Source organism: Paenibacillus sp. JNUCC32 (assembly GCF_014863545.1).
Classification (GTDB): domain Bacteria; phylum Bacillota; class Bacilli; order Paenibacillales; family Paenibacillaceae; genus Paenibacillus_AQ; species Paenibacillus_AQ lautus_A.
In genome coordinates this window covers 5,667,501-5,725,171 of record NZ_CP062260.1, presented here as the reverse complement: position 1 = coordinate 5,725,171, position 57,671 = coordinate 5,667,501, and the positions used below count along the sequence as shown (strand labels likewise).

53 protein-coding genes and 1 tRNA gene (1 of these 54 only partly in view) are annotated in these 57,671 nt (G+C 49.2%); 18 read left to right on the top strand and 36 right to left on the bottom strand.

Annotated elements, in window-relative coordinates; genetic code table 11:
* The 4 genes from JNUCC32_RS25320 to JNUCC32_RS25305 form a co-directional block, all read left to right on the top strand.
* Window positions 1-32: the final stretch of a response regulator transcription factor gene (locus JNUCC32_RS25320; RefSeq protein ID WP_096777256.1), read on the top strand. Its footprint begins 646 nt before the window's first position; only the last 32 of its 678 coding nucleotides appear in the window; its start codon lies beyond the left edge, outside the window; its stop codon occupies window positions 30-32.
* Window positions 29-1,408 (top strand): sensor histidine kinase, encoded by a 1,380-nt coding sequence (locus JNUCC32_RS25315; protein ID WP_096777257.1) that lies wholly within the window; start codon window positions 29-31, stop codon window positions 1,406-1,408. The genes JNUCC32_RS25320 and JNUCC32_RS25315 overlap by 4 nt, the downstream gene beginning before the upstream one ends.
* 120 nt (window positions 1,409-1,528) lie before the next feature.
* The gene (locus JNUCC32_RS25310) at window positions 1,529-2,629 is read left to right on the top strand and encodes an ABC transporter permease (RefSeq protein WP_192570162.1); all 1,101 of its coding nucleotides are present in this window, start codon (window positions 1,529-1,531) and stop codon (window positions 2,627-2,629) included.
* On the top strand, window positions 2,629-3,327 hold the full coding sequence (locus tag JNUCC32_RS25305; RefSeq protein ID WP_192570161.1) for an ABC transporter ATP-binding protein: 699 nt from the start codon (window positions 2,629-2,631) through the stop codon (window positions 3,325-3,327). The genes JNUCC32_RS25310 and JNUCC32_RS25305 overlap by 1 nt, the downstream gene beginning before the upstream one ends.
* A 440-nt stretch (window positions 3,328-3,767) precedes the next feature.
* On the opposite strand, the gene JNUCC32_RS25300 is transcribed toward JNUCC32_RS25305, so the two are convergent.
* From JNUCC32_RS25300 to rpsF, 18 genes are all read right to left on the bottom strand, one after another.
* Window positions 3,768-5,057, bottom strand: a complete 1,290-nt coding sequence (locus JNUCC32_RS25300) for an adenylosuccinate synthase (protein WP_009591501.1) — start codon at window positions 5,055-5,057, stop codon at window positions 3,768-3,770.
* Between the two features lie 354 nt (window positions 5,058-5,411).
* Window positions 5,412-6,776: a replicative DNA helicase gene (gene dnaB, locus JNUCC32_RS25295; protein ID WP_015738106.1), complete on the bottom strand. Its 1,365-nt coding sequence runs from the start codon at window positions 6,774-6,776 to the stop codon at window positions 5,412-5,414.
* 1 nt (window position 6,777) lies between these two features.
* Window positions 6,778-7,221, bottom strand: a complete 444-nt coding sequence (gene rplI, locus JNUCC32_RS25290) for a 50S ribosomal protein L9 (RefSeq protein ID WP_015738107.1) — start codon at window positions 7,219-7,221, stop codon at window positions 6,778-6,780.
* Entirely contained in the window at window positions 7,218-9,218 is a 2,001-nt protein-coding gene (locus JNUCC32_RS25285) for a DHH family phosphoesterase (protein ID WP_036659567.1), read from the bottom strand. The genes rplI and JNUCC32_RS25285 overlap by 4 nt, the downstream gene beginning before the upstream one ends.
* 11 nt (window positions 9,219-9,229) lie before the next feature.
* On the bottom strand, window positions 9,230-10,156 hold the full coding sequence (locus tag JNUCC32_RS25280) for a DUF2232 domain-containing protein (RefSeq protein ID WP_228468818.1): 927 nt from the start codon (window positions 10,154-10,156) through the stop codon (window positions 9,230-9,232).
* Entirely contained in the window at window positions 10,153-10,455 is a 303-nt protein-coding gene (locus tag JNUCC32_RS25275) for a MazG-like family protein (RefSeq protein WP_175320760.1), read from the bottom strand. The genes JNUCC32_RS25280 and JNUCC32_RS25275 overlap by 4 nt, the downstream gene beginning before the upstream one ends.
* 261 nt (window positions 10,456-10,716) lie before the next feature.
* Window positions 10,717-11,151 (bottom strand): CBS domain-containing protein, encoded by a 435-nt coding sequence (locus tag JNUCC32_RS25270; protein ID WP_009591456.1) that lies wholly within the window; start codon window positions 11,149-11,151, stop codon window positions 10,717-10,719.
* Between the two features lie 232 nt (window positions 11,152-11,383).
* Window positions 11,384-12,370: an LCP family protein gene (locus JNUCC32_RS25265; protein ID WP_009591478.1), complete on the bottom strand. Its 987-nt coding sequence runs from the start codon at window positions 12,368-12,370 to the stop codon at window positions 11,384-11,386.
* Window positions 12,371-12,616: 246 nt separating this feature from the next.
* A complete protein-coding gene (locus JNUCC32_RS25260) occupies window positions 12,617-13,588 on the bottom strand; it encodes a D-alanyl-D-alanine carboxypeptidase family protein (RefSeq protein ID WP_192570160.1) in 972 nt (323 codons plus the stop codon).
* Between the two features lie 219 nt (window positions 13,589-13,807).
* Entirely contained in the window at window positions 13,808-14,773 is a 966-nt protein-coding gene (locus JNUCC32_RS25255; protein WP_009591536.1) for an ABC transporter ATP-binding protein, read from the bottom strand.
* Window positions 14,773-15,747: an ABC transporter ATP-binding protein gene (locus JNUCC32_RS25250; protein ID WP_009591511.1), complete on the bottom strand. Its 975-nt coding sequence runs from the start codon at window positions 15,745-15,747 to the stop codon at window positions 14,773-14,775. The genes JNUCC32_RS25255 and JNUCC32_RS25250 overlap by 1 nt, the downstream gene beginning before the upstream one ends.
* Before the next feature lie 11 nt (window positions 15,748-15,758).
* Window positions 15,759-16,682, bottom strand: coding sequence for an oligopeptide ABC transporter permease (gene opp4C / locus JNUCC32_RS25245; protein ID WP_015738112.1), 924 nt, complete (start codon window positions 16,680-16,682; stop codon window positions 15,759-15,761).
* Between the two features lie 12 nt (window positions 16,683-16,694).
* Window positions 16,695-17,657 carry an ABC transporter permease gene (locus tag JNUCC32_RS25240; RefSeq protein ID WP_009591558.1) on the bottom strand — a complete coding sequence of 321 codons (963 nt, stop codon included), beginning with the start codon at window positions 17,655-17,657 and terminating at the stop codon, window positions 16,695-16,697.
* A gap of 66 nt (window positions 17,658-17,723) precedes the next feature.
* Window positions 17,724-19,493 (bottom strand): ABC transporter substrate-binding protein, encoded by a 1,770-nt coding sequence (locus tag JNUCC32_RS25235; protein ID WP_036659571.1) that lies wholly within the window; start codon window positions 19,491-19,493, stop codon window positions 17,724-17,726.
* A 729-nt stretch (window positions 19,494-20,222) separates the two neighbouring features.
* A complete protein-coding gene (locus JNUCC32_RS25230) occupies window positions 20,223-20,897 on the bottom strand; it encodes an SOS response-associated peptidase (protein WP_096777264.1) in 675 nt (224 codons plus the stop codon).
* Window positions 20,898-21,770: 873 nt separating this feature from the next.
* Window positions 21,771-22,043, bottom strand: coding sequence for a 30S ribosomal protein S18 (gene rpsR, locus JNUCC32_RS25225; protein WP_006207333.1), 273 nt, complete (start codon window positions 22,041-22,043; stop codon window positions 21,771-21,773).
* Window positions 22,044-22,064: 21 nt separating this feature from the next.
* Window positions 22,065-22,559, bottom strand: a complete 495-nt coding sequence (gene ssb, locus JNUCC32_RS25220; RefSeq protein WP_015738118.1) for a single-stranded DNA-binding protein — start codon at window positions 22,557-22,559, stop codon at window positions 22,065-22,067.
* Between the two features lie 47 nt (window positions 22,560-22,606).
* On the bottom strand, window positions 22,607-22,891 hold the full coding sequence (gene rpsF / locus JNUCC32_RS25215; RefSeq protein ID WP_009591503.1) for a 30S ribosomal protein S6: 285 nt from the start codon (window positions 22,889-22,891) through the stop codon (window positions 22,607-22,609).
* Window positions 22,892-23,129: 238 nt separating this feature from the next.
* Here rpsF and JNUCC32_RS25210 point away from each other — a divergent pair, with 238 nt between their 5' ends.
* Window positions 23,130-23,324, top strand: a complete 195-nt coding sequence (locus JNUCC32_RS25210) for a YjzC family protein (protein ID WP_015738119.1) — start codon at window positions 23,130-23,132, stop codon at window positions 23,322-23,324.
* 574 nt (window positions 23,325-23,898) lie between these two features.
* Here the strand turns inward: JNUCC32_RS25210 and JNUCC32_RS25205 are convergent.
* From JNUCC32_RS25205 to JNUCC32_RS25190, 4 genes are all read right to left on the bottom strand, one after another.
* Window positions 23,899-23,989 (bottom strand) — tRNA-Ser (locus JNUCC32_RS25205).
* A gap of 132 nt (window positions 23,990-24,121) precedes the next feature.
* The gene (locus tag JNUCC32_RS25200) at window positions 24,122-24,343 is read right to left on the bottom strand and encodes a DUF951 domain-containing protein (protein ID WP_090909575.1); all 222 of its coding nucleotides are present in this window, start codon (window positions 24,341-24,343) and stop codon (window positions 24,122-24,124) included.
* A gap of 65 nt (window positions 24,344-24,408) precedes the next feature.
* Complete coding sequence (locus JNUCC32_RS25195) at window positions 24,409-25,311, bottom strand: mechanosensitive ion channel family protein (protein WP_192570159.1); 903 nt, start codon at window positions 25,309-25,311, stop codon at window positions 24,409-24,411.
* A gap of 15 nt (window positions 25,312-25,326) precedes the next feature.
* Window positions 25,327-25,581: a putative Se/S carrier protein gene (locus JNUCC32_RS25190; protein WP_096777266.1), complete on the bottom strand. Its 255-nt coding sequence runs from the start codon at window positions 25,579-25,581 to the stop codon at window positions 25,327-25,329.
* 260 nt (window positions 25,582-25,841) lie between these two features.
* Here JNUCC32_RS25190 and yyaC point away from each other — a divergent pair, with 260 nt between their 5' ends.
* Entirely contained in the window at window positions 25,842-26,447 is a 606-nt protein-coding gene (yyaC, locus tag JNUCC32_RS25185; RefSeq protein ID WP_036659575.1) for a spore protease YyaC, read from the top strand.
* Here yyaC and JNUCC32_RS25180 read toward each other — a convergent pair.
* The 12 genes from JNUCC32_RS25180 to rpmH form a co-directional block, all read right to left on the bottom strand.
* Window positions 26,404-26,922 carry a DUF4446 family protein gene (locus JNUCC32_RS25180; RefSeq protein WP_090909572.1) on the bottom strand — a complete coding sequence of 173 codons (519 nt, stop codon included), beginning with the start codon at window positions 26,920-26,922 and terminating at the stop codon, window positions 26,404-26,406. The two genes, yyaC and JNUCC32_RS25180, sit on opposite strands and share 44 nt — an antisense overlap.
* A 38-nt stretch (window positions 26,923-26,960) precedes the next feature.
* Window positions 26,961-28,109: an aminotransferase class V-fold PLP-dependent enzyme gene (locus tag JNUCC32_RS25175; RefSeq protein WP_192570158.1), complete on the bottom strand. Its 1,149-nt coding sequence runs from the start codon at window positions 28,107-28,109 to the stop codon at window positions 26,961-26,963.
* A gap of 212 nt (window positions 28,110-28,321) precedes the next feature.
* The gene (locus JNUCC32_RS25170) at window positions 28,322-29,161 is read right to left on the bottom strand and encodes a ParB/RepB/Spo0J family partition protein (protein ID WP_009591559.1); all 840 of its coding nucleotides are present in this window, start codon (window positions 29,159-29,161) and stop codon (window positions 28,322-28,324) included.
* Complete coding sequence (locus JNUCC32_RS25165) at window positions 29,154-29,915, bottom strand: ParA family protein (RefSeq protein ID WP_009591460.1); 762 nt, start codon at window positions 29,913-29,915, stop codon at window positions 29,154-29,156. The genes JNUCC32_RS25170 and JNUCC32_RS25165 overlap by 8 nt, the downstream gene beginning before the upstream one ends.
* A gap of 262 nt (window positions 29,916-30,177) precedes the next feature.
* Complete coding sequence (gene noc / locus JNUCC32_RS25160) at window positions 30,178-30,996, bottom strand: nucleoid occlusion protein (RefSeq protein WP_192570157.1); 819 nt, start codon at window positions 30,994-30,996, stop codon at window positions 30,178-30,180.
* Between the two features lie 1,255 nt (window positions 30,997-32,251).
* Window positions 32,252-32,974: a 16S rRNA (guanine(527)-N(7))-methyltransferase RsmG gene (gene rsmG, locus JNUCC32_RS25155; protein WP_192570156.1), complete on the bottom strand. Its 723-nt coding sequence runs from the start codon at window positions 32,972-32,974 to the stop codon at window positions 32,252-32,254.
* A gap of 7 nt (window positions 32,975-32,981) precedes the next feature.
* Window positions 32,982-34,868: a tRNA uridine-5-carboxymethylaminomethyl(34) synthesis enzyme MnmG gene (gene mnmG, locus JNUCC32_RS25150; RefSeq protein WP_015738127.1), complete on the bottom strand. Its 1,887-nt coding sequence runs from the start codon at window positions 34,866-34,868 to the stop codon at window positions 32,982-32,984.
* Between the two features lie 109 nt (window positions 34,869-34,977).
* Window positions 34,978-36,354 (bottom strand): tRNA uridine-5-carboxymethylaminomethyl(34) synthesis GTPase MnmE, encoded by a 1,377-nt coding sequence (gene mnmE / locus JNUCC32_RS25145; RefSeq protein ID WP_096777271.1) that lies wholly within the window; start codon window positions 36,352-36,354, stop codon window positions 34,978-34,980.
* A gap of 190 nt (window positions 36,355-36,544) precedes the next feature.
* On the bottom strand, window positions 36,545-37,333 hold the full coding sequence (jag, locus tag JNUCC32_RS25140) for an RNA-binding cell elongation regulator Jag/EloR (RefSeq protein ID WP_015738129.1): 789 nt from the start codon (window positions 37,331-37,333) through the stop codon (window positions 36,545-36,547).
* Complete coding sequence (locus JNUCC32_RS25135) at window positions 37,330-38,220, bottom strand: YidC/Oxa1 family membrane protein insertase (RefSeq protein WP_009591548.1); 891 nt, start codon at window positions 38,218-38,220, stop codon at window positions 37,330-37,332. The genes jag and JNUCC32_RS25135 overlap by 4 nt, the downstream gene beginning before the upstream one ends.
* 75 nt (window positions 38,221-38,295) lie before the next feature.
* The gene (rnpA, locus tag JNUCC32_RS25130) at window positions 38,296-38,646 is read right to left on the bottom strand and encodes a ribonuclease P protein component (RefSeq protein ID WP_009591465.1); all 351 of its coding nucleotides are present in this window, start codon (window positions 38,644-38,646) and stop codon (window positions 38,296-38,298) included.
* 223 nt (window positions 38,647-38,869) lie between these two features.
* Window positions 38,870-39,004: a 50S ribosomal protein L34 gene (gene rpmH, locus JNUCC32_RS25125; protein WP_006207379.1), complete on the bottom strand. Its 135-nt coding sequence runs from the start codon at window positions 39,002-39,004 to the stop codon at window positions 38,870-38,872.
* A gap of 455 nt (window positions 39,005-39,459) precedes the next feature.
* Between rpmH and gnd the strand changes: the two genes are divergently transcribed.
* The 4 genes from gnd (at window position 39,460) to gntK (ending at window position 44,347) form a co-directional block, all read left to right on the top strand.
* Window positions 39,460-40,359 carry a phosphogluconate dehydrogenase (NAD(+)-dependent, decarboxylating) gene (gnd, locus tag JNUCC32_RS25120; protein WP_192570155.1) on the top strand — a complete coding sequence of 300 codons (900 nt, stop codon included), beginning with the start codon at window positions 39,460-39,462 and terminating at the stop codon, window positions 40,357-40,359.
* Between the two features lie 151 nt (window positions 40,360-40,510).
* Complete coding sequence (locus tag JNUCC32_RS25115) at window positions 40,511-41,188, top strand: GntR family transcriptional regulator (protein ID WP_009591472.1); 678 nt, start codon at window positions 40,511-40,513, stop codon at window positions 41,186-41,188.
* A gap of 164 nt (window positions 41,189-41,352) precedes the next feature.
* Complete coding sequence (locus tag JNUCC32_RS25110) at window positions 41,353-42,714, top strand: GntP family permease (RefSeq protein ID WP_015738131.1); 1,362 nt, start codon at window positions 41,353-41,355, stop codon at window positions 42,712-42,714.
* 103 nt (window positions 42,715-42,817) lie between these two features.
* The gene (gntK, locus tag JNUCC32_RS25105) at window positions 42,818-44,347 is read left to right on the top strand and encodes a gluconokinase (protein ID WP_430623472.1); all 1,530 of its coding nucleotides are present in this window, start codon (window positions 42,818-42,820) and stop codon (window positions 44,345-44,347) included.
* A gap of 180 nt (window positions 44,348-44,527) precedes the next feature.
* Here the strand turns inward: gntK and JNUCC32_RS25100 are convergent, their stop codons facing one another.
* A complete protein-coding gene (locus JNUCC32_RS25100) occupies window positions 44,528-45,262 on the bottom strand; it encodes a DUF6199 family natural product biosynthesis protein (RefSeq protein WP_192570153.1) in 735 nt (244 codons plus the stop codon).
* A 738-nt stretch (window positions 45,263-46,000) separates the two neighbouring features.
* On the opposite strand from JNUCC32_RS25100, the gene dnaA reads away from it, so the two are divergent.
* The 6 genes from dnaA to gyrB all read left to right on the top strand — a co-directional run bounded on the left by dnaA (window position 46,001) and on the right by gyrB (window position 52,317).
* Entirely contained in the window at window positions 46,001-47,347 is a 1,347-nt protein-coding gene (gene dnaA / locus JNUCC32_RS25095; protein ID WP_009591521.1) for a chromosomal replication initiator protein DnaA, read from the top strand.
* Between the two features lie 202 nt (window positions 47,348-47,549).
* Window positions 47,550-48,692 (top strand): DNA polymerase III subunit beta, encoded by a 1,143-nt coding sequence (gene dnaN, locus JNUCC32_RS25090; protein WP_012818292.1) that lies wholly within the window; start codon window positions 47,550-47,552, stop codon window positions 48,690-48,692.
* A gap of 38 nt (window positions 48,693-48,730) precedes the next feature.
* Window positions 48,731-48,946, top strand: coding sequence for a S4 domain-containing protein YaaA (gene yaaA / locus JNUCC32_RS25085; RefSeq protein WP_009591516.1), 216 nt, complete (start codon window positions 48,731-48,733; stop codon window positions 48,944-48,946).
* Between the two features lie 56 nt (window positions 48,947-49,002).
* A complete protein-coding gene (recF, locus tag JNUCC32_RS25080) occupies window positions 49,003-50,115 on the top strand; it encodes a DNA replication/repair protein RecF (RefSeq protein WP_009591496.1) in 1,113 nt (370 codons plus the stop codon).
* Window positions 50,116-50,128: 13 nt separating this feature from the next.
* The gene (gene remB / locus JNUCC32_RS25075) at window positions 50,129-50,380 is read left to right on the top strand and encodes an extracellular matrix regulator RemB (RefSeq protein ID WP_012818294.1); all 252 of its coding nucleotides are present in this window, start codon (window positions 50,129-50,131) and stop codon (window positions 50,378-50,380) included.
* 26 nt (window positions 50,381-50,406) lie between these two features.
* Window positions 50,407-52,317 carry a DNA topoisomerase (ATP-hydrolyzing) subunit B gene (gene gyrB / locus JNUCC32_RS25070; RefSeq protein ID WP_096777277.1) on the top strand — a complete coding sequence of 637 codons (1,911 nt, stop codon included), beginning with the start codon at window positions 50,407-50,409 and terminating at the stop codon, window positions 52,315-52,317.
* A gap of 131 nt (window positions 52,318-52,448) precedes the next feature.
* On the opposite strand, the gene JNUCC32_RS25065 is transcribed toward gyrB, so the two are convergent.
* Window positions 52,449-53,261, bottom strand: a complete 813-nt coding sequence (locus JNUCC32_RS25065; RefSeq protein ID WP_096777278.1) for a YheC/YheD family protein — start codon at window positions 53,259-53,261, stop codon at window positions 52,449-52,451.
* Between the two features lie 409 nt (window positions 53,262-53,670).
* Between JNUCC32_RS25065 and gyrA the strand changes: the two genes are divergently transcribed.
* Entirely contained in the window at window positions 53,671-56,175 is a 2,505-nt protein-coding gene (gene gyrA / locus JNUCC32_RS25060) for a DNA gyrase subunit A (protein WP_012818297.1), read from the top strand.
* Between the two features lie 172 nt (window positions 56,176-56,347).
* On the top strand, window positions 56,348-57,460 hold the full coding sequence (locus JNUCC32_RS25055) for an HD-GYP domain-containing protein (RefSeq protein ID WP_009591541.1): 1,113 nt from the start codon (window positions 56,348-56,350) through the stop codon (window positions 57,458-57,460).
* Window positions 57,461-57,671: the final 211 nt, after the last annotated feature.

Below are 57,671 nucleotides of genomic sequence, written 5' to 3'. Positions count from 1 at the left end.
TAGGATATAAATTGGAGGCGGCGCCGCAGTGAAAACCCTCTATTCGCGCATCGTCCTCACCACCATCGCCATCATGGTGATCAGCAGCTTGATTGCTTTTGTGCTGTCTAATCTGTACTACCAATACAATCTCAAGCCCTTTAACGATCAGAAGGTCACCACCATGGCCAAGGATATCGGGGACTTTTATGACAGCCACCCGGAGACGGACATCCATGATTATCTCCATCACATCGGCCAGCTCGGTTATCAATTCTATTTGGTGAATGATCAAGGCAAGGAGTGGTTCTACGGCGGCATGTTCCGTGAACAGGACCTCTCGCCCGAAACGGTGCGGCAAGTGCTGAACGGGAAGGTGTACCATGGCATTGCGGAGTTTCCGTCGGAGCTGTTCATTACCGGCTTTTTCGACAATGTCCTAAGCAACTCCATCGGCATCCCCATACAGGTAGAAGGCAGCCCTCACGCACTCTTCCTCAGGCCCGATATTACCGTCCAGTTCGGGGAGATGCGTATCTTCTTCTCCATCATTATGGTCATTGCCATCCTGCTGAGCATCCTGCTTGTCGGCATTATTACGCGCTATATCGTGAAACCGATCGTGAAGTTAACCGAGGCCACCCAGAGCGTGGCGCAGGGCCAATATGACATTAAGCTGAACGTTACCCGGCGTGACGAGCTGGGGCAGCTTGCGGACCATTTTTCCCAGATGGCCAAAGGACTAGCGCAATTAGAGCAGATGCGCCAGGAGTTTGTATCCAATGTCTCGCATGAAATCCAGTCGCCGCTGGCCTCCATTCAGGGTTTCTCGCAGACGCTGCAAACCAAGCGCTTGTCCGAGGAACAGCAGCAGCATTACTTATCGATCATTGAGGCGGAGAGCCGCCGGATGTCACAGCTCAGCAAACAGCTGCTTATGCTGGCGTCCCTGGATAAGGAAGAGAACATTCTCGATAAATCCACCTTCGACGTGGCCGAGCAAATCAAGCAAGTGCTGCTCCACACCGAATGGAACTGGCGCAGCAAAGATTTGACCATCGATATGTCGCTGCCGCCGACCTATGTTTACGGCGATCAGCAGCTGCTGCATCAGGTATGGACGAACCTCATCACCAACAGCATTAAATTCACCGCACCTGAGGGCGCCATCTCCCTGCGTGTGATCGAACACAACAAACAATGCCGCATCGAGATCTCCGATACGGGCATTGGCATTCCGCAGGAGCATCTGCCCCACATCTTCAACCGGTTCTACCGCGTGGATGAGGCCCGTGACCGCTCCGAGGGCAGCAGCGGATTGGGTTTATCCATTACCCAGAAAATTGTCGAACTGCATGGCGGACGTATTGAGGTCACGAGTCAGCCTGGAAAGGGAGCCACCTTCACCGTGATCCTTCCTAACGTATAATGCAGCCTAATCTCAAGTTCATGCTCTGTTCATATTCCATTCCTATACTTGGGGCATATCCCGCAGAGATTAATAACCGAGGGATGTGCTGCTTAATGATCAGGAATGGAGATGAGAAACATGTTTCTTGCACTGCGTGAACTTCAACATGCGAAGCTGCGCTATCTGCTGATTGGCTTCATTATGGTACTGATTGCCTGGCTCGTCCTGTTCGTCACGGGATTGGCCCAGGGGCTTTCCTCCGATAACGCCTCTTCCATACAAAATATGAAAGCCGACTACCTGGTGCTTCAGGAGGAGTCCGATCATCGGATCAACCGTTCCGTACTGACCGGCGAGATCTGGAACGAAGTGCAGAGCCGCCCGGGTGGAAACCCGGCCACTCCGCTCGGAGTACACATGAACACCTTGACCAAGGAAGGCTCCGCAGCCAAATTCGATGCGGCTTTTTTTGCCATTGATGTGGAGAGCATGCTGGCACCCCGAGTCGTTGAAGGCACCATGATTAGCAATACGGATGCCGACCTTGTGATGGCCGACCGCTCCTTGAAAGAGGACGGGTACCGGCTGGGCGACCGGATCGTGGATCAGGCTACAGGCGCCACGTTTACGATTGCTGCCTTTACGGAGGGACAATCCTTCAGTCATGCCCCGGTCATTCACATGAACTTTGAGGGGTGGAAGGCGCTTCAGCCAAACCCGGCGAAGCCAGCGCCTATCTATAATGCCATCGCTTGGAATGGAACTCCGGAGCAGAAGGAAGCCTTGGTCCGGGACGTATCCGGCATCGAGATGATCACGAAAGAGGAAGCCCTGCAGGGGATTCCCGGTTTTCAGGAGGAGCAGGGTTCTCTCATCATGATGATTGTGTTCCTGTTTTTGATTGCAGCCTTCGTGCTGGCCGTGTTCTTCTACGTCATGACGATTCAGAAAATGAATCAGTTCGGGGTCCTGAAAGCCATCGGCGCGGGGACCGGCTATCTGGTGAGGAGTCTGATCTTTCAGGTCCTGACCCTTACCATCGTCAGTCTTGCGATCAGCATCGGCTTGACGTACGGGGTTTCGCTCCTGTTGTCCGGGATCGTGCCGTTTTCGTTAACGCCTTCGGTCGTTCTGCTCTGTTCCTTGCTGTTCCTGGCGGTTTCCCTGATGGGATCGCTATTATCGCTATATCGGGTCATCAAGATCGATGCAATCGAAGCTATCGGGAGGGCTGCATAATGACATCATCCAAGCTGTTGATGGATCAGGTAAGCAAAGAATTCGGTGACGGGGACACCTCAGCTAAAGTACTGGACAACATTTCACTGGAGATCAAGGGTGGGGAATTTGTCGCGGTGGTCGGACCTTCCGGTTCGGGCAAAAGCACCTTTCTCTCCATTGCCGGGGCACTGCTATCCCCTACCCGGGGACGAATATGGATGGGCGATCAGGAGGTCACCCGGCTCCCCGCCAAACAAATGAATCAGCTGCGGCTGCGCCATATCGGATTTGTCTTTCAATCTTCCAATCTCATTCCGTATCTGACGGTCCGCGATCAGCTGCTCTTGATGGCCAAGCTGGCTAACCAGCACGGCCAGGAGCCGCATCGGCGGGCAGATGATCTGCTTCACCGGCTGGGCTTGTCGCATCGCAAGTCTCGGTATCCCGAGAGCCTGTCCGGCGGCGAACGGCAGCGGGTTGCCATTGCCCGGGCATGGATGAACGATCCGGAGCTCATATTGGCAGACGAGCCGACGGCAAGTCTGGATTCCGAGCGCGGCCGGACGGTCGTTCAAATGCTCGCCGATGAAGTGAAGCTGCGCCGGAAAGCTGCCATCATGGTCACGCATGACAAGCGCATGCTGGATCTATGTGACCGGGTCGTCTATATCGAGGACGGCAAGCTGTCCGAACGGACGCAGCCGATTGTGTTGTAGCATGACAAAAACCGGATTCATCCCTAGGCAACCTAGTCGATGAATCCGGTTTTTTACTATGCTGGACCGCCGTGTACCTTGTCCAGCGCTCAAGAAGGCCATACGTCTATTCGAAGGTTCGTATGGCTTCTATCCCCCCTACATGGATCTGACTGCATTCATCCGCTGTTTTTAGCCCCAATTCCAAATGATCAGCGTGCTGCCCTCTATGTCTATCTCCATTATAGGGTGGATGGGCGGATGACTAGGGGATAATATTCTTTAGCTGAAGGGACAAATTCTTCTACCTATTGACCAGCGATGGTATGCTCGAAAGCCATCTCCTATCCCGGATCTTCTACAGCCATAAAAAAAGCCCGCCGACCCCTATCTTCGGCGGGTGTATTTCACATAACTTAAAGTTGAACTTTCACTCTCTCTATTCTTGGTCCAACGCTTGATTACTTCTCATAAATCGGCAGCACTTGATTCGTCTGCTCCCGGTTGCGGCCGACGGAGAAGATGGCAATCGGAATGCCGGTCAGCTCGGATACCCGCTCAACATAACGGCGAGTGTTCTCAGGCAGATCCTCCAGCGTCTTCGCGCCGGTAATGTCTTCGCTCCAGCCCGGCAGCTCTTCATAGATGGCTTCGCACTCGGCTAGCATTTTCAAGCTGGCCGGGTAGTGCGTAATCTCCTCACCGCGGAATTTATATGCGGTACAAATCTTCACGGTCTCCAGTCCGCTGAGCACGTCCAGCGAGTTCAGGGACAGGCCGGTAATTCCGCTTACGCGACGGGCATGGCGCACAACTACGCTGTCGAACCAGCCTACGCGACGAGCACGCCCGGTTACCGTGCCGTACTCATGCCCTTTTTCACGGATATATTCGCCGATTTCATTATCCAGCTCCGTTGGGAATGGTCCGTCTCCTACACGCGTCGTATAGGATTTGGCCACGCCGATGACTTGTTGAATCTTCGACGGCCCTACGCCGGAACCGATGCAGACGCCGCCTGCAGAAGGATTCGAAGACGTAACAAACGGGTACGTCCCTTGGTCGATATCCAGCATGACGCCCTGCGCGCCTTCGAACAATACCTTTTGATTCTCATCGATGGCATCATTCAAGACAACGGAAGTGTCGCGCACATATTTACGAATAACTTCGGCGTACTCCAGGTATTGCGTCAGAATCTCTTCAACATCAAGCGCTTCCCCGCCGTACACCTGGGTAATCACTTGGTTCTTCTCCTTCACCAGATGGCGAAGCTTCAATTCGAACTCTTCCGCATCCATCAGATCTGCGATCCGGATGCCGTTGCGTGCCGCTTTATCCATGTAGCAAGGGCCGATCCCCTTGCGCGTTGTACCGATTTTGTTCGGACCTTTGCGGTCCTCTTCCAGAGCATCCAATACCATATGATAAGGCATGATAACATGAGCACGATCGCTGATTACCAGGTTGTCTGTGCTGAACCCGTTATCATGAATATAATTAATCTCTTCAATGAGTGCAGCCGGGTTAACGACCATACCGTTACCGATTACACAGGTTTTGTCTTTATAGAATACTCCGGATGGAATCAAGCTAAGCTTGAATTTTTTACCGTCAATCAGAATGGTGTGGCCGGCATTGTTGCCGCCTTGGTAACGGGCTACCACGTCGGCGCTTTCTGCCAAATAATCCGTGATTTTCCCTTTCCCTTCATCTCCCCATTGTGTTCCCACAACGACTACCGTTGACATATTCATTCCTCCGCCCGGGCTGTTACACCCTTATGATTTCGCGTAACACTGATGAAATAAATCTCTGCAGGCTGATTAAGTTCAACCTCACTGCACTAAAGCAGCAATACCAGTGTAACAGTCCCCATTTTTAAAGTCAAATACAAAAACGAACAATCGCACATCAGTGTGTACGATTGTTCGGAATTAGGACGAGATTATAGATGGATAACCGTATTATTCGGGGAACTGCCATAAGAAATGCCCTATACTTACAGCGAGCGGCAGGTATTGGCCCGATCTCCGAACTTTAGTTTAGAAGCTTCCTGTTTCATTAAGCAAACATGAAAGCCCGACTAAGGGTGAATACCGTCGCTACCCGGCGGCAAAGGCATCGGCATGCGTTCGCTCGTAATTGACGAATTTATTAAAGTTCTTCAGGAAGACCAATTCCACTGTGCCTACCGGACCATTACGCTGTTTGGCAATGATGATCTCGATGATATTCTTCTTCTCGGTTTCCTGATTGTAATAATCATCCCGGTATAAGAACGCAACGATATCGGCATCCTGCTCGATCGAACCGGATTCCCGCAGGTCACTCATCATCGGACGCTTGTCCTGACGCTGCTCCACGCCCCGGCTGAGCTGTGACAGCGCGATGACCGGCACTTCGAGCTCACGGGCAATTTGTTTGAGCGTACGCGAGATCTCGGATACCTCCTGCTGCCGGTTCTCTCCGGGCTTGCCACGCCCATGAATGAGCTGGAGGTAATCGATCAGAATCATGCCGAGCCCCTTCTCTTTTTTCAAACGGCGGCATTTCGCACGGATATCGGCTACCGTGACGCCAGGTGTATCATCAATGTAAATCTCCGCCTCGGATAAAGCGGCGATGCCCATCGTTAGCTTGGACCAATCTTCGTCGCCTTTGAAATCGCCATTCCGCATCACGCCCGCATCGAGGTTTGCCTCGGCACAGATCATACGCTGAACGAGCTGTGGCGCGGACATCTCCAGACTGAAGATGGCTACCGTTTCTTTGGCGCGAATGGCCACGTTCTGGGCGATATTCAGTGCGAAGGCCGTTTTACCTACGGAAGGACGAGCAGCCACGATAATCAAGTCGTTGCGCTGGAATCCGCTTGTCATTTTGTCCAGATCCACAAAGCCGGAAGGAATCCCTGTCGTATTCCCCCGGTTCTGATGAAGGACCTCCACCTTCTCGAAGACTTCCATCAGCACGTCGCGGATCGCAATAAACCCGCTGCCCGTGCGTCGATTGGAGATCTCGAGAATGCGGCGCTCCGCCTCGCTGAGCATACCGGATACATCTTCTCCTCCGGTATAGCCTTCACTGACAATCTGCGTTGCCGTTCGGATCAAACGCCGCAGCATCGATTTCTCTTCGATGATTTGGGCGTAATAATCCACGTTCGCAGCCGTCGGGACGGCATGAGCCAGCTTCGCTAAATAGCTGACTCCACCGATCTCTTCCAGCTGTCCTTTATCTTGCAGAAGAGATGTAAGGGTCACCAGATCGATCGGTTGATTGCCTTCCCCGAGCTGCACCATGACTTCATAGATCATCTGATGTGATTTATCGTAGAAGTCCTCAGCCTGCACCCGCTCCATCGCCGTGATCAGCGCTTCACTCTGCAGCAGAATGGCACCCAGCACGGCCTGCTCTGCCTCAAGGTTCTGCGGGGGGACCCGATCGAAATAGAGTTCTCCTCCCATATTACTCCTCCGTAATTTGAACCTTGAGCGTCGCCTTGACGTCAGGATGCAGCTTCACCGGAACCTGGGTAACGCCCAGGCTGCGGATCGGATCGCTAAGCTCAATTTTGCGTTTGTCGATTTTGATCTTCTGTCCTGCCAATGCTTCCGCAATTTGTTTGCTGGTAATGGCGCCGAACAGACGTCCGCCCTCTCCAGCTTTGGCTTTCAGGACCACCGTCATCTCTTCCAGCTTCTTGCCGAGCGCCTGCGCCTCTTCCTTCTCCTGCGCCTTGCGCTTCTCTTCGGAGGCCTGCTGCTGCTCCAGCGTTTTCATGTTCCCATCGGTAGCCGGACGAGCGACTCCCCGCGGAATCAGGAAGTTTGTTGCATATCCTTCCGAAACTTCCTTCACTTCGCCTTTCTTGCCTTGGCCCTTCATATCTTTTATGAAAATGACTTTCATTCAAATAACCCCTCTTTCGCTTCGATGTCCTTCAGTACCTCCATCAACTTCTCCTCGGCTTTCTCAGGCGTCGTATCCAGTTGTACTGCGGCGTTCGTTAAATGTCCGCCTCCCCCGAGACGTTCCATAATCATCTGAACATTCATCTTGCCCATCGAACGGGCGCTAATGCCAATCTTGCCGTCGGTGCGCTCGCTAATGACAAAGGATGCCTGCACATCCGTCATATTCAGCAGCATATCCGCCACTTGAGCAATGAGAAGCTGCGGCATGGGCTCCCCGCTCTTCGCCACCGCGATAGCGATATGGTCAAATACCATTTTAGCATGTTTCACGATTTCTGCCTTCGCTATAAATTCTGTCAGATCTTCCTTGAGCACCCGCTGGATCATCATGGTGTCCGCTCCGTGACGCCGCAGGAACCCGGCCGCCTCGAACGTTCTCGATCCCGTGTGGAGGGCAAAATGCTTGGTATCCACCGTAATCCCTGCCAGCAATGCCGTGGCCTCAACCGGAGTAAGGGATACCCTGTCGTGAATATACTGCAGCACCTCCGTCACCAGCTCGCAGGTTGAAGAGGCATACGGCTCAAGATAGATCAGCACCGCGTCATTAATAAATTCTTCGCCGCGCCGGTGATGATCCATCACGACCACCCGGCTTGCGCGATGAACCAGCCTCGGCTCCATCGTCATGGAGGCTTTATGGGTATCCACGACAACGAGCAGCGTGTGCTCCGTCATCATCTGCATCGATTGCTCGGTCGAGATGAATCGGCTCATCAAGGCTTCATCCTTGCGGACCTCTTCCATAATCCTCGAAATGGACGGATTCATTCCCTCCATCACGATATAAGCCTCGACTTTATACATTTGGGCTGCTTTCAGGATGCCGATCGCAGCGCCGACCACGTCCATATCCGGCAGCTTGTGGCCCATGATGATCACTTTGTCGCTCTCCTGCATCAAATCGCGCAGCGCATGGGAAATGACTCGCGCTCTTACGCGCGTTCGTTTCTCTACCGCGTTGGATTTACCGCCATAGAAGGAGAGCCTTTGGCCGGCTTTGACAGCGGCCTGATCTCCGCCCCGGCCCAGTGCCATATCCAGACTGGATTGGGCTAGCTGTCCCAGCTCCGTGATATCGTCTGAACCGAAGGCAAGACCGACGCTCAGCGTAAGCGGTACCTTCAGATCGGCCGTCATCTCCCGGACTTCGTCCAGGATGAGAAAACGGCTGTTCTCCAGCGCATCGAGCGACCTGTGGTTCAGCATCATCAAATAGCGGTCCGAGGAGAGCCTCCGTAAGTAGACGTTGAACTCCCGGGCCCAATTCGTAATCTCGCTGGTGACCTTTGCAATGAGTGCCGTCCGCTGTTGATCATCCATTCCTTGCGAGGCCTCATCGATGTTATCCATCATGATAATGCCCAAGGCCAGCCGCTCATCCTCGTACCGCTGCCTGAGCACTGCCAGCTCGGTGATCTCATCCAGATAAATGAGTCGCTCATCCGGAATTACCGTGGCTCCATAGTACTTATCCTCATGGGAAATCTCCAGCCGAATTTCCTTCGGCGGCTTCTCTTTGCTATCCTTCTTCTCCTGGATTTCCTTTAGCGCTGTCACCAGCTCGGGGAACAGCTCCTGCAAGGAAGCGCCCACCAGCGGCTGTTGGGGAAACATATTGACTACGAATCGGTTATGCCATTCCACGGTCTTATCCTCGCTGTACAGCACAATGCCAAATGGCAGCACGCTGACCGCTTCGCCCTCGACCCGCTGAATCCGAAACGACAGATCTCCGATATAATCGACCAGCTCGCGGCGAAACTTCATCTCCGCCTTCAGCATCGCGTAGCCGCCTACCACCGCAAGCAGCAGCCCGACCAGCCCCAGAATCGTATTGTAGAACGACAGAAAAATAACAAGCAGAAGCACCAGCGCAAACGCCCAGACGGTATGATAGCCGTGCCAGCGTTTCTGCAGAAATTTAGGCATGACTCATCACCCTATCTTTTGTTTTTACTAAATGCCTGACGAAGTGGGAACGCCAGATCCAGGATTCCGATAATCATTGCCGGCGGGAACAAAACAATCGGTATGGCCGTCAAAAGCGGCGCGATCGGATGCCACTTCCGCTCGTGTGCCAGATAATAGAAGAAGCTCAGCGCTTGAATCATGAAGCAGATCTGCAGCAACGGCGTAGCGTTGGCTACTATCATCTTCATGAAGGTATTGTCCGAATTGACGGTTGCTATGTTGATGAAGAAAATGAGCAGGTAGTACCAGATCAGGGAACGCGGGAGCATCCATTCTCTGGCCGGCTTCAGCCGCGGCACGGATAAGCCCATGCTGTTGAGGGTGGGCCGTGCCAAAGCATGAGTGACCACCGTCATAAGGAACGAGCTGATAATCATCGCGAACGGAACCAAACGCATCGTTTGATCTTTAATGAGTTGTGTATCGAGTTCGGTGCCAAGGAACTGGCCGCCCAGGCCGCCTTCAACACCCATCTCGGTGAGCGGAGCGGTCGTCATCTTTACGATCTCATCCACATATTCCGACAGATTCAATTGGAAGAAGGCCGTGCTGATCATCAGCAGGACAAGCAGTTCCACCAGCATGACGGCCATGCCATACTTCAACACCTGCATGGCTGCCTTCCGTTTCCGGTATAAATACCCCATCACGATCCCCGGAATCGCAAAATAGATCGCAAGCAGTAAATAAATGGGATGAATCAGAAGAGCAATCAGCCACACCGGCACCACATGCATGATAAATGATTTTGTATTCAAAGCCGTAAACAGAATCGCAACCGGCAGAACCAGCAAGAAAGCCGTTACGATCGAAAAGGGTGTGAGTAGTGACAGCAGCAGCAGCAAATATACAACGCTCCATACCGCCGTAGTCCAGCGCAATTTCAATATGTTCACCTCTTACGCAAATGTTCTTCGAGCGCGGAAATATCCTGGTACCAATCCTCCAGCTGATGTCCTTCCTGCTTATGCTTTTTCAATTTCTCCAACAAGAGATCGTCCAAATCCCGATAGGTCAAGCCGAGCCTTCGGCCCAGTATGTAGGAGCTCATCATCAGGCTTGCCAAACTGTCTCCAACCTTTGTAGTGCTGCCTTCCCATAGAGCTTTGAATAACCGGGATACATGATCAATTACTTCGGTTTTAAGCCATTCAATCACTTTGGCGCGTTTCGCTACATCCAAGTCCTTCGGCATATTCGGCATATCCATCTCTCCCTGAAAACAGCTTTATTCTCCATTATAGCATAAAAAAAAGCCGCCCACACAAAGGCCCCGGGGCACCCTGTCCAACCTTAGTCCCCATGGCGGAGATAACTTACCTTCTCTTTGTACTCCAAATGGCCACCGGTTATTCCCACTGCATGCCGGCTGCAGCCCCGTCTCTATAGAAATAGGACGTGTTACCCACGGTGTCCCCGTGGTCCCACGCCCTTTGTTGTTTGCGTTCCTACATGATTATGTTGCCCCTTGGGATTCCATCGTCTCCTTAGAAACAAAGCGTTCACAGTACTCGATGATAAGACTTCTGCGGACAATCCCGATAAATCGGTTCATGTCGTCCACCACCGGCACAAAGTTCTGTACCTTGGCCAAATTAATCAGATCCTCCATCCGGGCATCAATCGATACCGGCTTGATATCCATGCGGAACGGAACATCCTTCAGCAAAAATTTCGAAGCGTTCTCAAAAGTGATTTTGCCTTCCGAGTTCTTCATATGCCATAACAGATCGCCTTCGGTTACGGTGCCTGCGTATTGCCCGTTCTTATCCAGCACGGGCACCGCCGTGTACCGGTGAAACTCCATCCGTTCCAGCGTCTGCCTGAGCGTGGAGTCCAGCGTTAAACAAATCACTTCCTGCTTCGGTAATAGAAAAAAAGCGATATTCATAATGCATTATCCTCCTTATGACTCCAACTTCATGGAGTCATGTTAAGTAACCTTCCTGATCCAAAAGCTTGGCATGCAGGTTACTCCTTCCCCTATCCATACTCATACATACGTTAACTCCGTCGTTTCGATTCCCTTGTATAGGGCACAAAATCAGCAGCCAGGCAATCCGGACTGCTGATTGAGATGAAGCAACGTACTATGACATCATCCGGATGTACCGGTGTTTATGTTATTGCAATTTCTGTTTCTCTGCATCTTTAGGCTGCAGCAGCTGGTCTGCCGGCGTATCCGGGTTCATCCAGTTGTCGATTAGGTCGCGGGCTTCCTGCACGTCCTCCATGTCGGCCTCATTATAATAGATGCCGTTAATTTTCATGCCTTCTCCCATGATCGTATAGCTGGTCATATCCACTTTGCCCCCGGTCAGCATCTGCTTCGCCAGGTCAATAATGAATTTAGGCTGCATATCGGTCTGGAAGTTATCTCCCATAATCTCGATCAGTTCAGGCACCTTGCCGATCTGATCCAGCTTCATGACCCGCTTAGCCGCTACATCCAAAAATACTTGCTGTCTCTTCGCCCGATTAAAGTCGCTATCTTCACGATAACGGACATAATTCAAGGCTTCCTCGCCATTGTAAATCGGTTTGTTGGCTTCAATCGTGAACTTCTCATGATCCCTGCCTTTGTTGACGATATCCTTGCGGATCGGCAGCTCAACGCCGCCAAGGGCGTCAACGACATCCTTCAATCCTTGAAAATTAATGGAGGCATAATAATCAAGTTCCTCATCGAAAAATGCTTCCATCGTATCTTTCGCCATTTGATGACCACCATATGCAAACGCATGGTTGATCTTGTCTTTCTTGTCCTTGCCGATAATATCGACGTACGTATCCCGCGGTACCGAGATTAGGAGCACTTTGGATTCCATGGGACGTACAACCGCATAGATCAACGTGTCCGAACGGGCCGGCTCGTCTTCCCGTTGGTCGCTTCCCAACAGCATGACCGAGAACGGCTTGCTCTGGAGTACGACCGGTTCAGGCGTCTTGTCGCTCTGGAGCGGCTTATACGATTTCTGTAACGATTCCTCTACGTCCTTTGCCATAAACAGGTCAAATGCCACGACCGCAAGCTGCGTTCTGAACAGAAATGCGGACGAGCCCAGCAATATGACAACAGCGAGCGTAATATATAATGATTTCCTCTTCATGAGTTCAATTCCTTCTTTATTATAAAATAAATTAATGGATAAGTCAGATCGTTAAAGGCCTTTGCTTGCACCCTAAGCTGCTTGGCTCACCCTCCTCTCTTATTAAACGGGAACTCCTCCCGTTGACTCACTTCGTACTAGTAGGCCAGTTGCATTGCAACACATCATCTATTGTAAACCAGAATATTGTCAAATGTGAACCCTTCACGGGCAGTTCTATAAATCTACCAAATCCTCATTGATCCGTTAAACCGGTCTGTTCCCATACTGAAGAGCGGCTGCGGTTTCCGAATATTGAAACCAGTCGTCCAGCCGCTCTCTCCACGTCAAGGTCTTGGAAAATCCGTAATCGAACAGCTTTCGCGTCTCTTCAAACCTTGCTTCTTTGGATTCGGTTCCCAAGACAACGGCAATAAGCCGGCTGCCTTGCTTCTCGGCTGTTCCCGTAAAGCAGTACCCTGCGTTCGCCGTGTAACCTGCTTTTAATCCATCGGTGCCTTCGTAGGAATATGGGCCGCCAAGCGACGGCAGCATCCAATTGGTGTTGCTCAAATATAAATTGCGTCCGCTTATCTTCGTCTGCGTTTTGCTGGAAGTGCTTAGAATATCCGGATGGCTTCTAATGAGATGCGCGGCTAGTTTAGCCGTATCTTCTGCGGTCATTACCGTTTCTCCATCCGAGGACCAGGCGTGACCATTGGCGGTGCCCTGCTCGACGCCTGATGCGTTTACGAAACGGGTGGCGCTGGATAAGCCAATCTCTTTGGCTTTGGCATTCATCTTCCGGACGAACGCTTCCTCGGAGCCCGCAAAATGCTCGGCAAGCGCCACGGACGCATCATTGGCGGAATAAACCGTTATGCTCTGGAACAATTCGCGAACCGTCAGAATTTCGCCGGACTTCAAGGCGATTCTAACGCCTCTGACATCGCTTGCGGTATCGCTTATCTTGACTTCATCATCCCAGGATCTCTTCCCGGTCTTAATGTCATCCAGGATGACCAATTCGGTCATCAGCTTGGACATGCTAGCAGGCGGTAAGGGTACGTCGCCATTCTCGCTGAGCAAAATACGCCCGGTGTTTAAATCCATTAAGACGACGGCTCGCGCGTCGACCTTCGGTTTAAACCCCGCTCGTTCTATATTTCCTATGACAACCGCCCCTATGGGGACGATAATTAGCAACATCATGACCAGCCAAAGCCACCGTTTTTTCATAGAATTAGCCCTCCATAGTTATAGACGGTTGAAAGAGGCATTTGGTCTGCTTTTTTTTGAATTTTCCGTTTAGAAATTTTTGTAAATGAAACGAATGTGTCAGGAAAACGAAAAAGACCTCCAACCGTCCGCAGACGATAGGAAGTCCTTCTATGAATCTGTAAATCTTCTAATCATCACGCTGATTGCTGTCAGAAAACCTGAATATGAAGAGTCCTATTAAGCGTAGTGACAAGCAACAAAGTGATCATTTCCTACATTGCGGTATTCCGGCACTTGCTGTTTGCACAGATCCGAAGCCAGCGGGCAGCGTGTGTGGAATTTGCAGCCTGAAGGCGGGTTCGCCGGGCTTGGAATGTCGCCTTTCAGTACGATCCGATCACGCTTCAGCGTTGGGTCCGGTACCGGCACGGCAGACAGCAATGCTTTCGTATAAGGATGCAGCGGGTTGCGGAACAGCTCTTCCTTGCTTGCCATTTCTACCATCGATCCCAGATACATTACCCCAATTCGGTTGCACAAATGCTCTACAACACTGAGATCATGAGAAATGAACAAGTAAGTCAGCTGCTTCTCGCGCTGCAAATCACTTAATAAGTTGATGATTTGTGCTTGAATCGATACGTCCAATGCAGATACCGGCTCATCCGCGACGATAAAGTCGGGATTCAGAATCAACGCGCGGGCAATCCCGATCCGTTGTCGCTGTCCGCCGGAGAACTCATGAGGATACCGATCGTAATGATAGGCGGCAAGGCCGCAAATTTCCAGCGTTTCAATCACGCGGTCTTTAAGTTCCTTGCGATTAACCAACCCATGGTCAATGAGTGCTTCGCCGATGGCTTCGCCCACTTTGATTCTTGGATTCAGCGAGCTGAATGGATCCTGGAATACGATCTGCATCTTCGGACGCAAGGCACGCATCTTCTCCTTGGACAAGGAATGGATGTCGGTACCATTAAAGATGACTTTGCCTTCCGTTTTTTCCAACAATCGAAGAATGGTTCGTCCAATGGTGCTCTTGCCGCAGCCCGATTCACCTACGAGCCCGAAGGATTCCCCTTTGTTGATGGTAAAGCTGACTCCGTCAACGGCCCTTACATTGCCCACGGTTCGTTGAAATACGCCGCCAGTGATGGGAAAGTATTTCTTCAAACCGTCTATTTCGATCAGTGCTTGACTCATTAGGCTTTCCCCTCCTCTTCATACAGCCAGCAAGCGACCTTATGGCCGTTAGGATCCGTACCGAGCGGAGGCGTTTTCTCCTTGCAGATCTGCATGCAGAATTCGCAGCGATCATGGAAATGACAGTTGTCTCCAAGATCTACCGGGTTAGGCACTTGTCCCGGAATCGAATACAGACGTTCTTGCGTCTGATTAATGACCGGCTTCGCCTTCAGAAGACCTTTGGTATATGGATGCTTCGGTTGTTTGAACAGCTCGATGACCGGCGCTTCTTCTATGACTTTGCCTGCGTACATAACAACAACATAATCCGCCATCTCGGCAACAACGCCTAGGTCATGCGTAATAAGCATAATCGAAGTGTTGAGTTTACCCTTAATGTCACGCATCAAATCCAAAATCTGGGCCTGAATCGTTACGTCAAGAGCGGTTGTAGGCTCATCCGCGATCAGCAGCTTCGGATTACAGCTAAGGGCAATCGCGATCATGATCCGTTGGCGCATACCGCCGCTGAGCTCATGCGGATAAGAGTCGAAAATCTTCTCCGCACGCGGGATTCCAACCAAATTAATCAGATCGATGGCGCGTTGTTTTGCTTCTTTACGGTTAACGAGCTGATGAAGCAGGATCGGCTCCACAATCTGCTCCCCGATCGTTAATACCGGGTTGAGCGAGGTCATGGGTTCCTGGAAGATCATGGCGATATCGTTGCCGCGAATCAAGCTCATCTCGCGCTTGCTCATCTTCAGCAGATCCTTGCCTTCATACAGGATTTCTCCCCCCACCGGAGGTGTATCGATCAAACGCATAAGAGACATGGCTGTTACGCTCTTACCACAGCCCGACTCACCCACCACGCACAGTGTTTCACCTTCACGGATTTTGAAGCTAACATCGTCGACGGCTTTCACGGTGCCTGCGGAGGTTTGAAAATGCGTTTTTAAATTGCGGAATTCTACTAATTCTTTTGCCATATTCGCATCTCCTACTTCTTCATTTTCGGGTCAAGTGCGTCGCGAAGCCCGTCACCGATCAAGTTGATTGCAACTACGGTAACAAGAATACACATGCCTGGCGGTATCCACAGCCACGGCCGCTTACGGAAATCAATCAAACTGTTTGCGGCCGAGATCATGTTCCCCCAAGAAGGTGTTGGCGGAACGACCCCAACTCCCAAGAAGCTTAACGCCGATTCGTAAATAATGGCTCCGGCTACGCCAAGCGTTGCGGATACGATAATAATCGGAATTGTATTCGGCAGCAGATGGCGGAAAATTTTGCGTCGGTCTTTAAGTCCCAGCGCTTCCGTTGCCTGCATAAACTCTTGTTCACGTAGCGTCAATATTTGTCCGCGTACAAGGCGGGAAATTCCACTCCAGCCTAAGATACCTATAATCAACATCAAGAAATAGATTCGCTCAGAAGGATCAACCTTTAAGTCTGACAGCACCGCGCCCAAAATGATCAGGATCGGGAGCGTCGGAATCGCCATAAATATATCGGCAATACGCATAATCAGAGTATCGACCCATTTTCGATAGAACCCGGCCAGCGCGCCAAGCGTCGCTCCCACGATGACCGAGATACCCGTTGCGACAAGACCGACCGTCAGGGAAATCCGGCCTGCAAGCATCATACGCAGAAGAACATCGCGGCCGAGCTTATCCGTGCCTAGCCAATATTTGGAGCTTGGAGGCAAGTTTTTATCTTTTACACTGTAGTCATACAGTGAATATGGCGAGAACAATGGACCAATAAAACACAGCAAAAACATAAATACGATTATGATAAGTCCGATGACAGCGAGACGGTTTCTGGAAAAACGGCGAATAGCGATCCGCCACGGGGAATCCGGCTGCTTCTTCGGTACTGGTAGATTCGTTTTTAATGGTGCAGCCTCTGCGGACAAATGAATCTCCTCCTACTTTAAGCGAATTCTTGGATCTGCAGTTCCATACAGAACGTCAGACAACAGGTTGCCCAGAAGTGTCAGTACGGATATGAACACCGTGAAACCAAGCATGAACGGATAGTCCCGCATATTGATCGATTCCAGATAAACTTGACCGACCCCTGGCCAAATGAAAATTTTCTCCATGATGATGGCGCCGCCAAACAAAGCTGGCAGCTCAAAGCCCATCAGGGTGATCGCAGGAAGCATGGCATTACGCAGAGCATGCTTGAAAATTACCGTACGTTCCTTCAACCCCTTAGCACGAGCCGTCCGGATGTAATCCTGACGAATAACCTCCAGCATGCTTGTACGGAAATACCGCGTCAAGCTGCCTGTGCTAAGCATCGTGAGTACCGTAACCGGCAAGAACATATGCCAAGCGATATCAACCAATTGTTCCCACGTATTTCCATTCATTCCGGATGTCTTCATACCGCCAACCGGGAACCACCCTAGATCCAACGCCAAAAATTTGATGAGAAGAAGTCCGATGAAGAAAGAGGGCAGTGACATACATAAAAAGATTAATAGCGTAATGATTTTATCGAATAAAGAATACTGGAATTTAGCCGAGAATACGCCGGCAAAAATAGCAATAATCCAACTCAATATCAAACTGAAAATAGCGATGAAAAAGGAGTTCCATACATAATTGCCCATAACGGTTGTAACAGGTTGTTTGTGCACAAGGGAATCTCCGAGATTACCCTTCAGCATATTGCCGACCCATGTAAGATAACGCTCTACTGGCGGCTTATCTAAACCATAAATTTCCCGAAGCTGAGCTGCCTTCTCAGCAGTCATCGTCGGGTTATTCACTGCAGTGATATAGTCACCTGGAACCAATGCTGATATTGCAAATATGATAATCGAAATCCCGATCATTGTCGGGATAATCTGCAGCAGCCTCCGGATAATGTACTGCTTCATAATATTCCTCCCGGCTTATAAGTGGATATGCCCAGCTCTTGCGAGCTGAGCATATGTTTCCTGCTGTTATTGTTGAATTTCGGCTTTATAGAGATCGATGGTGAAGTCTTTGTATGGAGTGATGTCCATGCCGTTGATTCTGCTGTTAATACCCCACATATCGCGTCTTTGATAGATCAAGAGATCCGGAACGTTTTGGTTCAGCACTTGATATGCTTCAGCGTAAGCTGCTTTACGTTCTTCAAGATCAAACGCGTTCAGACCTTTTTTCATAGCTGCATCGTAATCTGGATTGGAGAAGCCGATATCGTTCTGCTGTCCATCTGTAATGTAAACCGTGGAATCCGGATCCGGAGTCAAGCCCCAAGCTGCGAAGAACATTTCGAACTCGCCTTTGTCCTTCTTATCCATGATAGCGTTGAAATCCAACGTTTCAGCAGTCAATTTGATGCCAAGTTCTTGGTAGTTTTGCGTCATAACCGGAATCAGAGCATCGATTACCGGGTTGTCGGCTGTTGCAGAGAAATGAATTTCGAATTTTTTGCCGTCTTTTTCGCGAGTACCGTCTGCGCCGGCTACCCAACCTGCTTCATCAAGCAGCTGCTTCGCTTTTTCCATGTCGAACTCGTACGGCTCAATGCCTTCGTCCGTGTAAGCCCAGGAAACGCTGGATTGTGGAATATTCAATACGTTCGCATAAGGACCGTAGATGATTTCTACTACTTCTGCACGGTTCAAACCGTACATCAATGCTTGACGAACCTTAACGTCTTGGAATTTAGGATCATTGTGGTTCATGGCAACATATCCGTAACCGTTGGTTGGGAAGATGTTGACGTCCAGGAAGCCCATGCCTTTCAATTCTTCTACGTTGTCTTCGTTAACGGTAACCATGTCCATATCGATTTCGCCGGATTGGAACATAGCCAATCTGGTTTCTTCAGTTGTAGTCTTGTAAATAACGTTCTTGATTTTCGGTGCGCCCAGGAAGTAGTTAGCGTTAGCTTCGAGTACTACCTCTTGACCTGGGGAGTAGCTCTTCAATACATATTGACCGCTTCCGATTGGTTTAGCGTGCAGATCTTTCATGTACTCCAGGTTGCCTTGCTTGTAACCTTTGCCATAGTAGGCTTCTGGTGCAAAAGCAACCGTACCGAGGTTATCCTTGGTCATTGCATTTGCTTCGGTAACTTCGATTTCAATGGTATTGTCGTCGATGACTTTAATACCGGAGATATCGGTAGCTTTGCCTTCGTTGTACTCTTTACCGCCTTTGATATGAACGGACAACAGATCGGATTGGCCGTCATAGCTGGAATCATGGTAAACTTTCATTGCAAAAGCATAGTCTTTTACAGTAACAGGAGTGCCGTCGGAATACGTCACGCCTGGCTTCAATTTGAACGTGTACTTCAATTTATCCTCGGAAACTTCTACGCTTTCTGCCAAACGGTTCTGGTACGTTCCGTCGCCTTGAACTGCGAAGAAAGAATCAAAGATAGCGTCTACGACATATTTGTCATAAGCAGTCTGCCAGTAAAACGGATTAAATACCCCTTTAGGTGCAGTCATACCGACAACAAGCGTGTCTTTACGATTCAATGCAGTTGCTGGATTCAAAGATGGGTCTTCAGCTTCAAAATAGCCTTGGCTTTCGTCACCAGATTCAGCTGGCGGTTCTGTAGTTTCTTCGCCATCGCCTTCAGCTGGTGGAGTTTGCTCCGTTTGATCCCCTTGACTTGGTGGCTGTTCTGCTGTTCCTCCGCCTCCGCAAGCTGCTAATACCGTGATGGCCAGAAGCATGATTGCCAGCAGGAGTGACATTCTTTTCTTCATGCGAATCCTCCTCTTAAAAAATGTTGTTGCAATATAAATTATCAGGACGAATATTGAAATCATCCTTAAATAATTTCGGTACTGAACGTTACGTTCTCTAGGATGTCATTGCATGATGTGAAATAACTTGAAAGTTTTACAGAAAATATACCATTGGTCAATTAGTGCCAAAGTCTCTAGCAATATCTTCTTGCCTATAAAATTAATGTTATGATACGTGTAAATTTAGGTAACGTCAATTACTTTTTTTCATATTTCTCAAAAATCATGTTTTTATCGTCGTTTTCGAGGTTAATAATTAAGTTTATCTCCGTTGTATATCCTTAGTTTACTGAAAATGTATGTAATATCAAGATTTATTTACAATTTATAACTATAATCACTTTCGGTTTTGTTGAAATGATGTAATGTTATATTACAAATAATTTGAATTCAGATTTAAAACCTTGATTAAAAGTGCTAAAAGTTAAGTTTTATGTTAAATTATATTACACCATCCTAGTCTATCTCTGCTCAATCTAAATAAAGCCCATTTTTATGTAATATTTCATCCTAACCGTATGCTTCAATTCCGTATTAGGTGACGCCTGTTTGAAGGTATTGCCTTTCATGGTTTCGTCCCTCTACTGCATTAAAGCCTAAAAAAAGCAATCCGGGGGCATCTTCCGGATTGCTTTCATGTTCTGTTTTATGTCAGATAAATCAACCTCGTTCTTTCATACTTACGAACTACAGGTTCTTCACCCAAGCAAGCTTCAAATCCATTTCTTCAATGCACTGCTGATGATCATGCGTATCGTCGGCCACTAAAGGCGTTACCGGATATATGCGCATCTGTCCGCGGTAAGTATGGAGCAGCGGATGAACCGCATGCCTTCCCTGGATTTCCGGGTCCAGCCACTTGGCCATATTTTCTTCTGACAAGATTGCCGGCATCCGTGTTTCGAACTCCGATATCGCTTCATTAGCATCCGTCATCAGAACTGTGCAGGTTCTCATTTCATTTCCTCTGGCATCCCGCCATGTCTCGTATAGGCCCGCCATCCCGAATATTTCATTATCTCCGATCACGGTCCGTACGGCATAACTCCGTTTGCCGACCGTCCTCCAGTAATATAGTCCGTTGCAAGGTATAACGCAGCGTCTCGTATCAATCGCTTTGCGATAAGTGGGATTCTGATCAACTGTCGTAATATCGGCGTTGACCGCATCTTTCCCCCAATACGGAACCAAGCCCCACCGATACTCATCGAGTACCCGCTCCCCCTGTTCCTGTACAATGACCGGCATGGTTTGGGTAGGACTAATGTTGTATCGGCTCTTGTAGTAATACATGACCCGATGGATGCCAAAGCGTTGATTCACTTCTTCGAGCCCTGCGGACAGCGAAAATCTTCTGCACATACGACTACCTCCTTTTTCCTTTATCGTTTGGATAATGGAGGAGGAATATGCATAATAAGACTAACATCATGGAGCTTCCACTCTATGTACGCTTGTATCCCTGGAGAGGACATCATCAGATTGAAAAATTTCTGCAATTTTAATGTAATCGCATTATTAAAATTTCCTTACCTCACGGTTCGTGGCCATGTTCGTATACCGTGTTTGTACACGATAGACATCAAACTTCATACGAGAATAAGAAATAGGCCCGTACCAATCTCTTTTTTCGATATATGAAAAGGATCGCATTCTATATACTAGACAAATATCATTCCACCCTTCATGTAGAAAGGCTACAGATACCTATATATAATAGAAGGAATTTTTTTAGCCTACTTTGCGATCGGCCTACATTTATGGATTCTTTTATAGCAGGAACATCCATTGTTCTTATCGTTGTATTGCTTACAATAGACACTGTCCTTTCGAAGTAGACATGATTTCAGGGCTTTAAAACTGGAAAGCTTTACACCAGGCTTGTATTTATCGATCGCTGCTACTCTTTAACAATGTACACTCTGAGGAGACACGATTCTTCCGTGAAGACATTATATCCCAACATTTGGTTAAGCCTGTTTGAAACCGAAGTGGTCTGTCCCTGCTCTTGTTTCATATATGATTTAACCTCTGCCACTCAACATGGATGCTTTCACGATTTCGCAATGGACAGCGACGTGGTCTTGTAAGCATCTGTCGACATTGCTTACTCGACGACAGACCGCATATGGCCGAGGTATCTCTTGCGAGATGTTGAAGTAAGCACTTGAGTTTGTACCTAATAAAAAAGCGGCCCAGCCTATGATTAGGCTGAACCGCTTTACACACAAAGGATTACTCCGTTGTGTATGGAAGCAATGCGATTTGACGGGAGCGTTTGATCGCAATCGTCAGGGCACGCTGATATTTAGCGCTAGTACCTGTTACACGACGAGGCAGGATTTTTCCGCGCTCGCTGATGAATTTCTTGAGCAGGTCTGTATCTTTATAGTCAATGTGAGTAATTTTGTTCACAGTGAAGAAACATACTTTACGACGCTTGTTGCGGCCGCCGCGGCGTGCCGGTCTTTTGTCGTTGTCTCCGCCTTCTCTTTGTTTAAAAGCCATGTGTTGTCAGTCCTTTCCGTATTAAAATGGCAAATCATCATCCGAAATATCGATCGGTTTTCCTTCATCGGAAAAAGGATCCTGATTGTTGTTTCGCGAGTAGTTATTGTTCCCCCGGTTTCCGCCACCGCTATTGCCGTTGCTTCCTCCGTTAAACGATGATTCCTCACGATTTCCTCCGCCACCGCTTGTTTCACGGTTTGACTCCAAGAAGCGAACATTATCGGCAATGACTTCGGTGACGTATACACGCTTACCTTCGTTATTCTCGTAATTCCGCACTTGAATGCGCCCTTCTACAGCCGTCAGACGGCCTTTGCGCAGATAGTTTGCACAAGTCTCCGCAAGCTGTCTCCAGGTCACGACCGGAATGAAATCCGCTTCGCGCTCCCCGCCTTGTCCGGTAAACGGACGATCAACAGCAAGTGTAAATTGCGTTACAGCAACACCTGAAGGAGTATATCGCAGCTCGGGATCCTTAGTCAGTCGGCCAATCAAAATGACACGGTTCAACAATCCAATCCCCTCCTTAGAACGAAATCAATTACAAAGTTTGGTCCGTATTAAGCAACGTCGTTCGTGATGAGATAACGAATGACTTCGTCAGAAATCTTCATGAGACGCTCAAGCTCAGCTACAACTTCAGGTGTTGCGTTGAAGTTTACCAGAACGTAGACGCCATCACGGAATTTCTTGATCTCATACGCAAGACGGCGTTTACCCATTACGTCATGCTTTGTAATTTCTCCGCCGTTGGAGATGATGCCTTGGAATTTATCGACTGCAGCTTGAACAGCTTCTTGTTCAATGTCAGGACGAATAATGTACATCACTTCATATTTGCGCATATGTTTCACCTCCTTATGGACTTCGGCCCTCAATCGATGTTGAGAGCAAGGAGCGAGTCTAACTCGCACCATAATACTATATCAGAACGGATGATCGGATGCAAGTTTCTTTTCGAAACCAAACATGCCCTCTTCCCTTTATTACCGCGCCTTTCTCTCTTTCCCTGCAATGATTTAAGGTCTGTTGGCGCATGATAATACATGCAGTCCATCCATCATAATGAGGAGGAATTCCATAATGGGAGAACAGACCGAATTTCGTGCAGGCGACAAAGCGCCAAACAACGGCATTTATATGGAAGTTGGCGTTAGAGACCATATTATGGGCATCGAGAACCCGCGTCAAATTAAAATGAGCAAGGGCGACACCTTTCCTGAAACTCAAAATGATGATCGCGTGTGGTTAAACAAGCGTCGGGTGCAGCCTAAGTAACAGCCTGGAATGTTCCAGACGCATGGTATTGTTCAGCGTTCTATTACATCCTGAGCACTGCCCCATGATCGAGCTTTGCCTATATGGGTGTCGTACAAGCAATGAAGGCTGACCATTTACTCTAATTTGCCATTCGATGAAATTAGCATGTATACAAACAGCCCTTTATGCGCACATTATAATCAGGCGGTGCATGAGAGAGGTGTGGTTCCGTTGAACGTTGCAACTGAACAACGCAGAAGGTTTCTGATCGTCGCACGAATTGCAAGCTGAGGAAATGAGCCGAGTGCTTGACCTTTAGGACAAGTGAAGCTGTTGACTAGGTTCGCAGAAGTGCTGATAAAATGATTCCAATTCACAAGCACCGCCTACCCAGAAGGAAGGGCCCATTAGGGCCCTTCTTTTTATGTCCGCTTCCTGATCTGGAGTCATCCTCTCGACAACGAAAAACACCCTCGGCAGGTCATCTGTCCTGCATGAGGGTGTTTTATTCAAAGGCGTCCGTACAGCTTAACGCCTCGGTTTATGTAACAATATCGTCTGCATCCATAACAGCGGAACTTAGAACGATTGGTGGCGGAAAGGGTGGGATTCGAACCCACGCACGCCTTGCGACGCCTAGCTGATTTCGAGTCAGCCCCCTTGGGCCTCTTGGGTACCTTTCCACAGCAAGATTGATTATATCATGGAAACGTTATCTGGTCAATAGCTTGTCTCCACATCTTTTTAGCTGCTCGATCAGATTCGCCTTACCGGCTCCATGAATACTGGCTTAGGAAGCTTCCGGGGAGGAAATATTAAGGTGTATCCCCTGCCCCTTCCGATTCCTGCGCCGAACGTAAAACCTTCTTCATATTCTTCTCGAACTTTACACGGGGGATCAACACGCTGTGCTGACACTTCGTGCATTTAATCCGAATATCCATCCCCATGCGAATAATCTCCATCTCATTATTTCCACAAGGATGGGGCTTCTTCATCTGAACGATATCCCCTAACTGAAAAACCTTGCGCTCCATGGTTACCGCTCCCTTTTGTTTCGTCGCTTCATTATCTATTATATAACATCGGATCACCGAATAGATCAACCCTGAGCGCGTTCTTGCCCCAGCTCGCGTGCTTCAATGGCCTGTTTGATATCGGTGAAAATCTGGCGTTCCACGGCTTCCCTGGCATTCGGATTACACTCGGCTACGATGCGCACCACATATTCCGACGTTGTCAAAGACTGGATCCCAAGCACATCCGGCGTACGCTGCACCTCGGGCCGGCGGTCCATGATTCCCGTAAGAGCCGATTGAATCAATGTGATCGTATCCTTCACCTGCTGATCGTTTTTCACTGGCAGATCCACTATCGCAAGCGAATTGGAAAGAGAGTAGTTCGTAACGCTGGTAATCATCCCGTTCGGAATGATATAGGTTTCCCCGTTCAGACCCCTGACACGCGATGTGCGCAGTCCGATCATTTCGACCGTTCCCCGGTACTCGCCGCTCTTAATCACGTCACCTACGGCGAACTGATCCTCGAATATAATGAAGAATCCGGTAATAACGTCCTTCACCAAACTCTGTGCACCGAAACCGATGGCAAGACCCAGTACACCGGCACCAGCCAACAGCGGTCCTAGCTTGAAGTTGAACTCCGATAGAATAATTAAGATCATGACAAAATTACATACGACGGAGGTTACATTTTTTAACAATTCTCCTACCGTGACAAAGCGTCTTGAGTTCACCTGGATACGGCTCTTCTCCTGCCGGAGCAGAAACTGATCAATCATTTTATACACAACCCGGATCACGAGACGCGTCAGAATAAATATGATGATTACCCGAATACCGGATGACAGAATATTCATCCACATCTCTTCATTCGTTAACCATCCCCAGATCTTATCTTTCAAGCCCTCTGCCTCCTCAGCTATTGTTTGCAAGTCTACACCATCTTCTGTAGTCTCCCCAGACAAGTAACCAAAGTCCCTCATCCCTGATGTCCTCCCTTACTCTTCGATGTTGATATACCTCTCGTTGTCATCAAGCGCAAAAATGCCCCGGATCTCCACATGCTCCAACCGGATGATCTCTTGAACATCCTTTAACGCATCAGGGGGGAATTGAATCGATAATGCACAGCCAGCCGTGATCTCTTTCGGCGTAGGGAACAGATCTATTTCGATATCCGCATACTCCAGCAGCATTTCCGCGCGCAGCGCCTGCTGGGTGGAATCGAATGCGATCACCATCGCACCTTCCACTGCCCAATCCTCCTTCATGCTGCCTATCATTTTAGTTATATGTATCTCTCATCATCATGTCCGGCAAACAAGAGTTTTATATAAAACTCTTAAAATAAATCAACATTTCATAGAACTTCTGCGGGTCCATGTCCTATACATATTCAAAGCACGGCCACCGCTCGAAATGATTAAATCGCATTTTAAGCAAAACGCAAAGTATAAAAACAGTCTTTCATCCATATACTGATACTACCAAATGCAGACGAAAGGAAGATTCTATGAACCGTCTATCTAAAATCACGTCTCGCCCGGAGGCTTCCAGCTTAAAAATACCACACACGGACCCTAATATCCATTCTGCTATTATACATCGCTTGCTCTTTCATCTTTCCGACGCCCGTATTCAGCACCGGCCGCTTGTCATTGTCTGCATCGGCACCGACCGGTCCACCGGTGACTGCTTGGGGCCACTGGTCGGCACATCGCTTGCCCGCTACAACAGTTCACTGTTCCATCTTTACGGGACGCTGGACGAGCCTGTCCACGCCATGAATCTAAAGGATACGCTGACCGCCATATATGAGAAATTCGATAACCCTTTTGTGATCGGGATTGACGCCTGCTTAGGCCAATCAACCAGCGTAGGCTCCATTCAGATCGCCGATGGCCCTCTTAAGCCTGGAGCCGGCGTACATAAAGAATTACCGCCGGTTGGCGATATCCACGTCACGGGAATCGTCAATGTCGGCGGCTTTATGGAATACTTCGTATTGCAGAACACTCGATTAAGCTTGGTCATGCGGTTATCTGATATTATCGCAACTTGCCTGTTTGCAGGGATCAAAGAGTGGAACCGTTCTTCCCTTCTTGCAGCGCAAGAGTAACGGCCTCTTTTTCTTCCGGAGACAATGGATATTTGGATTGCCCATCCTTCAATGGTTTGGCGTACACATAGGAGCTCTCCCGGTTATGCAGACCGGTCAGAACGATTCCTTCCTCCTCCTCACTCAGGATAGCCAGGGAGAAGCTCATTTCGTTCCCCCGCTCGCCAAATGCATTATATCTGACGATGCCAACTTTGGATTTCATTCCTTTCAAGCTGCCGTTGATGGAATCCAGCATTTTTTGATGACTGGCATGCCCTTCTTCAATTTCATCCATTTGGATTTTCAATTGGACCAGCAGCGATTCGATATCTTCTACCCCGCTGCCTGCCATCATCGCATCGTATCTGCGCTTCATCTTGCGCAATTTTGCCCCTTGAACAATTAAGGTTATCCATAAGATCAAGATGATCATGACCATTCCGACGACAAACCAATGAAGCTGCTCCATGATCAATTCATTTAATTCAGACATGCTTTCTTCCTTCCTCTTCTCCATCTTGATCTGTTTGTTTAACTGTGAATTTCCTTGATCGCTTTTCGCATGAATTCGATTTCGTCACGGCTCGTAGAAATTCCAACGCTCGCTCTGACTGCACCCGTATGTTCCGTTCCTGATGCCATATGGGCAAGCGGTGTACAATGATAACCGGCACGCACGGCAATCCCATATTCCCGGTCCAGTCGAAAGGCTATTTCGGACGCGTCGAATTTTTCAGACACAAAAGCCACGATGCCTGTCCGTTCTTTTCCAAGAGCAGGACCGAGTAAACGAAGGCCTCTCACCTCTTGCAGGCCCTCCATCATATATTGCGTTAACTCCCATTCATGCCGGTAAATATGCTGCTGTGTCCATTCAAGCACCTTCTGCACACCCGCTTGCAATCCCGCATATCCAATCGTATTCGGCGTTCCTGCCTCATATCGATCCGGACGCACCGTCGGCTGTTCAATAGCCTCCGATTGACTGCCGGTACCTCCATGCAGCAATGGTTCCAGATCAATATCAGGCGAGATATACAGCCCCCCTGTTCCTTGTGGCCCCAGAAGCCCTTTATGCCCGGGAAACGCCAGCATACCCACGTGCATCTTCTCCACATGAATATCCAGCATACCGGCACTTTGGGCAGCATCCACTAGCAGTATAGCCCCTTTCTTCTTCGCCAGTTCTCCTATCTCAACAAGTGGAATAATGGAACCAAGCAGATTGGAACTATGACTGCACACAACAAGCCTGGTATTAGAACGAAAGGCCCCCTCGATTAGTTGCAGATCAAGCTGACCTTCCTCATCAACGGGAACATAGTCTACTTGTATCCCCCGGGTGCGTTTCAAATATTCAAGCGGCCTACGCACAGAATTATGCTCAATCATCGTCGCAATGACATGATCGCCTTCACGCAAACACCCTTTGATGGCTAAATTAAGTGCTTCGGTCGTATTCGATGTCAACGCAATATCGTTGGGGTTCTTCACCCCAAACAAATCTGCCAGCGTCTTCCGAGTCCCATAAAGGACTCGGGATGCCTTCACCGCCATTCGGTGACTGCCTCGTCCCGGGTTTGCAGCCGCCTCTTCCATGGCCCTCTTCATCGCCTCAAACACTTCAGGAGGCTTGGGCCACGAAGTGGCGGCATGATCCAGATAAACGATCGGGTCCATGATGTTTCCCCTTCATTTTTCCGTAGTATTTTCCCTTTACAATACACATTCAAGCATCTTCAACTTCCGCCGCCAAATGAGACGCCTCACGTTTAGTTAAATAAAGACATATCTCATTCCCTTTCAGGAACGTCGACATGTCTTTGGTTTTAATCAAACTCACTCTTTAACCAGCCACTCATCAACGGAGTCTTCAGATACCAAGCCTGCTCTTATTGAAGAAGTTCCAACAATCGTTCCAAATCCTGCTTGCTATAATAATTAAGCTCAATCTTCCCTTTATCCTTATTGTGCTTAATTTTGACGGTCGTTTTAAATCGTTCTCTAAGATCCTCTTCCAGATGATCGATATAAGGATCGCGATTCTTGACCTTAGGCTTCGCTTTATCCGCTGGTTTGCGGTCCAGATTCTTAACCGCTTCCTCCAATTCGCGGACACTCCATTCCTGCTCCACGCATTGTTTCGCCAGCTGTTTAACAAGAATCGGATCCTTAATTCCCACGATCGCTCTAGCATGTCCCATCGACAATGTTCCACGTGAAACATTTTCCTTCACTTCTTCTGGTAACGAAAGCAATCGCAAAAAGTTAGCGATATGGGAACGAGATTTACCGACCTTCAATGACAACTCTTCTTGGGTTAAGGAAAATTGTTCCATAAGCCCTTGATAAGCTACCGCAATCTCCATGGCGTTCAGATTCTCGCGCTGCAAGTTCTCAATGAGGGCAATCTCCATTACTTGTTGGTCGCTGAAGGAACGAACCACCGCCGGTATCGTTGCTTTGCCACAATATTGGGATGCCCGGAATCTTCGCTCCCCGGCAATAATCTCATAGCCCTTCAGCACGCTGCGGACAATAATCGGTTGAATCACACCATGCTGACGGATCGATTCCGCCAGCTCCTGGATTGCCTCATCGTTAAAAGTCTTTCGCGGCTGATACGGATTCGCTCGCAATTGACTGAGCGGAATTTCCACTACCTTGTCATCATCATGAATAGACAAAGATGGAATCAGCGCATCCAGCCCTTTTCCCAAACGTTTACTCATAAGAGATCACTTCCTTTGCCAGCTCCAAGTATACTTCCGCTCCCTTTGAACGGGGATCATACGTAATGATCGACTGCCCATGAGACGGTGCCTCACTCAAACGAATATTTCTCGGGATAATCGTTTTGTACACTTTTTCCTGAAAATACTTCTTCACTTCTTCAATCACCTGAATGCCCAGATTCGTACGCGCATCCAGCATCGTCAGCAATACGCCTTCTATCTTGAGTGATGTATTCAGATGCTTCTGAACGAGGCGAACCGTATTCAGCAGCTGACTCAAACCTTCCAATGCGTAATATTCACATTGAATCGGGATGATAACCGAATCGGCCGCGGTCAATGAATTGATCGTTAAAATGCCAAGCGATGGAGGACAATCAATCAAAATATAATCATACTGGGGTTTGACTAATTGGAGTGATTTCTTCAATCGTACTTCACGAGAAATCGTTGGAACAAGCTCAATCTCGGCGCCAGCCAATTGAATGGTGGCCGGAATGATGTCCAAACCTTCGATATTAGTCCCACAGATGGCGTCCTTCGGGTGTACTTCATTGATGATAATATCGTAAATGCAATTTGCAACATCGGCTTTGTTAATGCCAACCCCACTCGTTGTGTTACCTTGGGGGTCTATATCCACCAAAAGCACCCGTTTGCCTAGCGAAGCCAATCCAGCTCCCAGATTGACGGAAGTCGTCGTTTTGCCGACACCGCCCTTTTGATTTGCTATGGCAATTATCTTTGACACTCATTTCACCTCAATGTAGGAAGACTCTTCTAAGTAGTCGCAATAGATGATATACAGCGAAAGGCTGTATATGTAATATGTGAACGATCCCGTAAAATACGGGATGCCCTGGATATAGCGCTCGATGATAATGAGTAATAAAATTACATATTTCTCATCTGCAGCATAAAACCTAATAAGCAAAGATATCGCTGCTGCAGAGAATCTTGATCTCTTGATCAACAGAAAAAGCGGTACGATGCATACCGCTTCACACCATATCTTAACGTTTAGGTATTTTTATAACGATTTCATAGTGATCATCGTGATCATTCTCCGTTGTTTTGATCGCCATCCCGGAACCGGATACCATATCAATCGATTGACGAATCGTATTCAGGGCCAGGCGAACATCCTTACTATACGATATGCGCTTGGCCTTCTTCATTGTCGTTACTTCTTTATAAAAGGCGATACGTGCTTCCGTCTGTTTCACATTCAGTTCTTTGGTAATGATTTCGTCCAGCACTTTAAGCTGGGTTTCTTCATTATCCAAGGAAAGCAGTGCACGCGCATGACGCTCAGTGACCTTGCGTTCCATCAAAGCCACTTTGGCCGCTTCCGGCAGCTGCAGCAAACGAATCTTGTTTGCAATCGTGGACTGGCTTTTGCCTAGTCGCTGTGCCAAGCTCTCCTGCGTTAATTGGTGAAGATCGATCAACTTCTGGTAAGCTACTGCCTCTTCAATCGAGGTAAGACCTTCACGCTGCAGATTCTCGATTAACGCAATGGAGGCTGCTTGTGAATCGTTGAACTCCCGAACAATGGCCGGAATCGTGTCCAGACCCAGCTTCTTAACCGCACGCCAGCGGCGTTCCCCTGCAATGATCTCATACACGCCATTTCGAACGCGAACGACGATAGGCTGAATAACTCCATGGGTTTTAATCGTCTGAAGCAGCTCATCAATCTTCTCGTCATCAAAAATCGTCCGTGGCTGGTATGGGCTGCTGACAACCTCGTTTACCGGGATTTGTTTCACTTCATCCCCTTGGTTCCGCTCTGCCGCTAAGCCAAACAATCTCGAAAATTGTTCTTTCATTCCGTATATTACCACCTAATTTCATGATAGCACGGATAAGCCTCCGGTTTATCCCGGAATCGGTTAAACGATTGAACAACCACAATGTGAAGCATACACGGATCGTTCCAGCCACCATGTAGAACTAGTCATTTAAGTTGTTACGGTGCTGGCAATCATTGTGATGTCAGGCATTTCCCTGCAAAAACAGATTTCATGCTGATTAGAGAAAAACGTCTGTGTCATAGCCGTGTTTTCTCTGATCGAACCCGCTGCATGAAGCGGTTGCTTCTTGAGAGATAGATCAGGAGGCAATATCATGATGTTTACTATCAATCGATATCTCACAAGCGGTATATATTTTGTTCTACTTCGTATGAGGCCAAGAACCCCCTTGGGTTAACCTGGCACTTCCAAAAAACAGCAGTCACAACAATCGAAGGTTGTTGACTGCACGAAGCAAGGATGGAAAAGTCACCAAACCAGGATTTATACTCTTTCATCCCTTCAAGGATCGGGCAATAGGGCCCGCCAGCTCAAATGGATACTACGATTCTATTCTACCACTTTTTGTCCTATAACTCTATTCTCCAATATCACCTTTTTTCCTGCATTTCTCGCTTGCTTTATACAGGATTTGTGCACAGTTCCAAAGTTTATCCGTCAAAATGATGCTCTTGAACCGCATCTCCCCTTCCATAGCCTTATCTATGATCACAGCATCAATAATAATTGTGGGATTTGCCAATTCAAGAACTCGCTTCTATCCTCATCTGCTAAGAAAGCAATCGACTCTCTCTTAAACGATTAATAAAATGGGAAGCTTTCATTCAAGAGAGTTCCACCTAACTTATTCCTTAAGAAATATCTTGGCGCAGATCACAACTCTAACAGGAAATATAATCCTAATATAATAATAGATATCATTTATTCAACGCACCTCAAACATTTGAAATGTTTCACGTGAAACATTCAAAGCTTAACAGATATATCCAAGGGACAAATGCTTAGTAGCCAATGTGTTACAACTGTTTTAGAAACAACACATTTCCGAACTCAGCCTTTCGCTACCCAACGAATGACACTCAGCCGACTAAACACCCGGAAATAAAGTGAGAGCCTCACGATATTACTCCATATAAGGATGAATGAATGCATCAAGTTCACTAACATGCCCTCTCTTCATCAATAATACAGTAAATAAAAAAAGAGGAGGACTCTTATAAGAGTCCTCCTCTTTAATCCGTTCGCATCTCATTTCCGAAGTCGCTTTCGCTTACACGATCGGCGTTTTGCTGGCCGTACCCGCCTTACGGGGATACTTGGAAGGCGTGGCTCCCTTTTTATCGATCACCACAATATGCCGGCCAGATTCCTCTACAGGCAAAGAGAACGAATGAACCTTGTTCAACGCCCCTCTCAGCTCTTTCAAACTGCGGGCCGCCTCCTTCACTTCTTCCGTAGGGTCACTGCCCTTCATCGCCGCGAATTGTCCCCCTACCTTCGTGAAAGGCAGGCAGAACTCATTCAATACAGCCATTCGAGCTACCGCTCTTGCCGTGACCAGGTCGAACCCGTCACGGTACCCATGTTTGCGGGCAACCTCTTCCGCGCGCCCATGGATCAGCTCAACCCCGGACAGTCCGAGGGTATCCGCAACATGCTTCAGAAACGTAATTCGTTTATTCAGCGAATCTACAATCGTCAGCTTGAGATGGGGAAAACAGATTTTTAACGGAATTCCCGGGAAGCCGGCACCTGATCCGATATCCGCCAGATTGGCGATCTTGTTCATATCCACGTAAAAGGCAAGCGTAATCGAATCATAAAAATGCTTCGTATAAACCTGCTCCCGTTCGGTTATCCCGGTTAAATTCATTTTCTCATTCCATTCCACCAGCACTTCGTAATACATCTCAAACTGATGAAGCTGTTTCTCGTCAATCGTGATCCCGTGCTCGCCGAGCCGGTCAACAAAAGCTTTCTGAATGTCGTCCATTCATTCCTTATCCTTTCGCTGCGGTTACACGGTTATAATGCTCCAGATAAACGAGAAGTATCGAAATATCCGCTGGCGTTACGCCGGCAATGCGCGATGCCTGGCCGATGGAAATCGGACGGATTTTGTTCAGCTTCTGCCGAGCCTCCATGGCCAGTCCGTTGATCTCGTCGTAAACGATATCCTCCGGAATGCGTTTCTTCTCCATCTTCTGCAGCTTTTCCACATGTCCCAGCTGTTTCTCAATATAACCCGCATATTTGATTTGAATTTCGACTTGCTCCTTCATTTCCTCATCCAGCTCGTAAGGAGACGGCGAGAGCGACTCAACCATGGCAAACGTAATCTCCGGACGACGCAAAATGGTCAGCATATTGCTTCCGTCCACGATCGGTGCTGACCCGGCGGCTTCCAGCATCGCATTCACCTCAACCGGCTTCACCTTCGTTTGACGAAGACGTTCGATCTCCTGCTCAACGAGCTGCTTCTTCAGCACGAATTTGGCATAACGCTCTTCCGAGATCAGTCCGATGTCATGACCGATTTCGGTAAGTCGCAGATCGGCATTGTCATGACGGAGCAGCAGACGGTATTCTGCACGGGAGGTGAGCAAACGATAAGGCTCGTTAGTCCCTTTAGTCACCAGGTCATCGATCAGCACTCCAATATAACCCTGGGAGCGATCCAGAATGACTGGCTCTTTGCCCTGCACTTTACGTGCCGCATTGATTCCAGCCATAATACCTTGGCCTGCCGCCTCTTCATATCCCGAGGTACCATTGATCTGACCGGCCGTGAACAGGCCCGGCAGCTTCTTGGTTTCCAGAGATGGCCACAGCTGCGTCGGCACCATGGCATCATACTCAATCGCATAACCGTTACGCATCATTTCTACCTTCTCCATTCCAGGAATGGAACGAAGCACCGCAAGCTGAACATCCTCAGGCATGCTGGTGGATAGACCTTGCACGTAGTATTCTTTTGTATTTTTACCTTCAGGCTCCAGGAAAATCTGATGTTTCGGCTTGTCGGCAAAACGAACGATCTTGTCCTCAATGGACGGGCAATAACGCGGACCCGTTCCTTCTATAACGCCAGAGAACATCGGCGCGCGATGAAGGTTGTCATTGATGATCTTATGCGTATCCACCGACGTATACGTCAACCAGCAAGGAAGCTGCTCATTGTCGGAGGATTTCGTTTCGTAAGAGAAGAACTTAGGCTTCTCATCCCCAGGCTGAATTTCGGTCTTGGAGAAATCAATCGTATCCTTATGCACCCGCGGCGGCGTGCCTGTTTTGAAGCGAACAAGATCGAATCCAAGCTCGCGCAGGTTATGCGCAAGTTTTACCGAAGGCTGTTGATTGTTCGGACCGCTCTCATACATGAGTTCGCCCATAATGACTTTACCGCGCAAATACGTACCGGTTGTCAGCACAACGGCTTTCGCGCGATATTCCGTACCTGTCTGCGTCACGATCCCCACGCACACGCCATCCTCCACGATGAGCTGATCCACCATACCCTGACGAAGGGTAAGCTTCTCTTCCTTCTCCATCGTTTCTTTCATCGTATGCTGATAAGAAAACTTGTCCGCTTGAGCGCGCAGCGCGTGGACGGCCGGACCTTTACCCGTATTCAACATGCGCATTTGAATGAAGGTTTTATCGATATTGCGGCCCATTTCTCCGCCCAGCGCGTCGATTTCGCGTACGACATGTCCTTTGGCAGGACCTCCAATGGACGGGTTACAAGGCATAAAAGCAACCATATCCAGGTTGATGGTAACCATCAACGTTTCAGCACCCATACGCGCGGACGCCAGTGCAGCCTCGCAACCGGCATGGCCCGCACCGACTACAATCACGTCATAAGTGCCACCCATATAACTCATAGCTCACCCTCCTGTTCTTATTGTGTTATATACGTTATCAAGGGGCATCCACCTCGGATATCCCTGAAATTGTTGAACTGTTCCTACTATATATAGTAAGCCCTGAAGCTTATTTACCCAAGCAAAACTGTGAAAAAATTTGATCGATGAGCGAATCGCCAACCGCCTCGCCCAGGATCTCGCTTAACTGTTCCCAGGCCATTCTCACATCGATTTGAATCATGTCGATCGGTATGAGCTGTTCGGCCGCGTCGTAGGCATCCTGCAGGGACTGCTTGGATTTCTTCAACAAGGCGATATGCCGCACGTTGCTCACATAAGTCAAATCCCCGCCTTCAATCTGGCCGCTGAAGAACAGGTTCGATATCGCCTCTTCCAGCCGGTCAATCCCCTCCTGCGCCTTCACCGACATCGGAACGATCAATTCATCGGGATAATACCGATGGAGAATGTCCAGATCGAGATTAGACGGTAAGTCCATTTTATTCATAATGACAATGCATTGTCTACCGCGTATTTGTTCCATCAATTCCAATTCATCCTGATGAAGCGGCTCGCTGGCATTCAGCACGAGCAGAATGAGATCCGCCTCGTTTACCGCATGCTTGGATCGTTCCACGCCGATCTGCTCCACCACATCCATCGTCTCCCGAATGCCTGCGGTATCCAGCAGCTTCAACGGAATATTGTTAATGGTGACAAATTCCTCGATCACATCGCGAGTCGTGCCCGGTATATCCGTGACAATCGCCCGATTATCCTGGGCCAGCGTGTTCAGAAGCGAGGATTTGCCCACGTTAGGACGTCCGACAATGGCAGTCGTAATCCCTTCCCGCAGAATTTTCCCTTCTTGCGCGGTCTTGAGCAGTTTATCGATTTCCCCCATCACCAGTTTGCTTTTCTCTTTAATGAATTCCGAGGTGAGCGACTCCACGTCATGCTCGGGATAATCGATATTCACTTCGATATGGGCCAGCGTTTCGACCAGGGTATGGCGCAGCTCGTTGATTTTGCGGGATAACGTACCTTCGACCTGCTTGAGGGCAACGGAGAAGGCACGGTCCGATTTCGAACGGATCAGGTCCATGACGGCCTCGGCCTGAGACAAATCTATCCGGCCATTTAAGAAGGCCCGTTTCGTAAATTCTCCGGGCTCCGCCAAACGGATGTTTAATTGAAGCAGCAGGTCCATGACCCGCTTCACGGAGATGACGCCGCCATGGGCGCTGATCTCCACGACATCCTCGGTCGTGAACGAACGAGGGGCACGCATTACGGTCACGAGCACCTCTTCCAGGTTTTCCCCCGTATTCGGATCCACAATATGACCATAATGAACGGTATGGGATTCCACCTGCGTTAGCTTGTTTTTACTTTTGAATATACGCTCCACTTCCCGAACGGAGTCCGGCCCGCTGACGCGAATAATCGCGATGCCGCCTTCACCGACTGCCGTAGAAATGGCTGCAATCGTATCGCTAAACATCGTTTCCTTCACCTCTTTCTATTTAAAAAACCTCGGGATTACACCCCAAACGGTGTACTCCCCCGCTGCTTGATCTATCATCTTAAACAAAAACCTCCTGCGGAAGTCTTTGCGTATAGGTCTCTCTAAAAAACAATGACTCCCTCTTGAAGCTTAAGGAGTCATTGTTTATATAGGCTCTTCAACTCATTTAGGACGACTTGGGCGTGATGACAACCCGCCGGTTCGGCTCTTCGCCCTTGCTGTACGTCTTCACGGCTCCATGGGACTGGAGTTTGGCGTGAATTACCTTCCGTTCCGCAGCAGGCATAGGCTCAAGCACAATCTCTTTGCGGGTCTTCAGGACCCGCCCCGCCAATCGATCGGCCAGATCCTCCAGCGTCTTCTTGCGGCGGTCGCGGAAGTTCTCGGCATCCAGTACGATGCGCAGATAACTATCGGAGTACCGATTCGCTACGATATTCGCCAAATACTGAAGTGCATCCAACGTCTGGCCCCGGCGGCCGATCATCAGTCCGAGTCCGGCTCCGGAAATTTGAAGCGTCGTAAAGTCTTTTCCCTTCTCCATCTCAACCGAGATATCAAGCCCCATGGCTTGTCCAGTTTCGATAAGAAAGGCGATGGCTTCCTGGTAAGGGTCCTTGCCTTCAAGGGAAGCTGTTCCGGGGCTCTCGGCAATCGCGGTGCCCGCAGGCGCTGCCTGCGTCGCCACGGAGGCATGAGAGACCTGAACCGTTTTGGCCGGAACAGCTTGCGTACCCGAAGGAGAAACTTCCTTCACAGATGGTTCGCCGCCGGCACCGTCAGGCAGGAGCGTTAGTTCGACTTTCGCTTCCTTGACCCCGAACAGGCCCAGGAATCCTCTTGATGGCTGACTCAATACTTCAACCGATACACGGTCTTGACTTACACCCAAGCGGGCCAGCCCTTGTGCGACAGCATCTTCAATGGTTTTTCCTGTTGCGACGATTTTACTCATCTCGACTTCTTGGCTCCCTTCGAACCTTTTTTCCCGCCTTTGCTGCCACTCTTCTTCCCGCCCTTGTTACCGCTCTTGTTGCTCTTATGACCTTCGGTTGCGCTGGCAACGCTTGCCACGACTGCAGCCTTGTCATTGTTGCGGTACAAGAAGTAGTTCTGCACGATCGTGTAGAGGTTACTGTAGAACCAGTACAACGGAAGTGCGGATGGGAACTGGAAGGACATTACAAAGATCAGAATCGGATAAACGAACAGCATGAACTGCATCATCCCCATTTGCGGAGACGGGTTCATCTTCATCATCATTTTCGTTTGGAAATAAGTGGTTGCAGCGGCAAGCACCGGCAAAATAAACAGCTTGTCCGGTTGACCTAATTGCAGCCACAGGAATTCGTGATCACGAAGGAGATTGTTATAGTAAATCGAATGATAGAGTGCGATAAATATCGGCATTTGTACGATCAGCGGCAAACATCCCGCCATCGGATTAACCTTATTCTCCTGGAAAAGCTTCATGGTTTCCATTTGGACTTTTTCAGGCTGATCTTTATATTTCTCGCGAATTTTCTGAATTTCAGGCTGGATGGCCTGCATTGCCTTCGAGCTTCTGACCTGTTTCAGAGTCAGCGGTAAAATCAAGGTACGGACGATAAGCACCATCACGAGTACGGACAATCCGTATTCGCCGTTAAACCATGTCGCAAACGTATCAAGTGCCCATGTAAAGTAATAAACAACGTTGCTCTGCCAAAAGCCTCCATTTTTCAAGTCTTCAATGGTACGCGTTTGGTCAGCTCCAGGCGCACAACCTGATATAACGGCCACTGCGAGTATTACAGCGGTGAGGAGGAACCATTTTCCTCGTCTTGTCTTCATGAACGACACTTCAAAACCCCTCTCTTCGCCATTCCATTCCACGGTAAATCATAACATATTTATATGGACAAATAAACACATGGTTCAGCCCCTCTTCGCTTTCAAAAGGGACGATTTCCTCAATACATGAAGCACGCTTTTCTCCAGCTCCTGATAGGACTTGTCGAGCGCTCCCTTTCGAACGATAAAGATCAGGTCGATATGCTCGATAATCTGGTGCTGATGGTGCCTGACAATCTCTTTAACCAGCCGTCTCATCCGGTTGCGGACAACCGCATTGCCGATCTTTTTGCTGCACGAAACGCCGACGCGAAACTGCTCTACCTCTTTTTTGCGCGACCAATAGACAACAAATTGATGATTGGCGAAGGACTTTCCGTGTCGATATACCCGGCTGAAATCAGCGCGGTTCCGTAAACGAAGTTTTCTATGCACAAGTTTCTACCGCCCTGCCGTTAATCAAGTTCATTACATCCTGCGCTGCTGTGACATCCCTACTATTATAATAGTATAGGCATGCCAAAACCGCGCTAAACACCCGATTGCGAACCTTTACCACTCAATGTAGCTTATATTCTGCCGGTTTCAAAGGAAACTCCTCACACCGCAGCAGATATTACGAAAAAAAGACCACCTCGGTGGTCTTCGTGGCACAATATTAAGCGCTCAGTACTTTTCTGCCTTTTTGACGGCGGTTAGCCAATACTTTGCGTCCGTTCTTCGTGCTCATTCTTTTACGGAAGCCGTGTACCTTTTTGCGTTTGCTTACATTCGGTTTGAAAGTCGGTCTCATGAATTAATGCACCCCCTTACAGGAATATCGCTTACCCATATTTTAAGATCAAAACGTCAATCGACGCACTTTCACGGAAGAATAGACCGCGATTTGTTGAACCGACGTCTATGGACGTATCTCTTGTAAACAGACCGCTACTTGCTAGCGGATAATGTTCTCATCTTCACAGAAAATGCCTTTATACATTTAATCACGTTCAGGCCTAAAAGTCAAACCAAACTTGACTTCGACCCGCTCATAAGTTTTCCACAAGTAGTCATTATTGCTAGTTTTGAATTATCCACATGGGGATAACCTATTTGAACACGTTGTGGATGGTCCCTTTTAGGTCAACATGACGCCCTCCAGCCCTCTTAATCCCCCATGTTTACACCAGAGCCATAAAAGAGTAGTATAAAAATTGAATTTAAGTTGTATACAAGTATACATCTAAGAAGGAGCTGCATTGTTTTATGAAAATAGGCATGATCGGTCTGGGGAAAATGGGCCTCAACCTGGTTCAGAATCTGATTCACCATCAGCATCAGGTCGTAGCTTACGACTTAAATACGGAACTGGTCGCTCAAGCCGCCGAGTGCGGCGCGGAAGCTGCGGCATCCACCGAATTGCTCGTAGCCAAACTGGATAAACCACGCATCGTTTGGATGATGGTGCCGGCCGGTAAGATCGTGGATTCGGTCATCGAATCGCTTACGCCCCTGCTCGAGTCCGGCGACATTTTGATTGACGGCGGCAATTCGCATTATAAAGATTCCATCGCCCGTGCAGCACGACTGGCGGAGCAAGGCATTCATTATTTCGATGCCGGCACTTCCGGCGGCATGGAAGGCGCGCATAATGGAGGCTGCTTCATGATTGGGGGCAACCGCGACGTATTTAGCGGCATCGAGCCCCTGTTTAAGGATATGGCTGTCGAGAACGGTTACTTGTATGCCGGTGAAAGCGGCAGCGGCCATTTTCTGAAGATGGTCCATAACGGCATCGAATACGGCATGATGCAGTCCATTGCGGAAGGTTTTGAAGTGTTGGAAAAGAGCGCGTTTGATTTTAACTATGAGGATGTTGCGCGGGTATGGTCGAACGGCTCCGTCATTCGCAGCTGGCTCATGGAACTGACGCAAAACGCTTTTTCCAAGGATCCGAAGCTCGAAGGCATTAAAGGCGTGATGAAATCATCCGGGGAAGGCAAATGGACGGTGGAAACCGCACTCGAGGTTCAAGCCAGCGCGCCGGTCATCGCCATGTCGCTGTTCATGCGCTATCGCTCCCTTGGTCAAGATACGTTCCACGGCAAAGTCGTTGCCGCGCTTCGCAATGAATTCGGCGGCCATGCCGTTGAGAAATCGGAATAACATATATTCTCTTCATGCACCCTGCTGTTTCTTCAGGGCATGTTCCCTGCAGGCATTATGACCAGGCTGGGCATGGTCCCCTTTTCATTCCTTGTGGTATGATTATCACTGGAGAACTTCAAGAATCAGTACTGGATTGGAGAATTATGCTATGAAATTTCCCTCAACGTGGCTTCAGGGAGCCTCTCTCGGAGAGGCCATTGCCAGCGAACTGAGATTGCAGATTATCAGCGGCACCATCAAGCGCGGAGAAATCCTATCCGAGAACCGGATCGCGGGTGAATTCGGCACGAGCCGATCCCCTGTGCGGGAAGCAATGAAAACGCTGTCCAGCGAAGGTTTGATTCAATTGGAGCGCATGGGAGCCGTCGTCATGGGCTTATCGCTCAAGGAAGTCGAGGAATTATACGATGTCCGTTTTCTTATCGAGAGCTTTGTGCAAGGACATGTGTTTGCGAATCCGCAGCCGGAACTGATCCAGCATTTAAAGCAAATCGTCGATCGGATGGAGCTTGCCGCCAAACATCAGGATCCGGTGGAATTCTCCTATCAGGATTTGGCTTTTCATGAACGGATTATAACGGAAGCGAACCATAAACGAATTCTTCATCTGTGGAAGAGCATTCGCCCCATCGTGATCACGGTGATGCTCATTACGACGCGGCAGGTATTCGGTGGCGGGGGCGCCAAGGTTCGCTATGTCATGGACAAGCATCTTCAGCTTATTGCGGAGATGGAATCCCTGGATCCGGCACGGATCCAAACGGCGGTTCAGCATTACTTCGATGATTCCCGTCAGACGCTTCATCTTAGTTTTCCGGAGGGTTAATATAATCCTCCCTTCCTCCGCACTGACATTAAATGTGTACGCTCTAAGTTGTCGACAAGTATACAATAGAATTCGCTTTTGTTTTGGGTATACTACCGCAGAACAGCCCGATGATACTAACCATTTCCCAATTCAAATGGGTAATCTATAGGAGGAAGCAAGATATGAATTCACTATTCGGTCTCAGTCATAACGCTACCTTAATGATCTGGACACTGCTGACGATCGTCTTCCTGATCGTGCTGATTTCCAAATATAAATGGAATCCTTTCGTTACCTTACTGATCTCCGCGCTGATCCTCGGTCTATTGACGGGCATGCAGCCTGCGGATGTGATTACTTCGATAACCGGCGGTCTTGGCGGAACGCTCGGAACGATTGCGATCGTTATCGCCCTCGGTACCATGCTGGGTAAAATGATGGCCGAATCCGGCGGTGCCGAACAAATCGCCACCACCCTCGTGGATCGCTTCGGCGAGAAGCGCGTCCACTGGGCGATGATGATCGTCGGCTTTATTGTCGGTATTCCCGTATTTTTCGAGGTTGGCGTCATCCTGCTGATTCCTATTGTGTTCACGGTTGCACGCAAAACGAAAATGTCCCTGCTGCACATCGGCATTCCGATTCTGGCCGGATTGTCTACCGTTCACGGGCTGGTGCCTCCGCATCCCGCACCGATGATTGCCATTGAAGCTTATGATGCAGACCTTGGCATGACCATTCTCTATTCGTTCCTGGTCGGAATTCCTGCAGCGATACTCGCCGGTCCGGTGTTCGGTAAATTTATCGGCAAACGGATTCGAACCGAACCGCCCGAAGAGCTGGCCGAGCAGTTTTCAAGCAAAGCGGAACGAGGTTTGCCAGGCTTCGGCATCACCTTGTTTACGATCCTGCTGCCGGTCATTCTGATGCTTATCGGGTCCGCGGCCGATATTATCGATCCGGAGTCCACCAGCTTCATTTCCGTGTTCTGCAAATTTATCGGTCATGAAATCATTGCCCTGCTCATTGCTGCGGTCTTCTCCTTCTTCTCGCTTGGATTCGCCCGCGGCTTTAATAAACATGATCTTTCCCGCTTCACCAGCGAATGTCTCGCTCCGATCGCCACGATTATTCTGATCATCGGTGCAGGCGGCGCTTTCAAGCAGGTTCTGATCAACAGCGGCGTCGGCAATGCCATCGCCGAAATTGCAACTGGCGCCAATATCAACGTGATTCTGTTCGCATGGCTTGTCGCGGCGCTCATTCGCATCGCAACCGGTTCTGCAACCGTAGCCATGACAACCGCCGCTGGAATCGTTGCTCCCGTGCTTGCGATGACGCCGGGCGCCAATGTGGAGCTAGTCGTGCTCGCTACCGGAGCAGGCTCCATCGTACTGTCCCACGTTAACGATGCCGGCTTCTGGATGGTAAAAGAATTCTTTAATATGACGGTAGCCCAGACGCTAAAATCCTGGACCGTGCTGGAAACGATTCTCTCCGTGACCGGGCTCGTGTTGGCTCTTGTTCTGAATGTAATTGTATAATGAAGCAATAAGACACATGAGGGCTCCCGAAGCGCTGTTTTTAAGCAGCTGCCGGGTGCCCTTACGTAGAAAGAAGGTAGGTCTCTTGAGTACACATAACTATATGATCGGCGTCGATATCGGAACAACAAGCACCAAAGCGGTCCTTTTCAAGGAGAACGGTGAGGTCGTTGCCAAGGCCGGCGGCGAATATCCGCTGCTTACACCGACTCCCTCTACGGCCGAACAAGACCCGGAACAAATCTTTCAAACCGTCATCGCCTCGGTTCAAGGCGTCATGACGCAGAGCGGGATCGATCCGGCTCAAGTGCTGTTCGTATCCTTTAGCGCAGCCATGCACAGCGTCATTGCCGTGGACAGCCAAGGCACCCCGCTGACCCGCTGCATTACCTGGGCGGATAACCGCAGTGCAGCCTGGTCGGCGAAGCTCAAAAAGGAACTTGGCGGCATGGAGCTATACCTTAGAACCGGAACTCCGATACATCCCATGTCACCCGTAACCAAGCTGATGTGGATGCGGCATGAGCTGCCCTCCCTCTTTTCGCAAGCAGCCAAATTCATTTCGATCAAAGAATACGTTTATTTCAAGCTGTTCGGCCAATATGTCGTTGACCATTCCATTGCTTCCAGCACCGGGATGATGAACCTCGAGGCGTTGGCATGGGATCCGCAGGCGCTGGAGCTCGCCGGCATCACCGAGGACCATTTGTCGACCATCGTCCCTACTACTCATATCATGGAGGGCTTAAAAAGCGAGTATGCCGCAGCCATGGGGCTCTCCGTCTCCACGCCGTTCGTGCTCGGCGCTGCCGACGGAGTTCTGTCGAACCTGGGCGTGAACGCCATCCAGCCGGGCGTCGTTGCAGCCACGATCGGTACGAGCGGCGCCATCCGTACGGTCGTCGACAAGCCGATGACCGATCCGAAAGGACGTATTTTCTGCTATGCATTGACGGAGAAGCATTGGGTCATCGGCGGGGCGGTCAATAACGGGGGCATGATTTTCCGCTGGGTTCGCGATGAATTTGCCGCCTCCGAGATCGAAACGGCCAAGCGTCTGGGGATCAATCCCTATGATGTGCTGACCAAAATCGCGGACCGTATTCCGCCCGGCTCGAACGGACTCCTGTTTCACCCGTACCTGACGGGAGAACGCGCGCCGTTATGGGATCCGAATGCCCGCGGCTCGTTCTTTGGCTTAACGCTCAATCATAAAAAAGAGCATATGATCCGCTCCGTGCTGGAGGGCGTGATCTTTAATATGTATACCGTTCTGCTGGCGATGGAGGAACAAATCGGCCGGCTGGCCAAAATTCATGCCACCGGCGGTTTCGCCCGTTCACCGATCTGGCGTCAGATGATGGCGGATATTTTTGACCAGCAGGTGATCGTTCCGGAAAGCTACGAGAGCTCTTGCCTTGGCGCAGTGGTCCTTGGACTGTACGCGACAGGCAGAGTGGAGTCGCTCGATATCGTCGAGACGATGGTCGGCGGCACCCATGAACACCAGCCAGTAAAAGAAAGCGCCGATATTTATAAAGCGCTGCTGCCGATTTTCATCCGCATTTCCCGGAAGCTGGAGGAAGATTATGAAGCGATTACCGAATTCCAGCGCAGATTCGAGAACGCGTAAGCTTACTATAGTAAGAAAAACACCGTTCGACGTACCTTCTCCTAAAACAGCAGGCATCCGATGTTGTTTTCTTCGGTAATAGTCAGGTAGGCGATGCTTCGAAGTTCTAAACATTCGTATATCTTAAAGAAAAGCCCGTTTTCGCTGGATCCGATCCATGACGAAAACGGGCTTTTTTTGTCATAATGCATGCGCAAAAAATATCCACAGCGAGAATCCCATACCGAAAATCCCCCCTGCCTTGCACATAAAGAAGTAGAAATCGCTGGGCTCCGGATTATCATACAGCCAATTTGATGGCGAAATATGAAACATAAACCGCTGGAAAGGCTCATATTTGAAGAAGCACCAGTTCATGATCCCTAACCCGAGCGCCAACAAAAAGAATCCTATGCTGCCATTCGGGTCATGAAACCGCTCGTCAGCAGCCTTGGCCAGCTCCGTGGGGAAATAGCGGGGCTCATCCGGATCGGATCGATAAACTTGGCCGCTGCCGTCCATGAACCTCATGCCGGGTATCACCATCTCCCCCTTCTCGTCGTATGCAAGAAAGCTCCGGTCTCCAAACGGTTCCACTCGGTAGACTTTCCCGTCAGGATAGATCACTTCATAGGACGCCGAATGTCCCGATCCGTTACCATATGCCCGTATTTCATATATTTCGCCGGCAATCTCGACCCTTTTCCCCTCTTCATCGGCATGGACATAGATTGGCTCCCCGCGGCCAAATGATCCTCTATACTCGACGGTCCCGTTCCCCGAATCGGCATATTTCGCGTACTTTATGTCTTCCATATGAAACACTTTCTTCGAATAATAGCTCTGAGCCCATACTGCCATCAGAACCAATAGGGCCGCCAGTGCAAGCAGCACCCCTATTTTTCTCCAGCTCATGCCCTTCCCTTCGGTCCGCATCCATGGTTCCCCCGTCCATTTTTCCTTATAGTACGGTCGTTCGCAAAGAAGGTTGCACTGGAACAGCCAATAAACAGATGCTTTTAGACTTCTGCGCACACTGCGCGGGTGCGGTCCGAGCCATTCATGGACGGTCGCCGACCATTCGACGCCATAAGCGTTCTGAATCTATCATTTGAGATCGACTAGAGAGCCATTATTAAGTTGAGTCACAAAAAAAGCCCTCGAAGGAAACTCGGAGATTCCGTTTGAGGACTTTGGATGACTATCCACAGCCATTTTTCACCTTTGGTCGATTGTGCGACTGCTAGAACATTCAACCAGAAGTTATGAACAGATGGTGAGAGAAGAAAATTCTGCTTGCCAATCGGACAAGCTGTGAATAATTTTTCGCGCTTTGAGGCCAATGATGTCGAATGCCGAACAGATTATAAACAATATATAGTGGTGTGAATAATAATTATGCACAACGTATTGAATTTGTGGATAAATTAGCGACATACATTGAAAATAAGGCCTTCTTTTGCTATGATGATATTACTTTTGGTTGTGAATATGTGAATGAAGCTATAATATTATCAACAGGCTGTGGATAAAGTTGTGAACAATTTCAATTTATCCATATTTTTTTGTTTCCACAGGAGTTAGTTCTGGGGATAATTAGACATCATTCATTTTCTTTCGACAATTCCACACATGGCTCTAGCCACATTTGGAAGATTTAAAGGAGTGACAGTTTTGGAAAGCCATACTTCCGAATTATGGCAAGAAATATTATCGATCATACAAACCAAGCTGAGCAAACCGAGTTTTGACACTTGGTTTAAAGCTACCAAAGCATTGACCATTAACGATCACTCCGTCGTCATTTCCGCGCCGACAACGTTTGCTGTGGAATGGCTGGAGAGCCGATACACCAAGCTGGTTAGTGCAACCGTGCTGGAGGTGGTGGGCAAGCAGGTCGACGTTCGCTTCGTGATCGAAGAGACGAAGGCACACGAACCTGCTCCGCAGCAGCCCTCGCCGCCGCTTGAAATATCCGGTGAAGAAATTCAGTCCCATATGCTGAATCCGAAGTACACGTTTGACACGTTTGTCATCGGTTCGGGCAACCGGTTCGCACATGCTGCCTCGCTCGCCGTTGCCGAAGCTCCGGCTAAGGCGTATAACCCGTTATTCCTATATGGTGGAGTAGGTCTTGGAAAAACGCACTTGATGCATGCCATCGGCCACTACATTTTGGAGCACAATCCCAGCAGCAAAGTCGTGTACATTTCCTCCGAGAAATTCACCAACGAGTTCATCAACTCCATTCGGGACAACCGCGCAGAAAGCTTCCGCAACAAGTACCGCAACGTTGATATTCTGCTCATTGACGATATCCAGTTCTTGGCCGGGAAAGAATCGACGCAGGAGGAATTTTTCCATACGTTTAACGCCCTGCATGAAGAGCGGAAGCAGATTATCATATCCAGTGACCGTCCCCCCAAGGAGATCCCGACGCTGGAAGAACGGCTCCGTTCCCGCTTCGAATGGGGATTGATCACCGACATTCAACCGCCGGATCTGGAGACGCGGATCGCCATCCTTCGCAAGAAGGCCAAGGCCGAGAATCTGGATATTCCGAACGAAGCCATGATGTATATCGCCAATCAGATCGATACGAACATTCGTGAGCTTGAAGGTGCCCTTATCCGTGTCGTCGCTTATTCCTCCCTGACCAATCAGGACGTTACAACGCATCTGGCAGCCGAAGCCCTGAAGGATATCATCCCGTCCAGCCGGCCGAGAATGATTACGATTCAGGATATCCAACAAAAGGTCGGCGAGTATTACAACCTGAGACTGGAAGACTTCAAAGCCCGCAAACGGACCAAAGCCGTCGCGTTTCCGCGGCAAATTGCCATGTACTTGTCCCGCGAATTAACCGACTATTCCCTTCCCAAGATCGGAGAGGCATTCGGAGGCCGGGATCATACCACTGTCATTCATGCCCATGAGAAGATTACCCAATCTCTGAAAACGGACCAGGAGCTTTTCAAAGTGGTCAATAACATTACGGAGAAAATCAAAAATCCAACCTGAACAAGTTCAAAGCCTATGCACAATCTATACACATGTGGATAGGCTTAATTTTATGCCTTTTACGAGGCTTATCCACATATTCAGTGTCCCTATTACTATTACTAATAATAATTAATAAATAAATTAACCATAAAGAGGGGAATCCCTTTGGCTTTCGCCAAGAGAAAAACCCCCTCTCATTTTTCCGTAAGGAGTGAACTTGATGAAAATCAGCATATTAAAAAATGTATTAAACGAATCCATTCAACACGTATCGAAGGCGATCTCCAGCCGAACCACGATCCCGATCCTCAGCGGCATTAAACTGGATGTCACGTATTCGGGCGTCACGCTAACAGCCAGCGATACGGATATTTCCATTCAATCGTTTATTCCTGCGGAGGATGAGAAGCATACCATCGTTCAGGTAGAGCAGCCTGGCAGCGTTGTGCTGCCAGCCAAATTCTTCGTTGAAATCATCAAGAAACTGCCTTCCCAGGAAATTCAGATGGAGGTCAAAGAAAACTTCCAGACCTTTATTTCTTCGGGGGCCACGGAAATCCAGATGGTCGGCTTGGATCCGGAGGAATTCCCGGTATTGCCTAATATCGAGGGCAGCCAAACCGTTTCTTTGCCAGGGGATCTGTTGAAAAACATGATCAAACAAACGGTATTCTCCATTTCCACACATGAAACCACGCCTATTTTGACGGGTGTATTATGGAGTCTGAACGACAATGAGCTGAAATTTACGGCCACGGACCGTCACAGACTGGCTACTCGCTCCGCCCATCTTGAGGGAGCTGACGGCATTTCGTTCAACAATGTCGTGATTGCGGGCAAAACGCTGAATGAGCTGAGCAAAATCATTCCGGACCAAAATACGCTGGTTGATATCGTTGTCGCGGATAATCAGGTATTATTTAAAATTGACCGTGTTCTGTTCTATTCCCGTATATTGGACGGCATTTATCCCGATACTTCTAGAATTATTCCAACCTCGCATAAAACAGAACTGGTTTTGGACACAAAAAAATTAAGCGAGTCGATCGACCGTGCCTACCTGCTCTCCAAAGAGGAGAAAACGAACATTGTTCTTCTCCAAACGATGGAGCATGGCGGCATCGAAATCTCTTCCAGCTCCTCCGAGCTTGGTAAAGTTCGCGAAGAATTGGACCTTATCGATTTCAAAGGGGAGCCGCTGCGCATCTCGTTCAACTCGAAATACATGCTGGACGTGCTCAAGGTGGTTGAAAGCGAACAGCTGATGATTGCTTTCATGGGCGTCATGAGCCCGATCATCCTGAAGCCGCTCGACGACAGCAAGAGCCAATATATTATTCTGCCATACCGTACGGCCAATTAAAGTTATCCCCATGTTGATAGGGATGAAAGGACGAAGTCATGAAACAAATATTTATCCACAGTGAATATATCAAGCTGGATCAGTTCTTGAAGCTATCCGATTGCGTATCCACAGGTGGGATGGCGAAGGCGCTGCTCGCGGAAGGGGCAGTTCTGGTCAACGACGAGAAGGAAGAGCGGCGCGGACGCAAACTGGTTCCCGGCGACATCGTCAAGGTAGAGGATTGCGGGACGTTTCAGGTGGCAGCACAATAGATAGCCTCCCGCAGCCGCTTTGGCGCTAAGCGCGGAAGACGAGGGAGAGGATTAGCTTGTTTGTCAAAAATGTCAGCTTGCAGCATTACCGAAATTACGAGAAGCTGCAGCTTGAGGCATTTGGCGATGTCAATTTGATCATCGGACGCAATGCCCAAGGAAAGACGAATTTGATGGAGGCGCTCTTCGTGCTTGCTTTAACGAAGAGCCATCGTACCTCCAAGGATCGCGAATTGATCGGGTTCGAGCAGTCCAGTGCCCATATATCTGCCGAGATTGACCGCAAGTACGGCACTTTGAGGCTGGAGCTGAGCTTGTCTCAGCAGGGGAAGAAGGCAAAAATCAACGGGCTTGAGCAGCGGAAGCTTAGCGATTTCATTGGCTCGCTCAATGTCGTGATGTTTGCGCCCGAGGATCTGGAGATTGTCAAAGGCACGCCGGGGGTCCGCCGCCGGTTTCTTGACATGGAAATCGGGCAGGTGGCCCCCAGCTACCTGTTTCATCTGCAGCAATACCAGAAGGTGCTCGTGCAGCGCAACAATCTGCTGAAGCAATTGTGGGGGAAGGGCAGCGCCGAGCAGGCGATGCTTGAAATTTGGAACAGCCAATTGGCAGAACATGGTGTTAAAATCGTCAAGAAGAGGAAACAATTTATAAAAAAGCTGCAAAAGTGGGCGGAAAGCATCCATCAGGGGATCACCAACGGCCTGGAAGACCTCTCTTTGCACTACCTTCCATCCTTTGCTGACGCGGAGGAAGAAGATGAAGCTGTCTTATTTGAGACATTTATGATAAAATTATCACAAATGAAAGAGCAAGAAATACGGCGCGGTATGACATTGGCAGGTCCTCATCGAGATGATCTGGCTTTTTATATTAATGGCAAAGAAGTCCAAACGTATGGATCTCAAGGTCAGCAGCGGACGACGGCGCTATCTTTGAAACTGGCTGAAATCGAGCTGATACAGGAAGAGATCGGTGAATATCCGGTGCTGCTTCTGGATGATGTGCTTTCTGAATTGGATCCGTACCGGCAGACACAATTGATCGAGACATTCCAGAGCAAAGTGCAGACATTCATCACGGCGACGGGCATTGAGAGTTTGAATACCGACAAATTGAAGGGTGCCAGCATTTTTCATGTCCATGACGGACAGGTGGGCTCTTAAGGAGTGATTCCATATGTATATTCATTTGGGCGGAGAGAAGATCATCCGTTCGTCAGAGCTGGTTGGGATATTCGATATCTCGATAGAGAAATCCTCGAAAATCTCCAAGCAGTTCGTCACGCATGCCCAGCAGCATAAAGTCGTGGAGTTGATTGGCGAAGAGGATCCGAAATCCATCGTGGTGACGAAATCGATCGTCTATTACTCTCCGATTTCCTCTGCAACACTTAAGAAACGAGCGAATCATTTTATAGCTCAGGCATAACAGAATCTGTAGAAGTAGGTGAAGGCATGTCTATGAATCAACCGACATATGATGAGAATCAGATTCAGGTACTGGAAGGATTGGAAGCCGTTCGTAAACGGCCGGGTATGTATATCGGATCTACCAGTGCCAAGGGTTTGCATCATTTGGTATGGGAAGTTGTGGACAATAGTATTGACGAAGCGATGGCGGGAATATGCGACCATATCGAAATCATTGTCCATGAGGATAACAGCATAACCGTTATCGATAACGGTCGCGGCATTCCGGTCGGCGAGAACGCCAAGCTGAAGAAGTCGACGCTGGAAGTGGTTATGACCGTCCTTCATGCCGGAGGTAAATTTGGCGGCGGCGGATATAAAGTATCCGGCGGTCTGCATGGTGTCGGCGTTTCGGTCGTGAATGCTCTGTCTTCGAAAGTCGTGGTTCAGGTCAAACGTGACGGGCACATCTACCAGCAGGAATATCATCGCGGCGTACCCCAATATGACATCAAAATCATCGGGGATTCCGACGATCACGGGACTACGGTAACCTTCCTGCCGGATCCGGAGATTTTTACGGAAACGACGGTCTATGACTATACAACTCTCCTGACGCGGATCCGTGAGCTGGCGTTCCTGAACAAGGGCATCGCGCTTACGCTGACGGACGAACGTACCGGGGCCTCCGACTACTTCAAGTACGAGGGCGGTATTATCGAATACGTCAAATTCCTGAATGAGAAGAAGGAAGCTCTGCACGAAGACCCGATCTATGTGGAGGGTTCCCGGGATAACATTCAGGTGGAAGTGTCGCTTCAGTATAACGACAGCTATACCGAGAATATTTATTCTTTTGCCAATAATATCAACACGCACGAAGGCGGAACGCATGAATCCGGCTTTAAGAGCGCGCTCACTCGGATCATCAATGACTATGCCCGCAAAACGGGATTGATCAAAGACAATAACAACAACTTGTCGGGTGACGACGTGCGCGAAGGATTGACGGCGATCATTTCGGTCAAAGTGCCGGAGCCGCAATTCGAAGGACAAACGAAGACCAAGCTCGGCAACAGTGAAGTGCGCGGGATCGTGGAATCCTTGTTCGCGGAGAAGCTGCAGGAGTTCCTGCAGGAGAACCCGGCGGTTTCCCGCCGGATCCTGGAGAAGGCGCTCCAAGCATCGCGTGCCCGCGAAGCGGCGCGTAAAGCCCGCGAGATGACGCGCCGGAAGAGCGCCCTTGAAGTCAGCGCATTGCCGGGTAAACTGGCGGACTGCTCCTCCAAGGACGCTTCCATCAGTGAGCTGTACATCGTCGAAGGTGACTCTGCCGGCGGTTCCGCCAAGCAGGGGCGCGATCGGCATTTCCAGGCGATTTTGCCGCTGCGTGGTAAAATCCTCAACGTGGAAAAGGCGCGGCTTGACCGCATCCTGTCCAATGCGGAGATCAGAGCCATCATTACGGCTCTGGGCACGGGGATTGCGGAGGATTTCGATCTCTCCAAAGCCCGTTACCACAAAATCATTATCATGACCGATGCCGACGTCGACGGTGCGCATATTCGTACCTTGCTGCTGACGTTCTTCTACCGTTACATGCGTAAGCTGGTGGAAGCGGGTTATATCTACATTGCCCAACCGCCGCTCTTCAAGATCGAGCGCAACAAGGTGATCCGGTATGCCGGCAGTGAGAGAGAACGCGACGAGATCATCAAGGAATTCGGCGAGAACGTCAAAATCAACGTACAGCGTTACAAAGGTCTCGGTGAGATGAACGCCGGCCAGCTGTGGGAGACGACGATGGATCCCGAGAGCCGTACGATGCTCCAGGTGACGATCGAGGATGCGATCTTGGCCGATACATTGTTTGATACCCTGATGGGCGATAACGTGGAGCCGCGCCGGGATTTCATTCAGGAGCATGCGAAGTCGGTCCGGAATTTGGACGTATAAAGTACTGCAAGCTAAAGAGGGGTATCCCCAAGGTCTGTAAAGGCCTCAGGGGAATACCCCTTTTTTCGTTAATAACGGGCACAGGCCGCGAGTCGTTGCATAACAGGACCCAACCGATTCAGAGAGACTTGCTAACCGGTTTTTTTGGTTTTCTTCTTGCTGGATAAGTTGCGTCCGTAGGCATTGGCGTATTTTTCTACCTGTTTGTAGATGCTGGGATCCTTGAAGAATTTCTTGAACGGGAACAGGGCAGGTTTGGTATTAACCTCCAGGATCCAAATGTTCCAGCGATCGTCAATCGCAACATCCAGGCCGATTTCTTTCAGGTTCGGATACGTTTTTTGCAGCTGCGAAGCGACGTTCACTCCAAGCGTATTCAGTTCTCTGCGGATATTCCCTGCTTCTTCAGCCGTCATATGCTCGAGCATTAGCGGTTTGTAGTGATGAACCACGCCGCCGCTGTGATGGTTGGTAATGATTTTATTTTTGGCCGCGACCCGGCCAATTATTCCTGTGCTCACCCACTGACCGGAAGGACTCTTCTGGGTAAGTACACGAAGATCAAAGGGACGGTCCTTATGACGGAGCAGGTGGATGCCTTGCTGAACCAGATAATCCTTGCCTTGAAACAAGGCGCTTAATGTTTTATGGAGACTCTCCAGAGAGGTAAATACTTCGGTTTTATGGTCGTAACGAAGCATGTAGGAAGCATCCGTTGTTTCATCAGTATCCGCGGTTTGGGAATGGAGCTGTTCGACCGACATCACGCCGATGCCGTAGGTCCCCCGGTCAGGCTTGATATACACAAGCGCATGCGTATTCAGCATGTCTTCAAGCGTCTCCAATGAATATAGGCGGGTAGCCGGAACATAAGAGGCGAGGCCTTTGTTTTTCAACAGTATTTTCGTTTTCGCCCACTTGCTTGCAACGCGTTGGATAGTCAAACATCTTCATCCTTTCTTAGCTGTATGATTGGAGTGACAGGATTTTGCCTGTCTCGTAAACAAACTCGTGTGATCGGTTGATTTAAAAGAGTGTGGCTGCCTCTGACAAGAGAGGGGATGCCCGGAAAACATAGGACAAGTATGACAAACAGTGGTATAATATAAAGATGTGATGATTCGAAAAGTCCTTTGCAATGCATTGTATGTGAAAAGGGGCACGGAGGACAGGGCGTATATCCCGGTTTCCGGGCAAAAATCATGCTTTCACTTGATCCATCCCGTGTTTAATTGTGCGATGTTTGTGAAAGTAATATAATAAAGGTTAGTGCGTTTCTAGGTTTCTGATCACTATTCTGCTTTTTTCACATAGATCAAGGCATGGTTGATAGGAAAATGAAGGAGGTCCAGCATGGCGGAAGAAAATTTCTCCCAAATCAAAGATCGGGACATTGGTACCGAGATGCGCGAGTCCTTTATGGATTACGCGATGAGCATCATTGTCAGCCGGGCTTTGCCGGATGTACGGGACGGAATGAAGCCAGTACACCGTCGTATTCTGTATGCGATGTCCGAACTTGGAATGGCTCCGGATAAACCGCATAAGAAATCGGCAAGAATCGTAGGCGAAGTTATTGGTAAGTACCATCCTCATGGTGATTCCGCAGTTTATGAATCCATGGTCCGGATGGCGCAGGACTTCTCCATGCGTTACATGCTTGTTGATGGGCACGGGAACTTCGGTTCCATCGACGGCGATATGGCAGCGGCTATGCGGTATACCGAGGCTCGTTTATCGAAGATTGCCATGGAAATGCTGCGTGATATTAATAAAGAGACGATAGACTTTGCTCCGAACTATGACGGCGAGGAGCAGGAGCCGGTGGTTCTTCCTGCGCGTTATCCTAACTTGCTGGTAAACGGCGTGTCGGGGATCGCGGTAGGGATGGCTACCAATATTCCGCCTCACAATCTTGGAGAAGTCATCGATGGTGTACAGGCGATGATTCGTAACCCTGACATCACGCCGATGGAGCTGATGGAATACATTCAAGGACCGGATTTCCCGACAGCGGGTTATATTCTGGGACGCGAAGGCATTCGCCAGGCTTATCGTACGGGCCGCGGTTCCGTTACGATGCGGGCGAAGGCGACGATCGAAGAGAATAATAACAAGGCGCGCATTGTCGTTCATGAGATTCCTTATCAAGTGAACAAGGCCCGTCTGGTTGAGAAAATTGCGGAATTGGTTCGCGAAAAACGAATTGACGGCATTACGGATCTGCGCGATGAATCGGATCGTAACGGCATGCGGATTGTTATTGAGCTGCGCCGGGACGTCAACCCGAATGTCGTTTTGAATAACCTGTACAAGCATACGGCCATGCAGTCGAATTTCGGCATTAATATGCTGGCCATCGTGAACAACGAACCGAAGATCTTGAACCTGCGCGACGTGCTGTTCCACTATTTGGAGCATCAGGTCACCGTTATCCGCCGCCGGACGGAGTTCGAACTTAAGAAGGCGGAGGCCCGCGCTCATATTCTCGAAGGTTTGCGTGTCGCACTGGATCATCTCGATGAGGTCATTGCCCTCATTCGCGCTTCCCAAACCACAGAGGCTGCCCGCGAGGGCTTGATGGAGCGTTTCGGTCTCAGTCATGAGCAGGCACAGGCCATTCTGGATATGCGCCTGCAGCGCTTGACCGGACTCGAACGGGAGAAGATCGAGAACGAATATCAGGAATTGCTTGCCAGAATCGCGGAACTCCGTGAAATCTTGGCTAATGAGCATCTTGTGCTTCAGATCATCAATGATGAGCTGCAAGAGATTAAGGAACGCTTCGCGGATGAACGCCGCACCGAAATTACGGTCGGGGAAGACAGCATCCTGGACGAGGATCTGATTCCGCGCGAAGAAGTGATCATCACCATTACGCATACGGGTTACATCAAGCGTCTGCCTGCGAACACCTATCGCAGCCAGAAGCGGGGCGGACGCGGCGTTGTGGGGATGGATACGAAGAGCGAGGACTTTGTCGAGCATCTCTTCGTCACGAATTCCCACCATTACCTGATGTTCTTTACGGACAAAGGGAAGGCGTACCGGTTAAAAGCCTATGAAATTCCAGAGCTGAGCCGTACCGCCCGCGGAACGCCGATCATCAACCTGATTCAAATTGAACAGGGCGAATCGATCAATGCCGTGATTCCGGTGGAGAACTTTGACAGCGATAATTACCTGTTCTTTGCAACGCGCCAGGGTGTCGTTAAGAAAACCCCGCTTGAGGATTATGTGAATATCCGCAAGGGCGGTCTGATTGCGATTAATCTGCGCGAGGACGATTCCCTAATCGAGGTGAAGCTGACGGACGGTCAGCAAGAAATCATTATGGGAACGGCGCAAGGAATGTCCATCCGCTTCAAGGAGAGCGATGTTCGCTCGATGGGAAGAAGCGCGACCGGGGTGAAAGGGATCACGCTGGACGACAATGATGAAGTCATTGGCATGGACGTAGTAGACCAGGAGCTTGATATCCTCATTGTAACGACCAAAGGTTACGGCAAGCGGACGCCTGCAAGCGACTACCGCAGCCAGACCCGTGGCGGTAAAGGGATCAAGACCATCAATATTACGGAGAAGAATGGACCGGTTGTGGCACTGAAGGTCGTGAAATCGGAAGAAGACCTCATGATCATTACGGCAAGCGGCACCATCATCCGTACGAGCATGGAGGGCATCTCCACCATGGGCCGCTATGCTCAAGGCGTGAAGCTGATCAACATCCGCGAGGACGATGCCGTAGGTACCGTCTGCCGTGCGGATAAGAGCGATGAGCCGGATGCCGACGAAGAGGGAGAAGTAGGCCAAGACGGCGCAGAACCAATCGAGCCGGCCGAGCCGACCGAAGAATAACGAAGAAGCTTGGCATGGATGCAGATTTGCATCCATGCTCTTTTTTTGTTTTATCGGATTACAAATTCAGGGAATTGGTATTGTACAGGCTGCGGAAGACGAACTATAATATGTATATTATAAGGTGAAGTTAGCTGCCATGACGCAGCTTATTAGATGGAGAGGGTTGATCATGACGATCAAAGCCGTAAATGAAGTAGTGGCCGGAGTAAAGCTGGCTAAAGATGTACATACGCCTCTGGGGGGACTGTTGCTTCAAAAAGGCAAGGTATTGCTTCCCCGGGATCTGGAAGTGTTGAAGGCCTTCATGGTGGACCATGTTACCGTAGAGTCCGTTGAAGCGGAGAGCACAAGAATACCGACCGTAAAATCCGCAGGGCAAAAGCCTTCGCTGATCTTTACGGGGAATCAACAGGGCAATGGGAACGAAGAAGCGCCTGCCCGAAAAGATCTGGCCTTGCATGAGGAATATGACAAGACCATGACCTTGGTCAAAAACTGTTATCAATCCGCAATAACAGGCGAGCTTCGAATGTATGAAGTTCGTAATCAGATGGAAAACTTATTGAAGCACCAGCATGAGTATCACATTCTTAAATTTATTCCACGCATGACGAATCGCCATGATTACCGGTATCACAGTGCTGTGCTTTGCGCCCTTTCCTCCTATAAGCTGGCACAATGGGTGGGGCTTCCGCAGAAAGATTGGATGCAGGTCGCTTTTGCAGGGTTGCTGCATGATATCGGAAATGCCAAGATTGATCCCATTGTGTTGAATAAACCTTCCAAGCTAACCGAAGAAGAGAACGAGGAAGTACGTCAGCATACGACCTATGGTTATCAGATTCTCAAGAATGTGGCGGCAGTGAATGAAGGAGTACGGCTCGCAGCTCTTCAGCATCATGAAAAAGTGGATGGCTCTGGATATCCGCTCCGCCTTGAGGGGAACAAGATTCATATCTATGCCAAGATCGTCGCCGTTACGGATATCTTTCATGCAATGACATTGGATAAGTTCTATCGGAATGCCCAGTCGCCCTATGTTGTGCTGGAACAAATCCAGCTGGAAGCCTTCGGCAAGCTGGACCCCAAGATCGTCCAGACGTTTATTCAAAAGGTAACGGCCCTCCATTCAGGCACTTGCGTGCGCCTGAGCAATGGGACTTCGGGAGAGATTGTTTTTACCGATAGCCAGCATCCAACCAGACCGATGGTATCCGTTCAGGGAGAGATCATTAACCTGATGCAACAGCGGCAGCTCTATATAGAAGAAGTCATTTACTGATTTATTTAAAAAAGGGTTGACCTACATAGAAATGCTGTGGTATATTATTTTTTGCCGCTTCTGAGCGGGAATATATATCGCAGCTTTCAATGAATTAAAAGTTTTTCAAAAAAAAGCTTGCTAAGTAACTGAGAATGTGATATATTATAAGAGTTGCTGATGCGAACGAGATTCGCTAACGACGAAGAAGTTGATCTTTGAAAACTGAACA

Coding starts and splice junctions, on each gene's coding strand:
- JNUCC32_RS25310 (WP_192570162.1), top strand. CDS start 1,529: ATGTTTCTTGCACTGCGTGAACTTCAACATGCGAAGCTGCGCTATCTG.
- JNUCC32_RS25305 (WP_192570161.1), top strand. CDS start 2,629: ATGACATCATCCAAGCTGTTGATGGATCAGGTAAGCAAAGAATTCGGT.
- JNUCC32_RS25300 (WP_009591501.1), bottom strand. CDS start 5,057: ATGTCAACGGTAGTCGTTGTGGGAACACAATGGGGAGATGAAGGGAAA.
- dnaB (WP_015738106.1), bottom strand. CDS start 6,776: ATGGGAGGAGAACTCTATTTCGATCGGGTCCCCCCGCAGAACCTTGAG.
- rplI (WP_015738107.1), bottom strand. CDS start 7,221: ATGAAAGTCATTTTCATAAAAGATATGAAGGGCCAAGGCAAGAAAGGC.
- JNUCC32_RS25285 (WP_036659567.1), bottom strand. CDS start 9,218: ATGCCTAAATTTCTGCAGAAACGCTGGCACGGCTATCATACCGTCTGG.
- JNUCC32_RS25275 (WP_175320760.1), bottom strand. CDS start 10,455: ATGCCGAAGGACTTGGATGTAGCGAAACGCGCCAAAGTGATTGAATGG.
- JNUCC32_RS25270 (WP_009591456.1), bottom strand. CDS start 11,151: ATGAATATCGCTTTTTTTCTATTACCGAAGCAGGAAGTGATTTGTTTA.
- JNUCC32_RS25265 (WP_009591478.1), bottom strand. CDS start 12,370: ATGAAGAGGAAATCATTATATATTACGCTCGCTGTTGTCATATTGCTG.
- JNUCC32_RS25260 (WP_192570160.1), bottom strand. CDS start 13,588: ATGAAAAAACGGTGGCTTTGGCTGGTCATGATGTTGCTAATTATCGTC.
- JNUCC32_RS25255 (WP_009591536.1), bottom strand. CDS start 14,773: ATGAGTCAAGCACTGATCGAAATAGACGGTTTGAAGAAATACTTTCCC.
- JNUCC32_RS25250 (WP_009591511.1), bottom strand. CDS start 15,747: ATGGCAAAAGAATTAGTAGAATTCCGCAATTTAAAAACGCATTTTCAA.
- JNUCC32_RS25240 (WP_009591558.1), bottom strand. CDS start 17,657: ATGAAGCAGTACATTATCCGGAGGCTGCTGCAGATTATCCCGACAATG.
- JNUCC32_RS25235 (WP_036659571.1), bottom strand. CDS start 19,493: ATGAAGAAAAGAATGTCACTCCTGCTGGCAATCATGCTTCTGGCCATC.
- JNUCC32_RS25230 (WP_096777264.1), bottom strand. CDS start 20,897: ATGTGCAGAAGATTTTCGCTGTCCGCAGGGCTCGAAGAAGTGAATCAA.
- rpsR (WP_006207333.1), bottom strand. CDS start 22,043: ATGGCTTTTAAACAAAGAGAAGGCGGAGACAACGACAAAAGACCGGCA.
- rpsF (WP_009591503.1), bottom strand. CDS start 22,891: ATGCGCAAATATGAAGTGATGTACATTATTCGTCCTGACATTGAACAA.
- JNUCC32_RS25210 (WP_015738119.1), top strand. CDS start 23,130: ATGGGAGAACAGACCGAATTTCGTGCAGGCGACAAAGCGCCAAACAAC.
- JNUCC32_RS25200 (WP_090909575.1), bottom strand. CDS start 24,343: ATGGAGCGCAAGGTTTTTCAGTTAGGGGATATCGTTCAGATGAAGAAG.
- JNUCC32_RS25195 (WP_192570159.1), bottom strand. CDS start 25,311: ATGAGGGACTTTGGTTACTTGTCTGGGGAGACTACAGAAGATGGTGTA.
- yyaC (WP_036659575.1), top strand. CDS start 25,842: ATGAACCGTCTATCTAAAATCACGTCTCGCCCGGAGGCTTCCAGCTTA.
- JNUCC32_RS25180 (WP_090909572.1), bottom strand. CDS start 26,922: ATGTCTGAATTAAATGAATTGATCATGGAGCAGCTTCATTGGTTTGTC.
- JNUCC32_RS25175 (WP_192570158.1), bottom strand. CDS start 28,109: ATGGACCCGATCGTTTATCTGGATCATGCCGCCACTTCGTGGCCCAAG.
- JNUCC32_RS25170 (WP_009591559.1), bottom strand. CDS start 29,161: ATGAGTAAACGTTTGGGAAAAGGGCTGGATGCGCTGATTCCATCTTTG.
- noc (WP_192570157.1), bottom strand. CDS start 30,996: ATGAAAGAACAATTTTCGAGATTGTTTGGCTTAGCGGCAGAGCGGAAC.
- rsmG (WP_192570156.1), bottom strand. CDS start 32,974: ATGGACGACATTCAGAAAGCTTTTGTTGACCGGCTCGGCGAGCACGGG.
- mnmG (WP_015738127.1), bottom strand. CDS start 34,868: ATGAGTTATATGGGTGGCACTTATGACGTGATTGTAGTCGGTGCGGGC.
- mnmE (WP_096777271.1), bottom strand. CDS start 36,354: ATGTTTAGCGATACGATTGCAGCCATTTCTACGGCAGTCGGTGAAGGC.
- jag (WP_015738129.1), bottom strand. CDS start 37,333: ATGAGTAAAATCGTCGCAACAGGAAAAACCATTGAAGATGCTGTCGCA.
- rpmH (WP_006207379.1), bottom strand. CDS start 39,004: ATGAGACCGACTTTCAAACCGAATGTAAGCAAACGCAAAAAGGTACAC.
- gnd (WP_192570155.1), top strand. CDS start 39,460: ATGAAAATAGGCATGATCGGTCTGGGGAAAATGGGCCTCAACCTGGTT.
- JNUCC32_RS25115 (WP_009591472.1), top strand. CDS start 40,511: ATGAAATTTCCCTCAACGTGGCTTCAGGGAGCCTCTCTCGGAGAGGCC.
- JNUCC32_RS25110 (WP_015738131.1), top strand. CDS start 41,353: ATGAATTCACTATTCGGTCTCAGTCATAACGCTACCTTAATGATCTGG.
- gntK (WP_430623472.1), top strand. CDS start 42,818: ATGATCGGCGTCGATATCGGAACAACAAGCACCAAAGCGGTCCTTTTC.
- JNUCC32_RS25100 (WP_192570153.1), bottom strand. CDS start 45,262: ATGCGGACCGAAGGGAAGGGCATGAGCTGGAGAAAAATAGGGGTGCTG.
- dnaN (WP_012818292.1), top strand. CDS start 47,550: ATGAAAATCAGCATATTAAAAAATGTATTAAACGAATCCATTCAACAC.
- yaaA (WP_009591516.1), top strand. CDS start 48,731: ATGAAACAAATATTTATCCACAGTGAATATATCAAGCTGGATCAGTTC.
- remB (WP_012818294.1), top strand. CDS start 50,129: ATGTATATTCATTTGGGCGGAGAGAAGATCATCCGTTCGTCAGAGCTG.
- gyrB (WP_096777277.1), top strand. CDS start 50,407: ATGTCTATGAATCAACCGACATATGATGAGAATCAGATTCAGGTACTG.
- gyrA (WP_012818297.1), top strand. CDS start 53,671: ATGGCGGAAGAAAATTTCTCCCAAATCAAAGATCGGGACATTGGTACC.
- JNUCC32_RS25055 (WP_009591541.1), top strand. CDS start 56,348: ATGACGATCAAAGCCGTAAATGAAGTAGTGGCCGGAGTAAAGCTGGCT.